Annotated in this window: 54 protein-coding genes, 3 tRNA genes and 1 pseudogene (2 of these 58 running past the window's edge); 30 read left to right on the top strand and 28 right to left on the bottom strand. The window is 41.5% G+C overall.

The features are described from left to right. The 4 genes from F947_RS02945 to F947_RS02930 form a co-directional block, all read left to right on the top strand. On the top strand, window positions 1-644 hold the 3' portion of the coding sequence (locus F947_RS02945; protein WP_004971960.1) for an NADH:ubiquinone reductase (Na(+)-transporting) subunit F. It extends 418 nt beyond the left edge of the window; only the last 644 of its 1,062 coding nucleotides appear in the window; its start codon lies off the left edge, out of view; its stop codon occupies window positions 642-644. 200 nt (window positions 645-844) lie between these two features. Further along, a complete protein-coding gene (gene catA, locus F947_RS02940; protein WP_004971957.1) occupies window positions 845-1,765 on the top strand; it encodes a catechol 1,2-dioxygenase in 921 nt (306 codons plus the stop codon). Window positions 1,766-1,920: 155 nt separating this feature from the next. Beyond that, the gene (locus tag F947_RS02935; RefSeq protein WP_004971953.1) at window positions 1,921-2,793 is read left to right on the top strand and encodes a SphA family protein; all 873 of its coding nucleotides are present in this window, start codon (window positions 1,921-1,923) and stop codon (window positions 2,791-2,793) included. Window positions 2,794-3,033: 240 nt separating this feature from the next. Further along, window positions 3,034-4,089 (top strand): ArsO family NAD(P)H-dependent flavin-containing monooxygenase, encoded by a 1,056-nt coding sequence (locus F947_RS02930; protein ID WP_373424807.1) that lies wholly within the window; start codon window positions 3,034-3,036, stop codon window positions 4,087-4,089. A 138-nt stretch (window positions 4,090-4,227) separates the two neighbouring features. On the opposite strand, the gene F947_RS02925 is transcribed toward F947_RS02930, so the two are convergent. Then, the gene (locus F947_RS02925; protein WP_004971950.1) at window positions 4,228-4,920 is read right to left on the bottom strand and encodes a pirin family protein; all 693 of its coding nucleotides are present in this window, start codon (window positions 4,918-4,920) and stop codon (window positions 4,228-4,230) included. A gap of 202 nt (window positions 4,921-5,122) precedes the next feature. After that, window positions 5,123-6,367 (bottom strand): L,D-transpeptidase family protein, encoded by a 1,245-nt coding sequence (locus F947_RS02920; protein WP_004971948.1) that lies wholly within the window; start codon window positions 6,365-6,367, stop codon window positions 5,123-5,125. 271 nt (window positions 6,368-6,638) lie between these two features. Between F947_RS02920 and hemE the strand changes: the two genes are divergently transcribed. From hemE to F947_RS02895, 5 genes and pseudogenes are all read left to right on the top strand, one after another. Further along, window positions 6,639-7,709, top strand: a complete 1,071-nt coding sequence (hemE, locus tag F947_RS02915) for a uroporphyrinogen decarboxylase (RefSeq protein ID WP_004971944.1) — start codon at window positions 6,639-6,641, stop codon at window positions 7,707-7,709. Between the two features lie 72 nt (window positions 7,710-7,781). Next, window positions 7,782-8,603: a DUF817 family protein gene (locus tag F947_RS02910; protein WP_004971940.1), complete on the top strand. Its 822-nt coding sequence runs from the start codon at window positions 7,782-7,784 to the stop codon at window positions 8,601-8,603. Between the two features lie 255 nt (window positions 8,604-8,858). After that, window positions 8,859-9,311, top strand: coding sequence for a DUF3015 family protein (locus F947_RS02905; protein ID WP_004971936.1), 453 nt, complete (start codon window positions 8,859-8,861; stop codon window positions 9,309-9,311). A gap of 94 nt (window positions 9,312-9,405) precedes the next feature. Beyond that, window positions 9,406-11,355: pseudogene (locus tag F947_RS02900) on the top strand (Lnb N-terminal periplasmic domain-containing protein). A 105-nt stretch (window positions 11,356-11,460) separates the two neighbouring features. Further along, the gene (locus tag F947_RS02895; RefSeq protein WP_004971928.1) at window positions 11,461-12,816 is read left to right on the top strand and encodes a diguanylate cyclase; all 1,356 of its coding nucleotides are present in this window, start codon (window positions 11,461-11,463) and stop codon (window positions 12,814-12,816) included. A gap of 98 nt (window positions 12,817-12,914) precedes the next feature. On the opposite strand, the gene folE is transcribed toward F947_RS02895, so the two are convergent. The 5 genes from folE to F947_RS02870 all read right to left on the bottom strand — a co-directional run bounded on the left by folE (window position 12,915) and on the right by F947_RS02870 (window position 16,739). Further along, window positions 12,915-13,463: a GTP cyclohydrolase I FolE gene (gene folE / locus F947_RS02890; RefSeq protein ID WP_171062567.1), complete on the bottom strand. Its 549-nt coding sequence runs from the start codon at window positions 13,461-13,463 to the stop codon at window positions 12,915-12,917. A gap of 93 nt (window positions 13,464-13,556) precedes the next feature. Continuing rightward, window positions 13,557-14,246: a Smr/MutS family protein gene (locus F947_RS02885; RefSeq protein WP_004971924.1), complete on the bottom strand. Its 690-nt coding sequence runs from the start codon at window positions 14,244-14,246 to the stop codon at window positions 13,557-13,559. 16 nt (window positions 14,247-14,262) lie between these two features. Beyond that, window positions 14,263-15,069, bottom strand: coding sequence for an indole-3-glycerol phosphate synthase TrpC (gene trpC, locus F947_RS02880; protein WP_004971920.1), 807 nt, complete (start codon window positions 15,067-15,069; stop codon window positions 14,263-14,265). A gap of 21 nt (window positions 15,070-15,090) precedes the next feature. Then, entirely contained in the window at window positions 15,091-16,137 is a 1,047-nt protein-coding gene (gene trpD / locus F947_RS02875) for an anthranilate phosphoribosyltransferase (protein WP_004971918.1), read from the bottom strand. A 17-nt stretch (window positions 16,138-16,154) separates the two neighbouring features. Continuing rightward, window positions 16,155-16,739, bottom strand: coding sequence for an anthranilate synthase component II (locus F947_RS02870; RefSeq protein ID WP_004971915.1), 585 nt, complete (start codon window positions 16,737-16,739; stop codon window positions 16,155-16,157). Between the two features lie 875 nt (window positions 16,740-17,614). Here F947_RS02870 and glnA point away from each other — a divergent pair. The 3 genes from glnA (at window position 17,615) to ubiA (ending at window position 20,619) form a co-directional block, all read left to right on the top strand. Continuing rightward, window positions 17,615-19,030 carry a type I glutamate--ammonia ligase gene (glnA, locus tag F947_RS02865; protein WP_171062557.1) on the top strand — a complete coding sequence of 472 codons (1,416 nt, stop codon included), beginning with the start codon at window positions 17,615-17,617 and terminating at the stop codon, window positions 19,028-19,030. A 207-nt stretch (window positions 19,031-19,237) separates the two neighbouring features. Beyond that, complete coding sequence (locus F947_RS02860; protein WP_004971911.1) at window positions 19,238-19,726, top strand: chorismate--pyruvate lyase family protein; 489 nt, start codon at window positions 19,238-19,240, stop codon at window positions 19,724-19,726. Between the two features lie 14 nt (window positions 19,727-19,740). Then, on the top strand, window positions 19,741-20,619 hold the full coding sequence (gene ubiA / locus F947_RS02855; RefSeq protein ID WP_004971909.1) for a 4-hydroxybenzoate octaprenyltransferase: 879 nt from the start codon (window positions 19,741-19,743) through the stop codon (window positions 20,617-20,619). A gap of 107 nt (window positions 20,620-20,726) precedes the next feature. Here ubiA and F947_RS02850 read toward each other — a convergent pair whose 3' ends face one another. Then, the gene (locus F947_RS02850) at window positions 20,727-21,599 is read right to left on the bottom strand and encodes a LysR family transcriptional regulator (protein WP_004971908.1); all 873 of its coding nucleotides are present in this window, start codon (window positions 21,597-21,599) and stop codon (window positions 20,727-20,729) included. Window positions 21,600-21,823: 224 nt separating this feature from the next. On the opposite strand from F947_RS02850, the gene F947_RS02845 reads away from it, so the two are divergent. Together F947_RS02845 and F947_RS02840 are read left to right on the top strand one after the other, a co-directional pair. Beyond that, complete coding sequence (locus F947_RS02845; protein WP_004971906.1) at window positions 21,824-23,569, top strand: FAD-dependent monooxygenase; 1,746 nt, start codon at window positions 21,824-21,826, stop codon at window positions 23,567-23,569. Between the two features lie 194 nt (window positions 23,570-23,763). Then, entirely contained in the window at window positions 23,764-24,021 is a 258-nt protein-coding gene (locus F947_RS02840; protein ID WP_004971904.1) for a hypothetical protein, read from the top strand. A gap of 16 nt (window positions 24,022-24,037) precedes the next feature. Here F947_RS02840 and F947_RS02835 read toward each other — a convergent pair whose 3' ends face one another. From F947_RS02835 to F947_RS02805, 7 genes are all read right to left on the bottom strand, one after another. Then, window positions 24,038-24,481, bottom strand: a complete 444-nt coding sequence (locus F947_RS02835) for a DUF2726 domain-containing protein (protein ID WP_004971902.1) — start codon at window positions 24,479-24,481, stop codon at window positions 24,038-24,040. A 78-nt stretch (window positions 24,482-24,559) separates the two neighbouring features. Further along, a tRNA-Asn gene (locus F947_RS02830) sits at window positions 24,560-24,635 on the bottom strand. A gap of 117 nt (window positions 24,636-24,752) precedes the next feature. After that, window positions 24,753-25,055, bottom strand: coding sequence for a hypothetical protein (locus F947_RS02825; protein WP_004971899.1), 303 nt, complete (start codon window positions 25,053-25,055; stop codon window positions 24,753-24,755). A 217-nt stretch (window positions 25,056-25,272) separates the two neighbouring features. Next, a tRNA-Asn gene (locus F947_RS02820) sits at window positions 25,273-25,348 on the bottom strand. 6 nt (window positions 25,349-25,354) lie between these two features. After that, window positions 25,355-25,430: transfer RNA gene (locus F947_RS02815), tRNA-Asn, on the bottom strand. A gap of 146 nt (window positions 25,431-25,576) precedes the next feature. Continuing rightward, window positions 25,577-26,203: a superoxide dismutase gene (locus tag F947_RS02810; RefSeq protein ID WP_026438302.1), complete on the bottom strand. Its 627-nt coding sequence runs from the start codon at window positions 26,201-26,203 to the stop codon at window positions 25,577-25,579. Between the two features lie 181 nt (window positions 26,204-26,384). Then, window positions 26,385-27,143, bottom strand: a complete 759-nt coding sequence (locus F947_RS02805; RefSeq protein ID WP_004971895.1) for a Nif3-like dinuclear metal center hexameric protein — start codon at window positions 27,141-27,143, stop codon at window positions 26,385-26,387. Window positions 27,144-27,310: 167 nt separating this feature from the next. On the opposite strand from F947_RS02805, the gene F947_RS02800 reads away from it, so the two are divergent. Further along, window positions 27,311-28,489 carry a trypsin-like peptidase domain-containing protein gene (locus F947_RS02800; RefSeq protein WP_004971893.1) on the top strand — a complete coding sequence of 393 codons (1,179 nt, stop codon included), beginning with the start codon at window positions 27,311-27,313 and terminating at the stop codon, window positions 28,487-28,489. A 350-nt stretch (window positions 28,490-28,839) separates the two neighbouring features. Here F947_RS02800 and F947_RS02795 read toward each other — a convergent pair whose 3' ends face one another. The 3 genes from F947_RS02795 to F947_RS02785 all read right to left on the bottom strand — a co-directional run bounded on the left by F947_RS02795 (window position 28,840) and on the right by F947_RS02785 (window position 32,845). Then, the gene (locus F947_RS02795; protein ID WP_004971891.1) at window positions 28,840-29,826 is read right to left on the bottom strand and encodes a Tim44 domain-containing protein; all 987 of its coding nucleotides are present in this window, start codon (window positions 29,824-29,826) and stop codon (window positions 28,840-28,842) included. Window positions 29,827-29,941: 115 nt separating this feature from the next. Continuing rightward, window positions 29,942-31,333 (bottom strand): DNA repair protein RadA, encoded by a 1,392-nt coding sequence (gene radA, locus F947_RS02790; RefSeq protein WP_004971888.1) that lies wholly within the window; start codon window positions 31,331-31,333, stop codon window positions 29,942-29,944. A gap of 156 nt (window positions 31,334-31,489) precedes the next feature. Continuing rightward, the gene (locus F947_RS02785) at window positions 31,490-32,845 is read right to left on the bottom strand and encodes an alanine/glycine:cation symporter family protein (RefSeq protein WP_004971886.1); all 1,356 of its coding nucleotides are present in this window, start codon (window positions 32,843-32,845) and stop codon (window positions 31,490-31,492) included. Window positions 32,846-33,204: 359 nt separating this feature from the next. Here F947_RS02785 and lptM point away from each other — a divergent pair, with 359 nt between their 5' ends. From lptM to F947_RS02735, 10 genes are all read left to right on the top strand, one after another. Continuing rightward, window positions 33,205-33,444 carry an LPS translocon maturation chaperone LptM gene (gene lptM, locus F947_RS02780; protein ID WP_004971884.1) on the top strand — a complete coding sequence of 80 codons (240 nt, stop codon included), beginning with the start codon at window positions 33,205-33,207 and terminating at the stop codon, window positions 33,442-33,444. A gap of 25 nt (window positions 33,445-33,469) precedes the next feature. Then, on the top strand, window positions 33,470-34,714 hold the full coding sequence (lysA, locus tag F947_RS02775) for a diaminopimelate decarboxylase (protein ID WP_004971882.1): 1,245 nt from the start codon (window positions 33,470-33,472) through the stop codon (window positions 34,712-34,714). 12 nt (window positions 34,715-34,726) lie between these two features. Then, a complete protein-coding gene (gene dapF / locus F947_RS02770) occupies window positions 34,727-35,572 on the top strand; it encodes a diaminopimelate epimerase (RefSeq protein WP_004971880.1) in 846 nt (281 codons plus the stop codon). A gap of 131 nt (window positions 35,573-35,703) precedes the next feature. After that, a complete protein-coding gene (locus tag F947_RS02765) occupies window positions 35,704-36,342 on the top strand; it encodes an alpha/beta fold hydrolase (RefSeq protein ID WP_004971877.1) in 639 nt (212 codons plus the stop codon). Beyond that, window positions 36,342-37,256, top strand: coding sequence for a site-specific tyrosine recombinase/integron integrase (gene xerA, locus F947_RS02760; protein WP_004971874.1), 915 nt, complete (start codon window positions 36,342-36,344; stop codon window positions 37,254-37,256). The genes F947_RS02765 and xerA overlap by 1 nt, the downstream gene beginning before the upstream one ends. A gap of 282 nt (window positions 37,257-37,538) precedes the next feature. Then, entirely contained in the window at window positions 37,539-37,910 is a 372-nt protein-coding gene (locus F947_RS02755; protein ID WP_004971871.1) for a hypothetical protein, read from the top strand. Between the two features lie 547 nt (window positions 37,911-38,457). Continuing rightward, window positions 38,458-39,207, top strand: coding sequence for an electron transfer flavoprotein subunit beta/FixA family protein (locus F947_RS02750; protein ID WP_004971869.1), 750 nt, complete (start codon window positions 38,458-38,460; stop codon window positions 39,205-39,207). Window positions 39,208-39,225: 18 nt separating this feature from the next. Next, a complete protein-coding gene (locus F947_RS02745; protein WP_004971866.1) occupies window positions 39,226-40,158 on the top strand; it encodes an electron transfer flavoprotein subunit alpha/FixB family protein in 933 nt (310 codons plus the stop codon). A gap of 403 nt (window positions 40,159-40,561) precedes the next feature. After that, window positions 40,562-43,537, top strand: a complete 2,976-nt coding sequence (gene gyrA / locus F947_RS02740; RefSeq protein WP_004971864.1) for a DNA gyrase subunit A — start codon at window positions 40,562-40,564, stop codon at window positions 43,535-43,537. Window positions 43,538-43,605: 68 nt separating this feature from the next. Further along, window positions 43,606-44,031, top strand: coding sequence for a hypothetical protein (locus F947_RS02735; protein WP_004971862.1), 426 nt, complete (start codon window positions 43,606-43,608; stop codon window positions 44,029-44,031). A gap of 27 nt (window positions 44,032-44,058) precedes the next feature. On the opposite strand, the gene F947_RS02730 is transcribed toward F947_RS02735, so the two are convergent. The 7 genes from F947_RS02730 to F947_RS02695 all read right to left on the bottom strand — a co-directional run bounded on the left by F947_RS02730 (window position 44,059) and on the right by F947_RS02695 (window position 51,109). Next, window positions 44,059-45,159 carry an ABC transporter permease gene (locus F947_RS02730; RefSeq protein WP_004971859.1) on the bottom strand — a complete coding sequence of 367 codons (1,101 nt, stop codon included), beginning with the start codon at window positions 45,157-45,159 and terminating at the stop codon, window positions 44,059-44,061. Then, window positions 45,156-46,286: an ABC transporter permease gene (locus F947_RS02725; protein WP_004971855.1), complete on the bottom strand. Its 1,131-nt coding sequence runs from the start codon at window positions 46,284-46,286 to the stop codon at window positions 45,156-45,158. Before F947_RS02725 ends, F947_RS02730 begins: the two co-directional genes overlap by 4 nt. Then, window positions 46,286-47,416, bottom strand: a complete 1,131-nt coding sequence (locus F947_RS02720; RefSeq protein ID WP_004971853.1) for an HlyD family secretion protein — start codon at window positions 47,414-47,416, stop codon at window positions 46,286-46,288. Before F947_RS02720 ends, F947_RS02725 begins: the two co-directional genes overlap by 1 nt. Before the next feature lie 11 nt (window positions 47,417-47,427). After that, window positions 47,428-48,909 carry a TolC family protein gene (locus tag F947_RS02715; protein ID WP_004971852.1) on the bottom strand — a complete coding sequence of 494 codons (1,482 nt, stop codon included), beginning with the start codon at window positions 48,907-48,909 and terminating at the stop codon, window positions 47,428-47,430. Window positions 48,910-49,306: 397 nt separating this feature from the next. Next, window positions 49,307-50,120, bottom strand: a protein-coding gene (locus tag F947_RS14165) for an IS5 family transposase (RefSeq protein WP_099046173.1) whose coding sequence is annotated in 2 segments (ribosomal slippage) — window positions 49,307-49,732 and window positions 49,734-50,120 — 813 coding nt in all. Because the reading frame shifts where the segments join, the coding sequence is not laid out codon by codon here. After that, entirely contained in the window at window positions 50,110-50,424 is a 315-nt protein-coding gene (locus F947_RS02700; RefSeq protein ID WP_035310653.1) for a hypothetical protein, read from the bottom strand. Before F947_RS02700 ends, F947_RS14165 begins: the two co-directional genes overlap by 11 nt. A 241-nt stretch (window positions 50,425-50,665) precedes the next feature. Continuing rightward, entirely contained in the window at window positions 50,666-51,109 is a 444-nt protein-coding gene (locus F947_RS02695; protein WP_004971845.1) for a hypothetical protein, read from the bottom strand. Window positions 51,110-51,364: 255 nt separating this feature from the next. Here F947_RS02695 and serC point away from each other — a divergent pair, with 255 nt between their 5' ends. Then, a complete protein-coding gene (gene serC / locus F947_RS02690) occupies window positions 51,365-52,444 on the top strand; it encodes a 3-phosphoserine/phosphohydroxythreonine transaminase (RefSeq protein WP_004971842.1) in 1,080 nt (359 codons plus the stop codon). 95 nt (window positions 52,445-52,539) lie between these two features. Here serC and F947_RS14680 read toward each other — a convergent pair whose 3' ends face one another. Then, on the bottom strand, window positions 52,540-52,680 hold the full coding sequence (locus tag F947_RS14680; protein ID WP_004971840.1) for a hypothetical protein: 141 nt from the start codon (window positions 52,678-52,680) through the stop codon (window positions 52,540-52,542). Window positions 52,681-53,169: 489 nt separating this feature from the next. Further along, the gene (locus tag F947_RS02685) at window positions 53,170-54,102 is read right to left on the bottom strand and encodes a hypothetical protein (protein ID WP_004971838.1); all 933 of its coding nucleotides are present in this window, start codon (window positions 54,100-54,102) and stop codon (window positions 53,170-53,172) included. A gap of 239 nt (window positions 54,103-54,341) precedes the next feature. Here F947_RS02685 and F947_RS02680 point away from each other — a divergent pair, with 239 nt between their 5' ends. Beyond that, complete coding sequence (locus F947_RS02680; protein ID WP_004971836.1) at window positions 54,342-54,809, top strand: YaiI/YqxD family protein; 468 nt, start codon at window positions 54,342-54,344, stop codon at window positions 54,807-54,809. A 12-nt stretch (window positions 54,810-54,821) separates the two neighbouring features. Then, complete coding sequence (locus F947_RS02675) at window positions 54,822-55,733, top strand: DMT family transporter (protein WP_004971834.1); 912 nt, start codon at window positions 54,822-54,824, stop codon at window positions 55,731-55,733. A gap of 76 nt (window positions 55,734-55,809) precedes the next feature. Here F947_RS02675 and F947_RS02670 read toward each other — a convergent pair whose 3' ends face one another. After that, on the bottom strand, window positions 55,810-56,373 hold the full coding sequence (locus F947_RS02670; RefSeq protein ID WP_004971830.1) for a PilZ domain-containing protein: 564 nt from the start codon (window positions 56,371-56,373) through the stop codon (window positions 55,810-55,812). 25 nt (window positions 56,374-56,398) lie between these two features. Between F947_RS02670 and F947_RS02665 the strand changes: the two genes are divergently transcribed. Both F947_RS02665 and lolD read left to right on the top strand, forming a co-directional pair. Next, window positions 56,399-57,634 carry a lipoprotein-releasing ABC transporter permease subunit gene (locus F947_RS02665; RefSeq protein WP_004971828.1) on the top strand — a complete coding sequence of 412 codons (1,236 nt, stop codon included), beginning with the start codon at window positions 56,399-56,401 and terminating at the stop codon, window positions 57,632-57,634. Beyond that, window positions 57,627-57,671, top strand: partial view of a lipoprotein-releasing ABC transporter ATP-binding protein LolD gene (gene lolD / locus F947_RS02660; protein WP_004971826.1) — the start only. Its footprint extends 639 nt past the window's final position; only the first 45 of its 684 coding nucleotides appear in the window; its start codon is at window positions 57,627-57,629; its stop codon lies off the right edge, out of view. The genes F947_RS02665 and lolD overlap by 8 nt, the downstream gene beginning before the upstream one ends.

Raw genomic sequence — 57,671 nt, 5'->3', positions numbered from 1 at the left:
TGCAATTCCCGGGTATTGAAGGCACTCGTGCCTTCTCAATTGCCAATGCACCAAGCGAACTAGGCATTATTGAATTGCATATTCGTCATGTTGTGGGCGGCAGTGCTACGACCTATGTGCATGAGCAGCTTGCGGCAGGCGACGCACTGGAAATTTCAGGGCCATACGGACAATTCTTTGTACGTAAATCGGATGATCAGGATGCGATTTTTATTGCAGGTGGTTCAGGTTTATCTAGCCCGCAATCTATGATTTTAGACTTACTAGAGTCGGGTGATACCCGCACCATTTACCTATTCCAAGGTGCGCGTGATGTTGCGGAATTATATAACCGAGAACTGTTTGAGCAGTTAGTCAAAGACTATCCAAACTTCCGCTACATTCCTGCATTAAATGCACCTAAAGCAGAAGACCATTGGACAGGATTTACAGGCTATGTGCATGAAGCGGTTGCCGATTATTTTGAGCAGCGTTGCGGTGGACACAAAGCCTATTTATGCGGCCCACCAGTCATGATTGATGCAGCAATTTCGACCTTAATGCAAAGCCGTTTGTTTGAACGTGATATTCACACTGAACGCTTCTTGAGTGCTGCCGATGGTGCAAGTGGTCAGTCACGTTCAGCATTGTTTAAACATATTTAACACATATTTAAAAGTGGATAGGTGCTGCAATATTGTACTGAGCCTATCGAATTGCAATAGATAAAAAGTTTCCAAGGAAGTCGGTCAGTGTTGAGGCATTTAGCTCAGCACTGACACCATCATCAACACAGTAAGGCAGTGTCAAAAGCCAAAATATCAATGCGACAACCAGCAAAGCCAAAATAGCCAAGGAGAGTTACATGGACCGTCAACAAATTGATACTTTAGTGAAGGAAATGAACGTAGACACCGCTACACGCCCTGTCGATCAGCGTGTGCAGCAAATAGTGGTGCGTTTAGTGGCAGATTTATTTCAAGCCATTGAAGATTTAGACATTCAGCCTTCAGAAGTGTGGAAAGGTCTGGAATATATTACCGATGCAGGCAAAGCCAATGAACTTGGTTTACTTGCAGCAGGTTTAGGTTTAGAACATTATCTAGATTTACGTGCCGATGAAGCCGATGCCAAAGCAGGCGTAACAGGCGGTACACCACGTACCATTGAAGGGCCACTTTATGTTGCAGGTGCGCCTGAATCAGTCGGTTTTGCGCGTATGGATGATGGTTCAGAATCAGACCATTTAGATACGTTAATTATTGAAGGTACAGTCACTGACACCAATGGCAATATCATTGAAAATGCCAAAGTCGAAGTTTGGCATGCCAACGGTTTAGGTAACTATTCATTCTTTGATAAATCTCAGTCTGACTTTAACTTACGCCGTACTATTTTCAGTGATGCCAATGGTAAATATGTGGCGCAAACGACCATGCCAGTCGGTTATGGCTGCCCACCAGACGGCACGACTCAAGCTTTATTAAACAAACTAGGTCGTCATGGCAACCGTCCATCTCACGTGCATTACTTCATTTCTGCACCAGGTTACCGCAAACTCACTACGCAATTTAACATTGAAGGTGATCAATACCTGTGGGATGACTTCGCATTTGCGACCCGTGAAGGTCTGGTTGCAACAGCGGTAGATGTGACCGATGCTGCAGAAATTCAGCGCCGTGGTTTAGACAAACCATTTAAGCACATCACCTTTAACTTTGAATTAGTCAAAGACACTGCAAATGCACCATCGACTGAAGTTGAACGTCGTCGTGCAAGTGCTTAATCCCACACCTTAAAACACAAAGTTTTAACACGTTCGCCAATACAGCATCAGCAAGTTCTTTGTTGATGCTGCCCTTAAAAGTCGGCTGTTCGCGCATGAATGATTCAGGCGCAGCAGGCAGACTTCATCAAAATTTCTATTGAATAGGATGTTCTATGAATAACAAAATTTGGGCACTCATGCTTTTGGGTGTCATGGCGACACACGTCAATGCAACAGAAAACGGTTTAGATACATTTGGATTAGGCGCAGAAGGCATTGCAGCAGGGGCTTTACCACCAGCTGGGGTATACTTACTCAACTACTATCAGAACTATCATGCCAGTGAGTTTAAAGACGGCCCAGACAATTTCCATGCCGATGTGAATGTCTATATTCCACGTTTGGTATGGATGACCCCCCAACACATTGCAGGCGGTCAGTTGGGTTTATATGCTGCACAGCCTTTGGTCGATTTGCGTTTAAATGTGATGGGCATGTCAGACTCTAACAGTGGTTTGGGCGATTTGATTATTGGCAGCATGTTGGGTTGGCATAAAGGCAATCATCACAGTGTAGCTGCTTTAGAAGGTGTGCTCGCAACAGGCGATTATGAAGATGCCAATCCACAACGTCCTGTAGTTGCCAACTTAGGTAAGAACTACAACACCATTCGTCCTATCTTTGCGTATTCTTATTTGCAGCCGCAAGGTTGGGAGTTTTCCACCAAAATGTCTTATAGCTTCAACAGTGAAAATGACGACACAAATTATCAGTCGGGGGATTATTTCGCTGGAGATTATGCAATCGGTTATCAATTGAATGATCAAGTCAAATTGGCACTCGAAGGTTATGTATTTAAACAAACCACAGATGATGAAGTGAATGGTGTCAGTATTGGCAATAAAGGACAGGCTCTATCTTTTGGTCCCGCGATTCAATACAAACGTGATAATTGGTCTTTGGAAGCAAAGTTTTTGAAAGAAACCGAAGTGGAACATCGTCCTGAAGGACACTCTTCGACTTTGAAATTGGTTTGGGCTTTTTAAAGCCCGAACCTGATTCTGCAGTGTTGCACATCAAGCTATCTTACAAAACAAAGTCAAGTTGAAAGACTTGGCTTTTTTGCAGCATCATTTTTCAAGATGGCTTGCTTCTAATTACGTGCTTCCATAAGTTGAGTTTGGTGGACTGAATTTTTAATCTCTCACGTGTTGCACTTATGCGCTAAGATTAGGCATAGCAACAGGGTGCGTATTGCGAGCAGGAGAGCCATTTTGAATCAAATAATGGATGCCGATGTAATTATTATTGGTGGCGGACAAGCAGCATTGGCCACGGCTTACTTTTTAAAACGGCAAAAAATCAATTTTCTGATCTTGGATAATCAAACGCAGTCGGGCGGTGCGTGGCAACATGCGTGGGATTCTTTACAGCTGTTCTCTCCAAATACATGGAGTTCTTTGTCCGGCTGGTTAATGCCAAAAACCGAACAGGAATATCCGAAACGATTAGAAGTGATTGACTATTTAACAGCGTATGAAACACGCTATCAATTTCCTGTGCTGCGTCCTGTGCAGGTCGAAAAAGTCCTGAAGGAAGGCAATGATTTAATTGTGTGTTCGGCACAGCAAAGCTGGCGAGCCAAAGCCGCTGTGAGTGCTACTGGAACGTGGAGTCAGCCTTTTATTCCTGCTTATACAGGACGCGAACGCTTTTTAGGCACACAAATTCATTCGGCTCATTACCGCAATGCCAATGCTTTTCAGGGCAAAAGAGTCATGATTGTCGGCGGGGGTAACTCAGGCGCACAAATTTTGGCAGAAGTGTCTAAAGTGGCCGAAACTTTTTGGGTTACACAGCAACCGCCAAGTTTTTTAGCCGATGATGTAGATGGACGGGTTTTATTTTTACGTGCCACGGAGCGCTTAAAAGCCCAGCAGGAAGGTCGCAGTATTGAACAACCGATCGGTGGTTTGGGCGATATTGTGATGATTCCAAGTGTCAAAGAAGCACGGCAACGTGATGTATTACATGGTCTGCCGCCATTTGACTATTTAACCGAACATAGTGCAGTTTGGGCAGATGGGCGCGAACAGGAAATTGATGCCATTATTTGGTGCACAGGTTTTAAGGCAGCATTGTCGCATTTACAAAGTTTGAATGTGGTTAATGCACAAGGCACAGTCGATGTGTTAGAAAATCGAGCGTTACAACAGCAAAATTTATGGTTGGTTGGTTATGGCGATTGGACAGGCGCAGCCTCGGCAACTTTAATTGGTGTTTCCCGAACCGCACGGAATGTGGCAGAGCAAATTGCTGCGTATTTGCAGACAACAGCGTAAAGTCATTAACGTGACAAAAACTGTGTTTAAAAAATGAATCATGCAATTTCAGCCATAAAAAAGCCCTCTGTAGAAGAGGGCAAGAGGGTAACTCAAAAAATTAAAGATGCTCAATCATAATAAGGTGACAGTCAGGACTTACTGTTTTGGTAAATCAAACCAAATGAACTGGCTGTCTTCTTTTGCTTCAATCACAGCATTATCAGCAAATAACAAAGCATCGCCCGCTTTAACTGTTTGCTCGCCAATGGTGATTTCACCACGAATTACATGCACATAGTTTACCGCTTGTGTTGCTGTAACTTCTAAACGATGTCCAGTTTCTAAAACAGCTGCTTTTACTTCTGCCTGTTGACGAATGTGCATTGGGGCATTGTCATTCGGGCCGACAATTAAATGCCACTGGTTGGGTGCTGTATTTGGGTCACGTTGAATTTGCTGATACGTCGGCTCTGCATCGCGTACATTCGGCTGAATCCAAATTTGCAGCATGTGTACTTCTTCATCACCATTGTTAATTTCGCTGTGCTGAACGCCTGTACCTGCGCTCATTAACTGCCATTCACCTGCAGTAATATGGCGTTCATTGCCCATGCTGTCGCGGTGGGAAATCGTACCACTTAATACACAAGTCAAAATTTCCATGTTGTCGTGTGGGTGAGTACCAAAACCATTATGTGCGGCAATACGGTCATCGTTAATGACACGTAAGGCACTAACACCCATATATTTCGGGTTATACCAATTACCAAAAGAGAAACTATGTTTGGTGTCTAACCACCCCATTTTCACATGACCACGATCTTCACTACGGTGTAAATAAGCATTCATGATAATGCTCCTATCATTTTTTTAACTTGAACTAATCTTAATCTTTTCACCGCAGCCGACCTAGAGGCGAACTGCAACATGCCGTTCTAAAATTGCAACATGTGTAGATTTTTTGCAGAACCTAGACATTTTAGAGTTTTATCGCGGCATTAAAAAACCCACGTAAAAACGTGGGTCTTTTGCGGTTTAAAGCGATCACTGATTATTCAAGGAATTTTACAGTCACGCCAGAACGTACTTTACGACCTAAATCGTTTGCATCCCAGTTGGTTAAACGGATACAACCATGCGACGCCGTTTTTGAAATGGTCGATGGGTTTGGTGTGCCGTGAATACCGAATGATTTTTTACTTAAACCAATCCAGATATTCCCCACAGGGCCGTTAGGGCCTGGTGGTAAAGACAGCGGTTTTAAGTTTTTGCCCTGAATAAAGTTACTTGGTGAATAGCTGTACCATGGGTTTGGTGCAACACCTGTCACTTTATAAGTACCTGTTGGCGATGGAGTATCTGCACTGCCAATGGTTGCTGGGAATGAGCCGACCATTTGGTTTTGTTTGTTGAACAAATACAGTTGTTTTGCACCTTTGTGCGCCACAATCAGGTGAATGTCTTCAGGTAAGTCATTGCGAACGTTGGTCACCAATAACTTTTCACCCACTTTATTAAATGTTGCATTCGGATTTAATTTCTTTAAGAAATTTTCATCCATGTGGAATTTTTCACCTAACATTTCACTTACGCGGGTGTAGTACAAGCCTTTCATTTTGGCTTGTTCTGCATAGTCATGCGGAATAGATTTCGCATAAGGACCTTTTAAGTCCGCTTCAGTAACCGTGTATTCTACAAATGCAGGACGTGAACCTTGACGTGCAACCAACGCATCCCAAGTTTCTTTGGTTAAAATACCCGTTGGGCTAATGCCATTCATTTGCTGGAATGATGCAATTGCTTTTAGGGTGTTCTTACCACTAGTGCCATCAATTGCACCTGGAGAAGCATGTGAATTGTTCAGCATCACGTGTGCACGTGCATACACAGGGAACTGACCTTTACCAATATTTTCATACCAAGTGGCATTATTTAAACCATCTAAAGTCCATGAAGCTTTTGGTGCTGCTGTGTTGGATGTAGCAGTTTGGCTTGCAGAGCTTTTTGTTGGTGCAGTGCCTACATCGGCAGTGGTATCTTCAGTTTTGTGTAGATCATCTAAGGTTTTTGAAGCCTTATTTAAATCATTTTGTTCTTGTTGCGTAATAGCAGTGTCTGTTGCATTTAGATTATTTTGTGCAGCCGATGCTTCTGTCGCTAAAGGATCAATCGGATCTTCAATAGCGGTATTGCTAATCACTTGTGGATTTAACGGTTGTTCAGCAGTAGATGCAGCAAAAGTAGTCCCTGCAAAAATGCAACTTAAACTCATTGCGAGTATTGTGCGAACCAACATGTAATTCAACCTTGAGAATTATTCATTTACATAGATAAAAACTAGCCAAGTATTGCAGAAAAACTAAGGAGATGCAGTAGTTGTTTTGTGTAAATATGCAAGATAACCCCAATTTTACAGTGACTTTTGTTTGTGTGATGTATTTCACATAAACGTAAGCTGAATTTGAACACTTAGAATAGGCTGAAAAGACGAGCAAGAAATGAAGTTATTAAAACTTCAACCTTTTTGATATGATGGCTGCAAGATTGAAAATGAGTTGGGAAAGTAAATGACGACCTTAAAAAATGATCGTTTTCTTCGTGCCTTATTACGTGAGCCAGTAGATTGCACGCCCGTATGGATGATGCGTCAGGCAGGACGTTATTTACCAGAATATCGTGCTACACGTGCGCAGGCAGGAGATTTTCTTTCTCTATGCAAAAATACTGAATTTGCCTGTGAAGTGACTTTACAGCCTTTGCGTCGTTATGAATTAGATGCTGCGATTTTATTTTCAGATATTTTAACTGTACCCGATGCATTAGGCTTAGGTCTGTATTTTGAAGTAGGCGAAGGGCCAAAGTTTCATAAAACGGTGCGTACCGAGCAAGACGTTGCCAATTTACCTAAATTTAATGCCAAGTCAGACTTAGACTATGTCATGAATGCAGTATCGACCATTCGTTCTGCTTTGGGCGGACAAGTGCCTTTAATTGGTTTTTCAGGTAGTCCATGGACTTTGGCAACGTATATGGTTGAAGGTGGTTCAAGCAAAGATTTCCGTTTCACCAAAAACATGATGTACGCACAGCCTGAAGTTTTACATGCACTATTAGACCGTTTGGCCGATGCAGTGACCGAATACTTAAATGCACAAATTGATGCAGGCGCACAGGCAGTACAAATTTTTGATAGTTGGGGCGGTGCATTGGCCCATCGTGAATATCTTGAATTTTCACTCCACTATATGCAGAAAATTGTGTCAGGTCTGCAACGTGAAAAAGATGGACGTAAAATCCCTGTTATTTTATTTACCAAAGGTGGCGGTCAATGGCTGGAGCCAATGATTGCAACAGGTGCAGATGCTTTTGGTCTGGACTGGACAACACCGTTAAATGTCGCACGTCAAACGGTGAGTGGTCGTGCCGCATTGCAAGGTAACTTAGATCCAGCGACTTTATATGGTTCACCTGAAGCAATTGCTAAAGCGACACGTGCGATGCTAGATGATGCCTATGCCAATGGTGAAAAAACAGGTTATGTGGCCAACTTAGGTCATGGCATTACCCAATGGGTAGATCCTGAACGTCCTAAAGTATTTATCGACACGGTACATGAATACAGTGCCAAATATCTATAATCGCACAATGATATAGATGGATCATTTGTAGATGTATAGGTGTAATCTCAGCTTCGGTCAGGTTGTCAGATCATGTGGATAACATGGTTAAAGTCAGGACTTGAGTTTTCGACTAAGGCAGCTTCGGCTGCCTTATTTGGAATTTTATTGCTGATTGCATTTGCACTCACTGCATCAATGGGTAGCCAGGAATATTTCGGATTTTTCCGTTACGACTATTTATTGTTTTATGCCTTAATTATTCAAGTTTGTCTTTTATATTTAAAACTAGAATCTTGGGCAGAAGCCAAAGTCATCGCCTTGTTTCACATTTTGGCGATGATCATGGAAATTTTTTTAACCCATCCACAAATTGCATCGTGGCAATATCCTCAACCTGCTGTCTTTAAAATTATGACCGTACCGCTTTTTGCAGGCTTTATGTATTCTGCAGTTGGCAGTTTCTTTGCGCGTTCTTTGCGTTTGTATCGGGTATCTTTGCTGAATTTGCCGACTTTTAGCAATATGTTGGCTTTGGCAGTGTTGTCTTATATCAACTTCATGAGCAAGTTTTTTATCCCCGATATTCGTTATTGCTTATTTGCTTGGAGTGTCGTAATTTTCTGGAAAACCAAAATTCGGTTTCAATTACAGCAGCATCTATTACAACTGCCGATGTTACCTATATTACTGCTGTTGGCATTTATTATTTGGGTGGCAGAAAACATTAGTACCTTTTATCAAATTTGGTTGTATCCAAGTCAGGTCGATGCGTGGCACATGGTCGGTTGGGGCAAACTCGGTTCGTGGTATTTATTGCTTTTACTGAGTCTGGTTTTGGTCATGAAAATTTTGGGTCACCGCGATGCAGAAGGGCAGTGGACACTGAAAACTGAGGATCAACAGCAGCAGTAAATCTAAATGCTATCTTCAATACTAGAATCTATTTTCAAATTTAAGACCAATCTTTAAGTTAAAAACCAATCGACGCTACAAAAATGCACAAAAATAATGCATGATTTTGGGATAAATGTTTTGCCTTCTGAGTGACATCTCGCTATCTTAAAATAGTGTAATAAAAGTTACACATAGCAATAAAGAATAACGATTCGAAGCATAATTTTTCGGATAATAAATCTCTGGAGTACGACTATGATTAAAAAATAAGCATTGGCTGCAGTCTTGGCAGTCGGTTCTACAGCAGCATTTGCAGACCGTGATGCAGGTTGTGGTATCGGTTCTCAAGTTTGGGCAGGTCAGTCTGGTAAAGTAGCTAAGCTTTTAGCAGCAACTACAAACGGTATTTTTGCTAACCAATTATTTGGTATCACATTTGGTACTTTAGGTTGTAGCGGTACAGGTACAGTAACTGCACAAGTTGTGACATTCACCAATGAAAATGCTGAAACATTGGCACGCGATATGGCAGTTGGTGAAGGCGAAAGCTTGAACGTATTGGCTGAATTATTAAGCATTAAAGCAGAAGATAAAGCACATTTCTTTGCGGTTTCTAAGCAAAACTTTGCATCTATTTATTCTGCAGAAAACCAGACTTCTTTAGAAGTATTGGCATCTTTACAGAACGTGATGGCAAATGATGATGTATTAAAAGCATACGTTTAAGTTTGAATAAAAGCCCTGCATTATTCGCAGGGCTTTTTTATAGCACAAGAATACGTTTAAGCCTGAATATGTATATAAAATTTATAAAATGTCCATGAAATCCATTATTTTAAGTAGTTTAATTCTTTTATCTCCTACGGTTTTTGCATTATCTCCTGAAACATCTCCAATACAGATTCAGCCACTTTCAGTGACTTCTGCAGCACAAAATACAAATAAATTTGCAATATCTTCAGCGCATTATGTGCAAAAAGCCAAAGACTTACACTTGGCAGAACAGGTGACTTGGCAGCGTTTAATGTATGCGCAGCAAGGCAAAAGTGAAGTGCAATATGCAGGCTATTTTGTGTCGGAACAAGGTGGAAGCAATTTAGACCAAGAGTTACTTCGCAATGTGCAGGCATTATTTGAAACAGCACCTGCCAATCAATCGGTGCAGTGCAAATTTCCTGCACGTAGTCGCTGGTTGGTTGAGCAATTACAAATTCCTCAACAAGATTTGGCGCGGGTGCAATGTCCTGAATTGGATGAATGGATTGGACAAATTAAACCTTATAAAGCGGTGCTAATTTACGCCACAGACTTTATGGGCAATCCAAGTTCTATGTTTGGGCATACTTTATTGCGCTTAGACCCGAAAGATCAAAAAGAATTGAACTTAATTTCCTATGCGGTCAATTATGCGGCCACCGTGACTGGTAGTGAAGGTTGGTCTTATGCGTGGAAAGGGCTTACAGGGCAGTATCCAGGTGAATACTCACTGATGCCGTATTACCGAAAAGTAAAAGAATATGGCGATTTAGAAAGCCGTGATTTATGGGAATATGAACTGGCACTGAATGAACAAGAAACCACATTTTTAGTGCAGCACATTTGGGAAATGAAGCATGTGCAATTTCCGTATTATTTTATCAGTGACAACTGTGCCTATCGCTTATTGGGTTTAATGGATTTGGTGCGCCCTGAACTCAATTTACAGCAACAGTTTAAAGTCGCATCTATTCCAATCGAAACACTAAAAGCCATAGAGCAGGAAAATTTAGTGGCCGATGTAGTCTATCGTCCTGCTTTGGAAACTCAGTTATTGGCGCAAGCCACACAACATGGTACAACTTTGGCAAAAACTGCCCATCAAGTGGCCGAAGCAGAACCTGAAAATGTGGCGGCAATTTTGCAAAATCACAGCCAAAGCGATCAGGCTAAAATTCTGGAAATGGCCTATGATGATTTATATCTAAAACTAATTGGGCGCAAAATTGAAGCCAAAGCTGCACAACCGCGACTCAGACAAATTTTAAGTTTAAGAAGTCAGATCAATTTAGAAAAGCAGCGTCAGGATGTGGCACGCCCTCAGGTTGATCCTGTGCAGGGGCATCATGCACGTAACTTTGCTGTGCGTACTGGTGAAGTACAAGGCGAGCATTTTGTTGAATTGAGTCATCGGCAGGCTTACCATGATTTACTTGATCCGCAAGGTGGTTTTCGTACAGGGACGCAGCTCAACTTTTTAGAAGCTTCTGTGCAATATCGTGAAGACCACTTAAAACTGAATCAGTTAGATTTACTCTCGGTGAACTCTTATAACCCAATGACCGCATTTAAAACACCACTTAGTTGGGGCTTTAATTTGGGTTGGCAGCAAGAAGCCCTGAATTCGCACGGGGCTTTTAGCGAAACGGAATAGCATGGTGTTTTAAGTTTAAAAACACAGTTTGGTTATAGCGTGGCTAATCAAGCGCGTGAACATTTGTGTTATGTGCAAATTCAAAATCATGTGCAAGCGGGTAAGGCTTTAGACAAAGGCTGGCGTGTTGGAATTGGCCCAACACTGGGTTGTCAAAATATCTGGTCAGCACGCATGAATAGTTTGGTTCAGCTTGAATTACCGTATTGGGAAGATCGTCACCAATGGCAATTTAAGCTGAACAGCCAGTTGCAATATGTACTCAACCCGCAGCATGTGTTGCGATTGGGTTGGGAATATCAACAACAGGACAAACAGGACTGGAACAAGACCAGTTTAGGCTATGTGCATTTTTTTTAAAGAGCTGTTGAATTTATACTGAATTGTAAAAAACCAGCTAAACAAGTTGAGTTGCTGGTGAAACCCGTTAAAATTTAGCAGTTTCTTTTGGCTGGGTTGTTGTGGATGTGTCAAGAGTGTACGCATGAGCTTGCAGAGCAATGGAAGTCAATTTGCGAGCAATTTAAGCCAGAAGATTTGCAAGCGACATTCCAGTTTATTCAAGCACATGCAGAAGATTTTGTGATCGAGTTCTATCAGCAAATGTTGCTTGAAGAACATGCGACAGAATTTTTGTCTGCAGAGATGGTGAAGAATCGCTTAAAAAACTCTTTATATCAGTGGCTAATTTCCAGTTTTGAAGTTCCGTTTCAACACAATTATAACGAGATTGTAGAAAAGCAATTTAAAGTGGGCGATGTGCATGCACGTGTACAAATTCCATCTTGGCTGATTATTCGTGGTGTGCGCGTTATTATAAAAAAGGCTTTTGAGTTTTTTGCAACAGAAGCCAATAGCAACTTAAATCAGTTTAATTATTTAAGCCAAATTTTATGCTTTGCCACAGAAATTATGTGCCGATCTTATGAAATGAAGGTCGAAGTACATAATGATATGAAACATACCTATCGCTTATTTTCTGCCATGCAAGATGTTGCCGTGCACAAAGATCGACAACGCGGAACTTTGCTGGATTGGGAAAATGAACTGATGTTTCAGGTGGTGTCCGATCACACCAAAATGACGCAACCGATTTTATCTAAAACAGAATTTGGTTTATGGTTTATTCATAAAGCGGCTTATGCATTTTCAAGTTCGGAACAAGTACAAACTATTACCGAATTTATTTATCAGGTGGATGAATTAATTCAGAAAATTGGTCAATGTGAAAGTCAGGCACAGGCAATTGAAATGATTCAATCCATTCGTGCCAAGAATCGTGAAATTTTGCATTTAGTCGATCAAATTTTTCAGGTGTCTGAATATATCAGTTCAGGCAATGATGCCTTAACTCAACTGCTCAACCGCCGTTATTTAAATACCATCGTGTCCCGTGAAATTAATTTTTCACGAAAAAATAATTCGCCTTTAACATTGTTGGCGATAGATGCCGATCATTTTAAATCAATCAATGACCGTTATGGACATGCAGCAGGAGATGATGCATTACAGTTTTTAGCTGATGTGATTTTGCAATATGCAAAAGGCAGTGACTATGCCTTCCGAATTGGCGGCGAAGAATTTTTACTGTTACAGATTGATACCACCATTGATCGTGCCTTGGTAGTCGCTGAAAATATTCGTAAACGTGTCGAAAAAGCCACATTAAAAACATCAACAGGTGAAGAATTTAACTTTACCATTAGTATAGGTGTGCATGAATATGATGGGCATCCAGACTATCAACGTTTTTTTGAAGAAGTGGATAAAGCCTTGTATATGGCAAAAAATAATGGACGCAACAATGTGTCTGTAGGTTGAATCTGAAGATGTATCGAGCTAATTTTTTAATCTAAAACCCAAAAATCCCGAACATAAATTTCGGGATTTTTTATTTGATTGAGGAACTTAGCCACAATTTAAAAACTCTCAGGCACCGCACTTAAAAACTCACGACGGGCTTCTTTATCTGTTTTAAAGTCACCTACAAAAGATACGGTACGTGTGGTCGATTCCTGTTTGCCTACACCGCGCATCATCATGCACATATGGGCTGAATCAATCACCACAGCAACACCGCGTGCTTTGGTCACTTCAGCCACAGCTTCCGCAATTTGCTGAGTCAGATTTTCCTGAATTTGCAAACGACGTGCAAACATTTCGGTAATACGGGCAAATTTAGACAAGCCTAAAACATTACCTTCAGGTAAATAGGCGATATGCACGCGACCATAAAATGGCAATAAATGATGTTCACACAGTGAGTAGAACTCAATATTTTTCACCAAGACCATTTCACGGTTGTCGGATGGAAATACGGCATTATTGGTCACTTCGGCTAAGGTTTGGCTATAGCCCGAAGTTAAATACGAAAAAGCTTTAGCAGCACGCATCGGCGTATCTTTTAGACCTGGACGATTAAGATCTTCACCAACGGCGGTTAGGATGTTTGCGTAGGATTGCTGCATAGACATAAGACGTGTTCACTTACACTGATATTGAACAAGGTCGGCATTGTAACAGAAAACTATTGCAATGCCTTGTTTAAAAGATGAAACCGATTACTGTTTAAACTTTGGGTTCTTTTCGCTGCGTTTAAGCAACACTAAAACTGCACCAGTGCCACCTTGTTTTTCAGGCGCACTCACAAAAGCCAAAACATCACGATGCTGACGCAGCCAGCCATTTACATAAGTTTTTAAAATGGCTTCAGGGCCTTTGCCATGCACAATTTTAATCACGTTCTGGTTTTCATCTTTAGCCATTTGAATGATTTGCAAAACGGCTACCCGCGCTTCTTCTACCGTACAACCGTGCAAATCAACAGCTTCAAACCAGCGTAAGTTGCCTGCTTTTAAATCTTCAAAGACTTTATGTTGCAAAGTTGCAATGCGATAGCTCAGCGAAGCTTGGCTGCCCACAGGGTTAAGCATGGCTTGCGTATCGGACAGCAAGCTATCATCGGTTTCCATAGGGCCTATGGCTGCTGCACGTTTGGCCAGCGTTTGGGCATCTGGTTTTTTCTTGGCAGTGTGTTCGATTTTTGCAATATTGCCTGCGTCCATTTTTTGAACGCCTTGCATTTGCTGACGAAACAATGCGAGATCATCTTCCTGTTGTTGCTCAGGCGTCTGAACTTTGGGTTCAGACGGCTTGGCAATGCTTGAAGTATGAGGCTGAGTGATTTGCTTTTTAAAAGATTTTAGTAAATTGTACTGTTCTTTAGAAAGCGAAGAATCATGTTTACTCATGGTATTTCAAATTGGATTATAGATTTTCAGGCTGACCAAACAGTGCCGTAAAGGCATGGTCAGGACGTGCTTGTTTCATAAAACTTTCACCGACCAAGAAACTGTGAATCTCATGGTCTTGCATCATGCGGACATCTTCTGGTGTGGCGATACCACTTTCAGTGACCAATAAACGCGCAGGCGGCAACAAGTTTTTTAAACGCAATGAGGTGTTTAAATCGACTTCAAAGGTTTTTAAATTTCGGTTATTGACCCCTAAAATACAACGCTCTGAAAGATTCAAAGCACGTTCCAATTCATTTTCATCATGCACTTCAACCAACACATCTAAGTGATGTTCAAAAGCCGTTTCCGACATTTCTTCCAACTGTTGGTCAGATAGGCAAGACACAATCAATAACACACAGTCTGCATGTAAGGCACGTGCTTCCACTACACCATACGGATCAATCAAGAAATCTTTACGCAGAGCAGGCAAGTTACAGTGTGAACGGGCAATCTGAATATTTTCATCTGCACCCTGAAAGAAATCGACATCAGTCAGCACAGATAAACAGGCTGCGCCTGCGGCTTCATATTGCTGTGCAATTTCGGCAGGGTCAAAGTTTTCACGAATAATGCCTTTAGATGGTGATGCTTTTTTAATTTCCGCAATCACCGCTGGGCGTTTGTTATGCAAGGCTTGTGCAAAGCCACGTACAGGTGTTGCTGCACGTGCCAATTGTTCTAGGTCTGCATAACTGCGTTGTTTTAAACGCTCGGCAAACTCTTCTTTTTTACGTTCTACAATTTTACCTAAAATGGTATTGCTAATATCCACCATGATGCACCTTCCTGATTTGCTTTATGCTTCGTACTGTTTGAGCGTTTTGGTAAATTCAGACAACACGCCCATTTTTTCCAAAGCTTGTCCACCATAAATAATGTCATGTGCCAAAGCGACACCTTGTTTGTAGCTTGTAGTTAGACCCGAAACATAGATACCCGCACCCGCATTGAGTGCAATCATATTGGCCGCTTTTTCGCCTTTGTCTGATTTGTTTTTGCCTAAAGCATCTTTAATCAAACTCAAGCTTTCAGCAGAGTTTTCTACAATCAGTCCTGTTAAAGTTTGAGATTCAATTCCCACGCTTTCAGGGGTAAGTTCCCATTCGGTAATTTCACCATCTTTGAGTTCTGCAACATAAGTGCTCGAAGCAAGGCTAATTTCATCTAAACCATCTTTAGAATGCACCACCATGACATGCTCAGCACCGAGCTGTTTCATCACTTCTGCAATCGGGCGGCATAATTCATTGCTAAACACCCCAATGACAAAACGCTTTACACCCGCAGGGTTAGTCAATGGCCCAAGCAAGTTGAAAATACTGCGAATACCCAACTCTTTACGCGGGGTAACCGCATATTTCATGGCTTTGTGATGATTCGGTGCAAACAAGAAACCTACGCCCATTTCACGAATACAGCGTTCAGTTTGTTGCATGTTTAAATCAAGATTAATGCCTGCTTGCTCAAGTAAGTCAGATGAGCCTGATTTGGTTGAAACCCCACGGTTACCGTGTTTGGCAATGGTTGCACCTGCAGCTGCAATGACAAAGGAAGAGGCGGTAGATACGTTAAATAGGTTTTGACCATCGCCACCTGTACCAACAATATCTACGAGGTAAGGAATATCGCTGACATCAATTTTGATGGCAAATTCACGCATTACACGTGCAGCAGCAGTAATTTCATCAATGCTTTCGCCTTTTAAGCGTAAGCCCATCATCAATGCACCAATTTGAGCGTCTGTTGCTTCGCCCGACATAATCGCGCGCATCACATCTTCCATTTGAGGCTGAGTCAGGTGAATTTGTTTTGTAATATGGTTGAGTGCTTGTTGAATATTCATGTGATTTGACTCGCTCATTATGCGTAAATTTCCAAAAAGTTTTTAAAGATTTGATGACCGTGTTGGCTCAGGATCGATTCGGGGTGAAATTGCACGCCTTCAACAGGCAAAGTTTTGTGCTTCACGCCCATAATTTCTTCCATCGAACCATCTGCTTCTTTGGTCCAGCATGTCACTTCCAGACAATCTGGCAAGGTTGCTTGATCAATCACCAAAGAGTGGTAACGGGTTGCAGAAAATGGTGAAGGCAGATTGCTAAAAATACCTGTGTTGCTGTGGTACATATCCGATAAACGACCATGCATCACGGTTTTAGCGCGCACAATGTTTCCACCAAAGGCTTGTCCGATACTTTGGTGTCCTAAACACACGCCCAGTAACGGAATTTTGCCTGCGAAATGCTGAATGGCAGGAATAGAAATCCCTGCTTCAGATGGAGAACAAGGGCCTGGGCCAATCACCAAATACTTGGGTTGCCATCGCTCAATATCTTCTAATGTCACGGCATCATTACGAACGACTTTTACTTCCTGATTTAACTCGCCAAAATACTGGACGATGTTGTAGGTAAAAGAGTCATAATTATCGATCATTAAAAGCATGAGCTAACCTATTGAAAATTGAACACTTTAAGTGCTAAAGAGTCTGAGATAATTTGCTTTATTCCTGCGCCTATAATGAGAAAGGACTTTATTTTTCTTGTCGAAAAGAAGGTGGAATAAGGAAGCGCTTATCATCATAGCAAAAAATAAGCATTTTCTGCGGACTATTTATATGATAATCCCTGTTAAAGCTTATCAGCGCATTCACCAATTTATAGATTTTCAAAGCTTATTACACATTGTTCAGGTTTGATCTGAAAGAAATGAACACATGATCAAACAGGGTCATTCACCAGTCATATTTTAGCTTCACACTTATAGATAACGTAAAAAATGCGCTAAAAAGTAGCATCATGGCGCATGTTATTAGCGGTTCACGTCAGGTAGTTTGAGTGCAGCGTTTCGATAGAAAATACAAATCTGCAGTATAGATATTTTCAATCAGCTTGATCGAAAATAATACAGGTTTAGGATTTTTAAACGATCTTATTATTTTTGCTCAATAAAAAATAAAGTGTTGTTTAAGATTGGTCGGATAATTTGCATTGCTCAATACAACCATGGCACAGCAAAATGCTTGCATAGATACTGTTTGAGCTATTTTTTGATCTACAATTCAACAGAAATAAAACATAAATGCACTAAAATGGTGCTATGTTTTGCAGTTTTAAATCAAATCAAATGAACAGTGTTTGAATATGGTGCAAATCGTATTTCTGACAGTATAATAGAGACAAAGTAATTTTTTTAAATGATGTATTCTCATACGGAATTCATGGTTTTAGCTTTGCTTTTAAAAGTTGGTACGCTAATTGCTTAATAACTGCCAACTACTAACACGCACTTTCGGGTGCAACAAAAAACATCGGAGCAAAATGAGCATGGCGAACAAGGTCCTTCAACTCATCCAAGAAAGTGGTGCAAAATGGGTCGATTTCCGCTTTACAGATACTAAGGGTAAAGAGCAGCACGTAACTTATCCTGCAGACAGTATCGATGAAGATACCTTTGAAGACGGTAAAATGTTTGATGGTTCTTCAATTGAAGGCTGGAAAGGAATCGAAGCATCAGACATGATCTTACGCCCAGATGCCAACACAGGTTTTATTGACCCGTTCTTTGCAGAACCAACAGTGGTTGTAACGTGTGATGTTATCGAACCATCGACAGGTCAAGGCTATGACCGCGATCCACGCTCTATTGCTCGCCGTGCTGAAGAATATTTAAAATCGACAGGTATTGGTGATACTGCTTTCTTTGGCCCAGAACCAGAATTCTTTGTATTTGACGAAGTAAAATGGGACATCGATATGTCTGGCGCGCGCCACACATTAATCGCTGAAGAAGCTGCATGGTCTACAGGTAAAGACTACGAAGCTGGTAACTCAGGTCACCGTCCACGTGTGAAAGGCGGTTATTTCCCAGTACCACCAGTAGATTCTTCTCAAGATATGCGTGCAGATATGTGTGCAAAAATTGAAGAAATCATGGGGCCTGGTCGTGTAGAAGTACATCACCATGAAGTTGCATCTTGCCAGTTAGAAATTGGTGTGAGCTTCAATACTATGGTGCGTAAGGCTGACGAAGTGCAACAGTTCAAATATGCAGTTTGGAACGTTGCGCATCAATATGCAAAAACTGCAACCTTTATGCCTAAACCAATGGTAGGCGATAACGGTTCAGGTATGCACGTACACATGTCTATCTCTAAAGATGGCAAAAACTTATTCGCAGGCGATGAATACGCAGGTTTGTCAGAAATGGCGTTGTACTTCATTGGCGGTATTATCAAACATGCCCGCTCTTTGAACGCGTTGACTAACCCAGCGACCAACTCATATAAGCGTTTAGTACCGCACTTTGAAGCACCAATTATGTTGGCTTACTCAGCGCGTAACCGTTCTGCATCTATTCGTATTCCTTACGTGTCTAGCCCGAAAGGCAAACGTATTGAAGCGCGTTTCCCTGATCCAATGATGAACCCGTACTTAGGTTTTGCGGCATTGTTGATGGCGGGTCTTGACGGTATTCAAAACAAGATTCACCCAGGTGAAGCTGCAGATAAAAACTTGTATGACCTTCCGCCTGAAGAAGAAGCAAAAATCCCAACTGTGGCACACAACCTAGAAATGGCGCTTGATGCTTTGAAAGAAGATCACGACTATTTATTAAAAGGTGGTGTATTCACCAAAGACATGCTTGATGCTTATATCGAATTGAAAACTGAAGATGTACGTCGTTTGAACACGACGACTCACCCAGTTGAATTTGATATGTACTACAGCTTGTAATACATCAAAAATCTTAAATTTGAAAAACCCGCTTCGGCGGGTTTTTTGTTTTAGATGGTGCAATCATGGTTTTGAATTGGCATGGATTTTATCAAAATATAAGAATTCGCTTAATTTTTTTGGATAATTGCAGGGAATTGCGCCATCGGTCACAAAACTTTGCCTAAATTTGGGCTACACTAGGCTATCTTGTTAAGGTGGCGGAACATGCGAACACAGCCTATTTTTCCCAAGCAGGCAAATCTGCCTTCTGAATTAAAAACATGGCTATATGCAGCAGGTTCTTTGACCCAACAACTGACTCAGCTCGCAGGCGGACAATTTAAAGTTGAACCACTGCAGCAATCTTTTCAGCGTTTAAATTTACAAGATGCCCAGTGGATGCAAATGCCACATTGGCACACTTCATGGGTGCGTGAAAGCTATTTATATGGGTGTGATGAACAGCCATGGGTCAAAGCCAAAAGTATTTTTCCGATTCTAAGTTTGCAAAGCAAAGCCCGTTTATTTCAGCATATTGGCAATAAACCCATTGGCTGGTTTTTATTTCAGCGTACCAATCCGTTGTGTCAAAGGCGTGTGGTTTTGCTCGATGAAGGCTGGACACGGCAGAGTTGCTATACTTGGCATGGCTGTAAATTTATTGTGCAAGAAACTTTTTTACCCCGTTTTGAGCAATTTATTCAACAACATTAAGATACGAGATTGGTATGGCATTGGCACAGCAGATCACGTGGCGTGAGCGTTTAGAAGCATATTATTATTTGTGTCGTTTCGATAAACCGATTGGCACAGAACTGGTGTTTTGGCCAACCATTTGGGCCTTGTGGATTGCCAATCAGGGCATGCCATCTATCGGGATATTAATCCCTATGATTCTAGGCACAATTTTTATGCGCGCCGCAGGTTGTGCCATTAATGACTTTGCTGACCGTAAGGTGGATGGTCATGTGGAGCGTACCAAAACACGTCCTTTAGCCACGGGTGTGATTAGTGCCAAAGAAGCCATTTATGTATTCTTGGGTTTGGTTGCACTTAGCGCAGCCATGTTGTTATTTTTACCAATTGAAACTTTCTATTGGTCATTTGGGGCATTATTTTTAGCGTTTATTTATCCATTTATGAAACGCTACACTCATTTACCGCAAGTGTTCTTGGGAGCGGCATTTTCATGGTCTATCCCTATGGCTTATACCGCTGTAGGTGCAACGCCTGATCTTACTTGTTGGTTATTGTATTTTGGCAATTTGGCGTGGACTGTGGCTTATGACACTCAATATGCAATTACAGACCGTGAATATGATTTGAAAATTGGGGTGAAATCTACCGCAATTTTATTTGGTCGCTATGACATTCAAATTATTTCATTGTTGCAAGCGGGCAGTGTACTTTTGATTGGTACGGCATTGTGGTTAGAAAATTTACTGATTCCGTTTGGTTTAGCGGCATTACTGGTTGTGGTGGCAGACTTTATATACCAATGGAGTAAAACCAAAGATAAAGACCCGCAACGCTGTTTTTGGGCATTTCGTCATAACCGTTGGGTAGGGCTGATTATTTTTGTGGGAATTGTATTGGCTTTAATGTAAACCCTTTCATTGAATAAAAAATCTAACAAAGCATCTGATGATATTGCTGGTCAGATGCTTTTTTTATAGATATTTTTGCCGTATTTTTCTTGTTAAACCATTTGCGACTAAACCCTTTTTAACTCCTGAGTAATAAGTTGCAAAACCAGATTTTGATTTTGCTTACGATAATTGGCATATAAATTTAAAGCTTGCACTTCAAAATTGGTATCTAAAATCACCACATGATCGGCTAAAAAGCGTAATAAATATTCAGGCACAAAGCTGTAGCCCATGCCCAGATTAATTAAATTAATATGCTGCAAAACATTGGTTACCCAAAGCAAGCGTTCTGTAGGCATCTGCTCCACAGGAATGGCGTGGGTGACGTGCTCATAAAAAACAGGCGAGGCATTTTGTTCGCACATAATTAAATTGTGTTGCATTACATCTTGCACACTCAAGCAAGTTTTATGCGTCACAGACTTTTGCCCCGACACCAAATAAATCTTTTCGGTCAAAATATGCAGGTTTTCAAAATCTTCATGTGTAATTGCATAGCGGGTAAAAGTTAAATCGAGTTCAGCATTTTTTAAACGCTGAATTTGCTCCAAACAAGTCAGACTTTGAATGTGAATTTGCAAATCAGGAATTTCACATTTTAAGCGTTCCAAAATTAATGGTAGAACTTTTAGCTCCGCTACATTCAACAAACCAATATGAATTTGATAGTTTTTTTGATGGGCAACTTGACGCGCTGAAGCAATGGCTAATTTTGAGTTTTCAATGGCTTGTAGGGCATAGGGTAAAAAAGCACGACCTTCATCGGTCAATTGAATTTGTCGCGCAGAACGATCCAGTAATTTTACACCGACTTCTTCTTCCAAATCTTTAATTTGTTGGCTTAAAGACGGTTGCGCGGTAAAGAGTTTATCTGCTGCTTTGGTGAAACTTTGTTCTTCTGCAACTGCAGCAAAATAACGTAAATGCCTCAATTCCATTCGCTTTGCCTATCAACCCGCATCTGTCTACCGCAATTGTAAACCAAAGCAGTTTTGCCGATACAGCATTCTGCATATCGGTCAAAAAATTCAGTACAAAGCCAAACTAGTGCTAAAACCAATCCATCTATAGTTTATACGCATACAAATAGGCGCACTTTTTGACTGGATTACACTGCAGCGCAAGATGTTTGCAACAGATTTGGCAGTGAAAGGAGTCCAGTATGTCGACACATTACGATACCGATGTTTTGGTAATTGGTACGGGGCCAGCGGGTTCAACCCTTGGCTTAGCTTTGGCGAATTATGGCATCAAAGTACAATTGTTCACCCAGTTTAACTGGTTAGCCAATAGCCCGCGTGCACATATTACCAATCAACGGGCGATGGAAGTTTTACGTGATTTAGGTATCGAAGAACAAGTTAAAGCCATTGCAACACCGTGGCAACAAATGGGCGAAAGTTTGCTTACCACCAGTTTGGTCGGTGAAGAAATTGCACGTATGAGTTGCTGGGGAACAGGTGATGAACGTCACGGTGATTATATCAAAGGCAGTCCATGTCCTTTTGTCGATTTAATTCAGCCAAAAATGGAAACATTATTGGTAAAAAATGCAGCCGAGCGTGGCGCAATTTATAATTTCAATACCGAATATTTATCACATACCCAAGATGAACATGGAGTTACCGCAACTTTTCAGAATAAAATCACGAATACAGAATTTAGTTTACGTGCCAAGTATTTGGTGGGGATGGACGGTGCGCGTTCTAAAGTGGTTGAAGAATTGCAATTGCCTTTAGAAGGTGTAATGGCACGTGCGGGTACAGTTTATGTGACTTTTAAAGCCGACTTGAGTAAATATGTGGCGCATCGACCTGCAATTTTACAGTGGATTGTCAATCCTGAAGCCAGTTTTGGTGACTTGGGCATGGGCTTGTTACGTGCCATTCAACCTTGGAATGAATGGATTATGGGCTGGGGTTTTGACATCAGCAAAGGTGAGCCTGAGGTAACCGAAGCACAAGTTCGCGCACGTTTGAATGCCTTTGTGGGCGAAGAAATCCAAGAAGTTGAAATTGAAAAAGTATCCTATTGGTATGTCAATCAAACTTGGGCCACCCAGTATTCGGTTGGACGGGTATTCTGTGGTGGAGATGCCGTGCATCGTCATCCACCTTCGAGTGGTTTAGGTTCTAATACTTGTATGCAAGATGCTTTCAATTTGGGTTGGAAATTGGCTTATGCGGTGAAAGGTTGGGCAACGCCTGAACTCTTGGCATCATACAGTGATGAACGTGCGCCTGTAGGTAAGCAAATTGTCGCGCGTGCTAACCAGTCCCGCTTTGATTATAAACATCTAAAAGAAGTTTTTGGCTTTGATGATGGCGTTAGCACACAAGCTGAAATGCTGGATCTTATTTTTGCAGAAACCGCAGAAGCAGCCCAAATTCGGGAAAAATTGTATCAGGCACTGGCAATTAAACATTATGAGTTTAATGCGCAGGGAGTGGAGTTGAATCAGCGTTATGTATCTAATGCCATGCTTGCTGAAACTACCACTGAAACGTTTTTACAAGACCCGCAATTGTACTTGCAAGCCACTACACGCCCAGGTGCAAAAGTCCCACATACGTGGTTGATTGATGCCAAAGGTCATAAACATTCAACTTTAGATATTGTCGGTAAAGGTCGTTTTACCTTGCTGACAGGTTTGTCAGGCAAAGCATGGAAAACGGCTGCAGCAGAACTCAACTTGGCCTATTTAGATGTGATTCAGATTGGTGCGCATGAGCATCTAGATGTGTATGCAACATGGCAGCAAAAGTCTGAAATTGCCGATGCAGGTGCAGTGCTTGTACGCCCAGATGGTTATGTGGCTTGGCGGATGCAAGACACGCCATCTGCAGATTTTGACCATTTGGCGTGTTTGAAACAGGTTTTGTCGCAAATCCAATTATGTATTAAATAGACAGCTTTGACTGTTCAGCAATACTTTGTTTATGAACTGCCCACAGCTTGTACGCAGGCTGTGGTTTTTTATCTATTGATTGATTCAAAGAAAGTTGTAGATGAATAAACGTGCAAAAGCCACAAGAAACTTTGTGCCTACACTCGATTTTGATATATTGAGCCTCATTTTGAAGTTTGAATTAGGAATAGATGATGTCACAGTCTGAACAGCAAGCACCTGCAAAAAAGCCAAGCCTAAAAAAGATGATTTTCTTGGCAAGCTTAGGTTTGTTGATTCCTATTTTCTTGGTTAGCATGGCATTTTTAGCAGTTAATAGTGATGCTAAAAATCAGGAAAAATATAAACAACAACAGGCAGAAATTATTGCGCGTATTGAAGCGCGTGAAGCTGCAGAACAACAAGCGAAGCAGGCCAGTCAGATACAAGCCGCTTCAGAAGCTACACCTTAATATCGAGTTGATGATTTCAGCTCAAATCTGATTGCAATTGTCTGATACTCGGAATTTCGGTGTATCGGACAACGCGATAACCTGCCTCGTGAAACATTGCATCCCGTTCTGCATCTTCCTGTTCTTTGCCAATATGTGAGGGGTCATCTAACTCTATAATTGCAATGACCTGCATTTCTGCATTTAAGATCACAAAATCAGTCACTTTACGATTAAACAGCGCACGAATTTTATAGTGGTTGTTGGTGATTAATGCGCTAAACGCCACTTGTGCCAAGATGTGATGCTCAGGAAAAGCTTGTTTTAAACGCATAAACATTCTGCGTTCAAAAGCAGTCATCATCGGTTTAGGATAAAAGTTTTTCTTGGGGAAAAATAATTGCTTAAAAATTAAGATAAACAGGGCAAGGCTAGCCAAGCTGCCAATAAGCAAGAAAGTCGATTGACTGGATTCAAACATAGATGATGCGGTGTCGTTAGACCCTAAACAGCAGGAATAAAAAACCCACGTCATAATGCGTGGGTTTTTTAAGAATTTTGGCTCTCCCACCTGGGCTCGAACCAGGGACCTGCGGATTAACAGTCCGTCGCTCTACCGACTGAGCTATGGGAGAATCTGACACGCATTCTATGTGGGTATCTGTTTTTGGTCAAGCTGGAATTGAAAAAAAACCGTAATTATAGATTAACTGCTTTAAAAATAATCATCTAGCTTTGTTTCAACGCAGTTTTTAGAGTGCTTGAATGGCTTTTATATAATCTTCGCGTGTCTGTGGTGGGTTGGTTTTACGACATAAGTTAATTAATTGCAGCATCTCTTGCTGAGTCATTTCTGTTTTCACTTGGCTTTGAATTTGTTTTAAGGTGGCTTGTTGTTGTGCGTTCAGATCACGACTGCATTGATACAGACGTTCATACATGAGTGTCGCAGCAGTTTTATTGCTTTCAGATTTTTGCGTACATTGAAAAATTGCAAAAATCACCACAATCAGAATTGTCCAAAAAATCAGGGATTTTAACCAAGGCGCTTGCATGGGCTTTCAAGTTTTATTGTTGTTGATGAACCTAAGTTAGCGAAAAAATAGAGTCATCACAAGAGGGGATAGCCCGATCTTCACTGTATGGTTTTAATTTTGATTTAAGGGGAGAGTGAGGCCTGTTCCATTCGTTTAGAACATCATATCCACTATAAAAACAATAAAAATTGCAAAAAAAAATCCCACGTCATACTGCGTGGGATTTTTAGAATTTTGGCTCTCCCACCTGGGCTCGAACCAGGGACCTGCGGATTAACAGTCCGTCGCTCTACCGACTGAGCTATGGGAGAATAGATTGGCTCTCCAACCTGGGCTCGAACCAGGGACCTGCGGATTAACAGTCCGTCGCTCTACCGACTGAGCTATTGGAGAATCTGTGGGGCATTTTAGGGATGAAAGTTTAAGTCGTCAACACGTTCATCATCAGAAATGTATTGTTTGCTTTATAAATATTCATTTCATCTGCAAAAATAAAAAAACTGCCCATAAAGAGCAGTTTTTCTACAGAAAAATAGAAATTATTTTTCTACACCAGCATCTTGACCTGCGTATTTCGCATTTGCGTAATCCCAGTTTACAAGGCTTTCTAAGAAAGTTTTGATGTAAACAGGACGTGCATTACGGAAGTCGATGTAGTAAGCGTGTTCCCAAACGTCAATCGTCAATACTGCAACTTTGCCGTGCGCCATTGGTGTGTCAGCATTTGAAGTTTTCATAATAGAAAGTTTGCCATTCACTTCGTCAGCTACTAACCAAGCCCAACCTGAACCGAATTGAGTTGTTGCAGCAGCAGCAAATTCTTCAGCAAATTTTTCGTAAGAACCGAAAGCTTCATCAATTTTAGCAGCCAAAGCACCAGTAGCTTTACCACCACCGTTTTTCGCCATACAGTTCCAGTAGAACGTGTGGTTCCAAACTTGCGCTGCGTTGTTGAATACACCAGCTTTAGCTGCATCGCCTGCAGTTGCTTTGATGATTTCGTCTAAAGTTTTACCTTCAAGCTCCGTACCCGCGATCAAGTTGTTCAGGTTCACAACATAAGTGTTGTGGTGTTTGTCGTGGTGGAATTCTAAAGTTTCTTTGCTGATGTGTGGAGCAAGATCTTCGTAACCGTATGGTAAAGCCGGTAAAGTAATGGTTGTCATGTTTTCAATTCCTTGCATTTTGCTGGGTTTTAACATTAAGTGGCTCTATTGTAATAGATTTCGAGATCAAATTGCGCATTAGGTATAAATAACCATACAGAATAAGACTCGAATGTATACATCTAAAGACTATGTTAAACACAGATGTCATTTGAGTGAAATCGTTGGGTGAAACGGTGTATTAAATTGGGTTATTTAATTCAAAATAACTATACTCAATATTAAACTGTTCTGAAATAGCTTTTGCGAGTCGTTGTACACCATAGCGCTCAGTCGCGTGATGTCCGCAGGCATAATAATGCACGCCTAGTTCTTTGGCTTCATAATAGGTGCGTTCACTGACTTCGCCCGAAATAAAGGCATCACAACCTTGTTCTGCCGCTTTGCCAATAAAATCTTGTGCTGCACCCGTGCAGAACCCTACTTTTTGAATCTGACTTTTTTCGGCAGGAAGATGAATGGTTTTAAAGCCTAAACGCGCTGTGAGATAGTCACGAAATTCGGTTGCGCTCATGGCTTGCTTTAAAAAACCAATATTACCAATAGGATGACGTTCACTCGGGTCTAGGGCTTGCAAATTTTCTAATGCCAAACATTCAGCAATGGCAGCATTATTGCCTAGACTTGGGTGTGAATCGAGCGGTAAGTGATAACCCACCAAAGAAATATCATGCTGGATTAAACTTTTGATGCGTTTACCGCGCATGCCTGTAATTGGGTAAGGTTCGCCTTTCCAAAAATAGCCATGATGTACCAACAGTAAGTCTGCATTTTGGGCAATAGCAGCATCAATAGCCTCTTGAGAGGCAGTCACTGCACATAAAATTTTTTGAACTTCAGACTTACCTTCAATTTGTAAACCGTTGGGCGCGTAATCTTTAAATTCATGTGTATTTAAAGTTTGATCACACCATTGAATAATTTCTTTTAGCTGCGCCATAACTTTCTCAAATTGCTCATATTTAGCCAATATCAAAACATATTTTGTATTGTAACTAAAGCAAGACAAAACTCTTGGGCTTTTTTATGTTTCTATTTGTGTTTCGTTTTACAATAGCTCATTCAATGACTTAATCATCAAAAAAAATTTACTTAGAGGTACAAAACGTGCGCCGGACCTTTACCTGGTTACCTTGGGTGTTACTCATTCTGGTTATTATTGGCTTTGTGACTTGGCAACAACTGCAAAAACCGAAAGCGCCTGTGGCTGCCGATGGGGTCAAAATGCCTGCCGAGAAAGTTGAACCATTAATTGATACAACACGGACAGGTGGGGTGGTGTCGTATAGCGCTGCGGTTAAAGTGGCAGCGCCTGCGGTGGTAAATATTTTTACCACACAAAAAGTGAAACAAATGGATCATCCATTGTTAAATGACCCTGCATTTCGTGAATTTTTTGGCAATCAGTTACCCGATCAATTTAAGCAAGGCCCAAATGAAAACAGTTTGGGGTCTGGGGTCATTGTTCGTCCAGATGGTTATATTTTAACGAATAATCATGTGATCGCGCAGGCTGAACAAATTGTCGTGGCTTTGCACGATGGACGCCGTGCGGTTGCAAAAGTTGTTGGAACTGACCCAGACACAGACTTAGCGGTCATTAAGATTGATCTAGAAAAACTGCCTGTATTGCCATTTAAACTGAGTGGCAATGAAGTGGGCGATGTCGTACTTGCGATTGGTAACCCATTTGGTGTGGGACAAACCGTGACTCAAGGGATTATTTCTGCGACAGGACGTTCTGACTTGGGTATTAATACCTATGAAGATTTCATTCAAACCGATGCAGCAATTAATCCAGGTAACTCAGGTGGTGCATTGATTGATGTGGCAGGGAATTTGATTGGGGTAAATACGGCAATTTTCTCGCAATCAGGTGGTTCATTGGGCATCGGCTTTGCAATTCCTGCACAAGTCTGTCAGCAGGTTTTAAACTCGATTTTAAAAGATGGACGTGTGGTTCGTGGTTGGTTAGGTATTAGTTTGTTGCCTGTGCAACAAGACAACATTTTAGAACCTGCACAAGGCGGTGTAGTGGTTGCTGATGTACTGCGCGGTGGCCCTGCAGCAGAAGCAGGTTTAAAACGTGGTGACAAAATTTTAAAAGTGAATGATGAAGCGATTACTTCAACCTCGCATTTAATTAATTATGTTGCTGCACAAGCACCGCATACGACGGTGACTGTTTCAGTTGAACGTGGTGAAGAAGCCTTAGATTTGGAAGTCGCAGTCGGTGAGCGCAAAGTTCAAAATACCGATAAGCAATTTATTCCATTGCCTGAATAATAGATTTAACAGTAACAATTTAGCCTTGCCCGTTTGCAGGGCTTTTTTGTTGGCTAAGTAAATGGAGATCGACTGGAAATAACCAAAGTGATACGGATAACGTGATTTGATTTATCTCTGGGTAGATACAAAGAGAAGGTGGGCTAAATAAACTGTATTGATGAATGATGATACTTTTTGATAGATCTAATCAATCGAGGGTTTGGTTTTGTGTGGCAAGTGTGGATGTATTCGGTGTTGATGTCTTAGAAGATTTAAACGTGCTGTTTAAACATGATGGGTCTCAACTTAGATAAAGAAAGGCATAAAAAACAGCAACCGAAGTCGCTGTTTTTCTAGATCCATTGAAATTATTGCTCTTGCTGAATACCTGCCACTAACCAGTCTTGATTAGAGCCTGCAGGTTTTACAAAGTGCCAAATTTCTGTAAATGGTTGCGGTAAGCTGTTCAGGTCTTCGCTGACTGTACCTGTAAAGCGTACACTTATGACATATTGACCATTTTCAGTTGCAGAATCGACCACCATGGCATTCAAGTTAGAAAACTCTGCTACATCTTGGTCTTGGTTTGCCATAATGTCCTGATACATCGACTGATATAAATCAGGAGTTAAATAACGCTGAATTTCTGCGATATTACTGGCTGTGTTCATAGACTGAATATGGTTAAAACGCTGACGCGCTACACGTAAAAAGGTTGCAGGCTCTGAACCATCAGGCAATTGATTGCCACTGTTGGTATAAGCTGCACCAAATGGCGCGTTATTATTGGCAGCTTGACCAAAAGGCGCTTGGGTAGAAGCGGCAGAACCCCCAACAGATTGACCAAAAATATTGGTATTGTCGTTACGTGGCGCTGCAGCAGGTGGTGTTTGCGCAAACGGTGCCTGATTGGCACCGCTATTTGGCGCATACGGATTAGGCGTTAGTTTTTTTTTTGCGCCCATCTTACGGAAAATGAAGAAGGCAACAGCAGCAGCGAGTAAAATCCAAATCCAGCTTGGAATACCGCCTTTTTCCTCTTGCGCTTCGGCAGCACTTGCAGCTTGATCATCGGCCAAGGCATTGGCAGCAACCGCACCAATTGCCGCACCTGCAACACCTGCAGCAACCATACCACCTACGCCTGGACCAGATTTTTGCTGTGCTGGTGCAGTTGTTGGTTGTTGTGCTGGCGTTGTTTGACGAGGTTGTTGGTAAGACTGAGTTGGAGCAGCCGAACGACTCATGCCATGGCTTTTACCGCCACCTGCACGTTTTGCTTCTGCTGCTAACGGAGCTACCAATAAAGTCGCTGTGAGCATTGCTGCGATCAAACCACGCTGTCGAACTTCCATCAAATTTTCCTATATTAAAATAAAGTTAAGCTGTGTATTTATGCAGGCATTTGCTGCGAATTTCAATATAAATATGATATTTTTTCTTGAAACTGAAAAAATATCATCCAAGGATTTAACCTAAGTTTTCACTTAAATTCATGGCTTCAGTTAAGGCTTCATGCAAACGCGCCACCGCAATAATTTGCACACCTGCAATGGCTTTTTGTGGGGCATTGCCACGCGGCACAATAATATATTTAAATCCGTGTTTAATAGCTTCTTTTAAGCGTTCCTGACCATTTGGTACTGGGCGGATTTCACCCGATAAACCGACCTCACCAAATACTGCCAATTGTTGTGGCAGGGCTTTGCCACGCAAGCTAGAAGTACAGGCAAGTAGTACAGCAAGGTCTGAACCTGTTTCGGTAATTTTTAAGCCGCCGACCACATTCACATACACATCTTGCCCTGAAGTTTGTACGCCGCCATGCCGATGCATCACCGCCAATAGCATATTCAGACGGTTTTGTTCCAGACCTAAAGCCACACGTCTAGGCTGACCATGTGCATCATCCACCAAAGCTTGTACTTCAACTAAAAGTGGTCGCGTTCCTTCGCGGCTAATCATGACAATAGAACCTGGAATTGCCTCATCATAACGGCTCAAAAATATCGCAGATGGATTGGCAACCTCGCGTAAGCCTTTATCGGTCATGCCAAAAACGCCCAGTTCATTCACTGCACCGAAACGGTTTTTGACTGCTCGAATCATACGGTAGCGTGAGTCTGACTGTCCTTCAAAATACAAGACGCAATCGACCATGTGTTCAAGGACGCGCGGCCCCGCTAAAGCCCCTTCTTTGGTCACATGACCGACAATAAACAGCGCAGTGCCACTATTTTTAGCAAAACGAGTCAGCAAGGCAGCTGATTCACGAATTTGTGAAACACCACCTGGAGCAGACTGCAACGTTTCGGTATATAAAGTTTGAATCGAGTCCAGAATGGCTACCGCAGGGCGTTCATGCGCCAAAACTTCACAAATCCGTTCGACACAGGTTTCTGCCATGACTTTCAGTTGATCGGTGGGTAAGTCTAAGCGTTGAGCGCGTAACGCCACTTGCGAAAGAGATTCCTCACCTGTGATATATAAAGCGGTGTTATTGGCAGCCGCCATGTGAGTCGCAGTTTGTAGCAAAATGGTCGATTTCCCGATACCAGGATCTCCACCAATCAGTACCACAGAGCCCGTAACCAAACCGCCACCCAAAACACGGTCAAATTCCCCAATGCCTGTTGTTAAACGGGTTTCGTGCGATACAGACACTTTATTAAGCGTGGTAATGGCGGCCGCTTGTCCTGCATAGCCACCGCCCATTTTAGGTTGGGCACGATGCGTCACCGCAGGGGCAATACTGACCTCATGAAGTGAGTTCCATTCCCCACATTCTGAACATTGACCTGCCCATTTAGGATGATCTGCACCACATTGTTCACAGCGATAGACACTTTTTACTTTTGCCATAACCCAGTCATTGCATCAATTAAAAACTGACTACAGCATACAGAGGAATGTTCGCGAAATGAATGTTATCTGGATTTTTCATGGAAAATCATACAACCACGTGGGTGATTGTATGATTTATGATTTGAACGGAATAATTCAATGAATTGGGCTTATTTAATACAACTCGCCAGATTTGCGCTTCGCAATAAAGTCTTTGGATTCTTTGGCAATCACACCAGACAGTAACAACAAGGCAATTAAGTTTGGTACAGCCATTAAACCATTAAAGGTATCGGCAAATAACCAGACTAAATCTAGGGTGGCGATGGTGCCAATGAACACTGAAGCAATATAAATTAAGCGGTAAATCAACACGTATTTTTCGCCGAATAAATAAGTACAGCATTTTTCACCATAATAGCTCCAACCGAGAATGGTGGAATAGGCGAAGAAGATGATCCCGAAAGTGACGACCCAACCACCAAAGCCTGGCAATAACTGGTCAAAAACCTGTGTGGTGAGTACAGCACCTGTTGCACCACCAAAGCTATTACCTGCCATAATGAAGCCCATTACCAAAACAATCCCCGTGATGCTACAGACAAGAATGGTATCAATGAAGGTACCTGTCATAGACACTAAACCTTGACGCGCAGGGTGGTCGGTTTTTGCAGCCGCAGCAGCAATTGGGGCAGAACCCATCCCTGCTTCGTTGGAGAATACGCCACGTGCAACCCCGTAACGAATTACTGCACCAATTGCACCGCCCGCAACTGCTTCACCAGTAAAGGCATCACGGAAAATTAGCTCAAATGCAGGCACGACAAGGTGTAAATTATTCAGGATAATAATTAAACCGCCTGTAACATACAGAATGGCCATAATCGGAACAATCACCGAAGATGCTTTGGAAATCGAGCTAATTCCGCCCAAAATCACCAATGCAGAAAATACGGTAATTACCACGCCAGTAATCCAAGTTTCTACACCTAAGCTATTTTCAACTGCTAAAGCTACGGTGTTGGATTGTACTGAACTACCAATTCCAAACGAGGCGACTGTGCCAAAAAAGGCAAAGATAATCGCGAGCCATTTCCATTTTAGTCCGCGTTCAATGTAGTACATTGGGCCGCCTGACATTTGCCCTTTTTCGTTTTTAATACGGTATTTAACCGCCAAAACACCTTCACCATATTTGGTCGCCATACCAAACAGGGCAGTCATCCACATCCAAAACACTGCACCCGGGCCACCGAGGACGCAAGCCGTTGCAACACCTGCAATATTTCCCGTACCAATGGTGGCAGAGAGTGCAGTCATCAGTGATGCGAAATGTGAAATATCGCCCGGTTCTTTTTGCGCTTTGTCGTGTTTGCAAAAGACTTGTTTAAAAGCCAGTGGCAGCATGCGGAATTGCCAGAACAATAAGCGGAAGGTGAGGAAGACGCCCGTTCCCACAATGAGAACCAGCATGTATGGACCCCAGACCCAACCGCTTAGGGTTTCCATCATCGATTGTAAATTTTGCATAAATTTCTTCTTATAAACGCAGTGTATAAATGCTTAGTTTGTGACTGTAGTTGAACAGTTGTAAAAATTAAGCAAGTGATATGCCAGTCTTTAAAACTTCCTGTTAAAAGAACTTGGTTTTAAGCACGTTATATTTTTTGCATAGTTTTTAGATTTTGACAATTGATGCCTTGAAATAAAATTGACTTTATCTGTGTCAGAAGTCGCAATTTTTCAGACCTGATAAGGTCAATCTATGCCAGCAGAATAGTAAGTAAGCTAGAATTTTTACTAAGCTCAATATAATCTCTCTGCATTAGCACTTTGGTCGCGGCAGTGATCGCGTTATACTTCATCGAAAATATTTTATAGGTGGTCAGATGCGTACCGTCATTTGCTGCATGAGTGTTTTGCTTACAACAGTGGTTTTGGTCGGTTGTGGTCAGTCAGGTACATTACAGTTACCCAATGACCCAAATTACGACAAACGCGCAAAATATTTGTTATATCCAGATGCTGCGCCTAAACGTGCAACGCAATCGGCAACATCGTCAGACACAGCCGTACCTGTGCAACAGCAGTTTGCTGCACCTGCTGCATCTACATCGACTACACCTTAACGCTTTCTAGATAAAGGATACATTCATGAGTTTTACCCGCATTCAAGGGGTTTTGCACGCCGAGCAATGTTCGCTACAACAACTCGCACAGCAATTTGGCACACCACTCTATGTTTATTCAAAAGCGACTTTTGAAAAGCATTATTTAGATATGGATCGTGCTTTCCACTTTATCGATCATCAAATTTGTTTTGCGGTAAAGTCAAACTCGAATCTTGCGGTATTGAATGTATTGGCTAAGTTGGGTGCAGGTTTTGATATTGTGACAGGCGGTGAATTGGCGCGTGTTCTCAAAGCAGGTGGTGATGCATCGAAAATTGTTTTTTCAGGTTTAGGTAAAACTGAAGCCGATATTCAAAAAGCGTTGGAAGTTGGGATTGCCTGCTTTAACGTAGAATCGCATGCAGAATTAGACCGTATTCAAAAAGTTGCGGCAAGCATGAATGTCAAAGCACCAATTTCATTACGGGTTAACCCAGATGTCGATGCCAAAACCCATCCTTATATTTCTACAGGCTTAAAAGAAAACAAGTTCGGGATTCCGTCTGATTCGGTATATAGCACTTATGAATATGCGGCTTCTTTAGCAAACTTAGATATCGTTGGAATTGACTGTCACATCGGTTCACAATTGACCGAAACACAACCGTTTGTCGATGCTTTAGATCGCGTGATTGTGATGATTGATACCTTAAAAGAAATGGGTATTCAGCTAAAACACATTGATATTGGCGGTGGTTTAGGGGTGACTTATAAAGATGAAACTCCACCAACGGTTGAAGAATATGCCAATGCTTTACGTCCCGCTTTAGAAAAGTTAGGTCTTAAAGTGTATATGGAACCGGGTCGTAGTATCTCTGCCAATGCGGGCGTGCTGCTAACAAAAGTTGATTTACTCAAACCGACCAATCATCGTAACTTTGCGATTATTGACGCTGCCATGAATGACTTAATCCGTCCTGCGTTATATGAAGCATGGATGGACATTCAGCCCGTAACCCCACGTACTGATGTTGAAACGCTAGAGTGGGATGTGGTTGGTGCAATTTGTGAAACAGGTGATTTCTTGGGTAAAGAACGTCAGCTTGCGATCAAAGAAAATGATGTTTTAGCTGTAATGGGTGCGGGCGCATACGGTTTTGTGATGAGTTCTAACTACAACAGCCGTGGTCGTGCAGCTGAAGTCATGGTCGATGCAGATCAAGCACATTTAATTCGTGAACGTGAAAGCATTGAATCGCTGTGGGAAAGAGAGCGTTTATTGCCATAAGGGGAATTCGAGATGTTATTAGAATTTACCAAAATGCATGGTCTGGGCAATGACTTCATGGTGGTTGATCTCATCAGCCAGCGTGCGTATTTGGATGCGCTGACTATTCAACGCCTTGCAGACCGCCACTTCGGGATTGGCTTTGACCAACTCCTGATTGTGGAACCGCCCGATTTACCAAATGTCGATTTTAAATATCGCATTTTCAATGCCGATGGTTCTGAAGTGGAGCAGTGCGGCAATGGTGTGCGTTGTTTTGCACGTTTTGTGCATGAACGTCAGCTTACGACCAAAACCAAAATCAAGGTGCAAACCAAGGCAGGCATTGTAGAGCCTGAATTGGGGCAAAACGGTTGGGTGCGGGTGAATATGGGCTATCCAAAATTCTTGCCGCATGAGATTCCATTCATTGCCGATGAGCCTGATAACTTATATGACATTGCGCTGAAAGATGGTGCTGCATTGACCATTGATGTGGTGAACATAGGCAATCCTCATGCTGTGACCATTGTGCCTGATGTATTGACTGCCGATGTTGCAGGTATTGGCCCACAAGTGGAATCACATGAGCGTTTTCCACAGCGCGTCAATGCAGGTTTTATGCAAATCATTGACGAAAAACATGCGCGTTTGCGTGTGTTTGAACGTGGCGTAGGTGAAACCTTGGCTTGTGGTACAGGTGCATGTGCTGCAGCCGTTTCGGGTATGCGCCGTGGCTTATTGTCTAATTCAGTTGAAATTGAACTGGCAGGTGGTAAGTTGCAAATCGAATGGCGTGAAGGCGATGTGGTGTGGATGACAGGGCCAACTGCTAATGTCTATCACGGTCGTTTGGATTTAAATTATTTTCAGGGCTGATGTTTCGTTCTAACATGAACAGCTCTTATCTTACTTAAAAGCACTTTTCAAAACGAATGGTGCTTTTTTGTATCTTGCAGCACGGATCAGGTATGCTGTACTGAATGTCACTCTAAAAACTTCTACTCATTATGCCGCAACTGATTTTTTTACCTGGCGCTTCAGGCAATACCGCATTTTTTCATCCGCTAATCGAAAAAATTGAAAAATTGCCGTGGCAGAATGCTGTAAAAATTGTGGCTTATCCTGAATTTAATCATCAACCTGCACATTCACATGTACATGATTTTGCAAGTTTGCAGGCTTATGTGTTGGCGAATATCCCAGATGATTGCATTATCATTGCACAGTCGATGGGTGGTATTTTTGCAGTTGCTGCCGCGTTGCAATATCCAGAAAAAGTCAAAGGATTAGTATTGGTTGCAACATCTGGTGGCATGGATTTAAGCAGTTTTCAGGTGCAAGATTGGCGACAAGACTATCAAGCAAGTGATTTAAATTATCCTGACTGGTTTGTAGAGGCAAAGGCCGATTACACGGTAGACTTTGCTAAAATCAACATGCCTATTTTGTTGTTATGGGGTGATCAAGACCCGATAAGTCCACTGGCGGTAGGTGAGTTTTTACAACAACAATTTCCACAAGCCGTATTAAAAATTGTGCATGATGGTGATCATTTGTTTTTAGAAACACATGCAGATCAGGCGGCTGAACACATTGCTGCTTATTTATCTCAGTTTGCCGCAGTTCAGCAATCGGAGCGTGACTAATGTACGATCCGCAGCAACTATTAAAGATGTGGCTCAAAGAACGAGAAATACAACAGCAGTCACCGCATACGTTAAAAGCCTACGCACGCGATTTAAACGATTTTTTTAGCTTTTGTGAGCAACAACAACTTGCCTTATATGATGTAGAGGCTGCAGATTTGCGCCATTATTTAGCGCAAAAAGTAGAACAGCAACAGTTAAATAGCAGCAGTTTACAGCGCATGTTGTCAGCGATTCGTCAGTTTATGAAATGGGCCGAGCAAGGGCAGTATTTACAATTTAATCCAATTGATAATTTTCAGCTAAAACGTCAGCCACGACCTTTGCCGGGTTTGATTGATATTGAAACGATTCATCAAATTTTGGATCAGCCTGAACCTGAAACTGAAGTACAACAACAAATGTGGCGACGCGATAAAGCGATTTTAGAATTGCTCTATTCGAGTGGTTTGCGCCTAGCAGAGGTACAAAGTTTACGTATCCGCGATTTAGATTTTAACCGTCAATTGCTGCGCATTACGGGTAAAGGCAATAAAACCCGTATAGTGCCTTTTGGTCGCAAAGCCAAAGATGCGGTGATGCAATGGCTGCAGATTTACCCTTTATGGCAGGGCGATTTTGTACCCGATGCAGCATTGTTTATTACTCAAAAAGGTGAACCCTTAAAAGCACGCCAAATTGAAAATCGGGTGAAGTTTCAGGCGCAGCGTGCGGGCGTTAATGTCGATTTGCATCCGCACTTATTGCGACATTGTTTTGCAAGTCACATGCTGTCGAATAGTGGGGATATACGTGCAGTCCAAGAAATGCTTGGGCATAGCAATTTAAGCACCACGCAAATTTATACCCATGTCGATTTTGATCAGTTAGCGCGAGTTTATGATCAGGCACATCCACGTGCGAGTAAAAAGTAAAGCTTTACCTAAAGTCGGCATTATTTTTGCAAGTTAAAATATAGCTATTTCATACTGCAAATATTTTTCTCACAGTCAGTTGTAAAGCCTTTGTGCTGTACTTAATACTTTAAGTAAAAGCGCTTTCACCAAGATGTCATTGCAACTATTGTAGAATAATAAAAAAGTGCGTTATGCAGTATAAAGAAGCAGAAAGAGTGGGTCACACGAATAATAGACATGGATGACATTATTTTTTGTTCCACTGCATAACACTTTGGATATCAAATGATAGGCAAAACCATGATTTCGAATCTTCAAGAAAAATATGAACAATTAAGCCCAAGCCAAAAAGAAATTTTTGCAGGTTATGGCTTGCGTCAAGTGAAACATTTTGTCGAAATAAGCTTGCCGATGATCGAGCAAGAACTACCTGCCGATTGTTTAGTGCAGGGTATTAATGCCGAAGGTAAAATGCAGGCGATTCATCCGCAAACGCAACAAAGCTATTTATGGATTTCAGATCAGCAGTGGCAAGCACGCTCATCCGCTGGTAGTAAAATAGATGTAAAAGAAGATTTTATTGCAGTTTGGGAAATTTTTAATTTACAGGCCTATGAGTTGATAGATTTAAGTCATATCCACCGTGACTTTTTAGAAACTCAGCAAGTTTGAGCTGAGTTTTTTTTATGCCCTTTATCAGGGAGGTGGCGTGGTGAAAGCGCATAAATATCCATCAAAATAAAACAGATTGTTTATTTCATACCCAATAAACTGCTGAATACAGTTTTGTGAACCAGCAGTCACATTTTAAAAGAGCATTTATATCTGAAAAAATACTGCAAAAAATAAAGTTTTCTATCTTTAATGACAGTCAGATTATGGGGTTTTATGTAAGGAACTTTGCTTAAATTGTAGGCGGAACTCAATTTGAATTGCATTTCAATCAATCTTGTTGATGAGGGAAATAAATAAAAAACATAATATAAATCAAAGCTTAAAATTGCTTATATAATCGTCGCTTGGTTTGTTAATTTTTAGAAATAAAAAAGTATGAACGCATCGTTCAGTTAATTTTCGGCATTTTTAGCCTTGTTTAGACAATTCTGACTTGACCGAAATGCCGATCACATAGCAAGATAGGACACCTAAAAAATTTAAAGCGAAGAGTTATTATTAACTTTTCTCAATATTTACTTTTGCTAAAACAGCCGAGGATTACATGAAGGCTCTTGTTGCTGTAAAACGTGTGGTAGATGCCAACGTTAAAGTTCGCGTTAAGCCGGATAATAGTGGAGTTGACCTAACTAACGTTAAGATGTCAATTAACCCATTCTGTGAAATCGCAGTGGAAGAAGCGGTTCGTTTAAAAGAAAAAGGAACTGTTTCAGAAATCGTAGTGGTATCCATTGGTCCTAAAGAAGCGCAGGAACAAATTCGTTCTGCAATGGCGCTTGGTGCAGACCGTGGTATTTTGGTTGAAACAGCCGATGAGATTGGTGCACTTGAAGTGGCTAAAATCTTAAAAGGTGTTGTTGAACAAGAACAACCACAACTTATTTTATTGGGTAAGCAAGCTATTGATGACGACTCTAACCAAGTTGGTCAAATGCTAGGCGCTTTACTTGGTGCAGGTCAGGGTACTTTTGCTTCAGAAGTAAAAGTAGATGGCGACAAAGTTCAGGTAACACGTGAAATTGACGGTGGTTTACAAACTGTTGAGCTTGCACTTCCTGCAATCATCACCACTGACTTACGTTTGAATGAGCCACGTTATGCGGCACTTCCAAACATCATGAAAGCACGTAAAAAACCGCTAGACACCAAATCTCCTGCAGATTATGGCGTTGCAACAGGTTCTAAGCTGAAAACTGTAAAAGTTGAAGCACCTGCTGAGCGTAAAGCGGGCGTACAAGTGAAATCTGTAGACGAACTTGTAGATAAATTGAAAAACGAAGCGAAAGTGATCTAATACAGAAGGATAAAAATCATGAGTATTTTAGTTATCGCTGAGCACGACAATAAAGCACTAAATGGTGCAACATTAAACGTTGTTGCTGCAGCTCAAAAAATCGGTGGTGATATCACTGTATTGGTTGCGGGTTCTGGTGCACAAGCAGTTGCAGACCAAGCAGCTAAAGTTGCAGGCGTAAGCAAAGTATTACTTGCTGACGATGCGGCTTATGCAAACCAATTGGCTGAAAACGTAGCAAAACTTGTTGCAGAATTAGGCAAAGGTTATAGCCATATCCTTGCTGCTTCTACAACAACAGGTAAAAACATTTTACCGCGTGCAGCTGCGCTTCTTGATGTTAGTATGATCACAGACATCGTCGCTGTAGATTCTGCAAAGACATTCAAGCGTCCAATTTATGCAGGTAACGCGATTGCAACTGTAGAATCTTCAGAGGCGATTGTGGTGGGTACTGTACGTGGTACAGCATTTGACCCAGTGGCTGCAGAAGGTGGTTCGGCTGCGGTTGAAGCTGCTACTGTGACAGGTGATGCTGGTATTTCTAAGTTCGTCTCTGAAGAAATTGTGAAATCAGAGCGTCCAGAATTAACAGCAGCTCGTATTGTAGTTTCTGGTGGTCGTGGTGTAGGTTCTGGTGAGAACTATCACAAAGTACTTGATCCATTAGCAGACAAACTTGGTGCAGCACAAGGTGCTTCACGTGCAGCAGTAGATGCAGGCTTCGTACCAAACGACATGCAAGTAGGTCAAACAGGTAAAATCGTTGCACCTGATTTGTACATCGCTGTAGGTATCTCTGGTGCGATTCAGCACTTGGCAGGTATGAAAGACTCTAAAGTGATCGTTGCGATCAACAAAGACGAAGAAGCGCCAATCAACGCAGTAGCTGACTACTGGTTAGTGGGTGACTTGAACACTGTTGTTCCAGAGTTAGTATCTAAAATCTAATTACTGAACACAGTCAAAAACGCCTCTATGTGAATAGCATAGGGGCGTTTTTTATTGTCTTTTTTAATTTAGATGCAGTGATTGGTTTTAAGTACATTATGTGAACTTAGCGTATATGTGGGTACATATCGAGCAAGTATATGTTGAAGATATTTTGACGTGACTCTTAAAAATATGACGCACTTTTGTTTCTTGGGTGTGAATATTTTTTTGCCTAAAAAATCACCGTTAAATTTAAGTAAATTAACAAGATTAAGATCATCTCTAAAGCACAAAAACACAGGCGTATATGCTATAATTTTTCGCTAGTTTTTATTTTTAGCCTGCATTTCAGGCTAATCATTTGCAAGTTTTACGACATATAAAATGCAAGCAAAATTTGTTTGCAGAATAAGGAGTATGCATGAGCGTATCGGAAATTAGACCGATTGCCATTGAGGATGAACTCAAGCACTCGTATTTAGACTATGCGATGAGCGTGATTGTGTCACGTGCGCTGCCAGATGTACGAGATGGTCTAAAACCTGTGCATCGTCGTGTGCTATTCGCAATGCACGAATTGGGCAATGACTACAACAAAGCTTACAAAAAGTCTGCCCGTGTAGTCGGTGACGTCATCGGTAAATATCACCCTCACGGTGATTCTGCAGTTTACGAAACAATTGTTCGTATGGCGCAAGATTTCAGTTTGCGTTATCAATTGGTCGATGGTCAGGGTAACTTCGGTTCGATTGATGGCGATAGTGCCGCAGCCATGCGTTATACCGAAGTCCGTATGCGCAAACTTACTCATGAACTGTTGGCCGATTTAGAAAAGGACACTGTCGATTGGGAAGATAACTACGACGGCTCTGAGCGTATTCCTCAAGTGATGCCTACTCGTATTCCAAACCTATTGGTCAATGGTGCTGCAGGTATTGCTGTAGGTATGGCGACCAATATGGCACCGCACAACATGACTGAAGTGGTGCATGCATGTTTGGCTTATGCAGACAACCCAAATATTTCAATTGAAGGGTTGATGGAACATATCACAGGTCCAGACTTCCCTACAGGCGGTATTATTTACGGTAAATCAGGCATTGTTGATGCTTACCGTACAGGTAAAGGCCGTTTGCATATTCGTGGTAAGTACCATTTTGAAGAAGATCAAAAATCTGGTCGTACCACCATCGTCTTTACTGAAATCCCTTATCAGGTCAACAAAGCCAAAACCATTGAGCGTATTGCTGAACTGGTGAAAGAGAAGAAACTCGAAGGTATTTCAGAATTACGTGATGAGTCTGATAAAGAAGGGATGCGTATTGCAATTGATCTGAAGCGTGGTGAAAACGCTGAAGTGATTGTGAATAACCTGTTCTTAAATACGCAGTTAGAAAACTCATTCAGCATCAACATGGTCTGCCTAGACAATGGTCAGCCAAAATTGATGAACCTGAAAGATATTATTGCGGCATTTATTCGTCACCGCCAAGAAGTAGTGACCCGCCGTACCATGTTCGAGTTGCGTAAAGCGCGTGAACGTGGACACATCTTAGAAGGCTTAACCGTTGCGTTGGCCAATATTGATGCCATCATCGAAACGATTAAATCTTCTACCAACCCAGCCGAAGCGCGTGAGCGTTTACAGGCAGGCGAGTGGGCAGCAGGTGGTGTAGTTGCGTTATTGGAAAAAGCAGGTTCAGTTTCTGTACGTCCAGATGAAATTGAAGGCGAAGACCCTAACCGCCCGTTTGGTTTAGATGGTCAGGTCTATCGTTTATCACCTGCGCAAGTGACCGCAATTTTAGAATTACGTTTGCATCGTTTAACAGGTCTAGAACAAGACAAGTTACATGCAGAATATTCTGAAATTTTGGCACAAATTGCTGAATTAACTGCAATTTTGAATGACTTTAATTTGTTGATGGGCGTGATTCGTGAAGAGTTGGCGCAAGTTTTACAGCAATATGGCGATGCACGTCGTACTGAAATTGTAGAATCTCGCATTGATTTCTCGCGTGAAGATTTAATCCCAGAAGAACAAGTGGTACTGACAGTATCACAAACAGGTTATGCAAAAACTCAACCATTGTCAGATTACGCAGCGCAGCGTCGTGGTGGTCGTGGTAAATCTGCAACGTCGATGAAAGAAGATGATTATGTGCAGCATTTAATCGTGACATCTAACCATGCAACGGTGCTGTGCTTTACCGATGTGGGTAAAGTGTACCGTCTGAAAGTGTTTGAAGTGCCACAGGCATCGCGTGGTGCGAAAGGTCGTCCAATGGTGAACTTGTTGCCGTTAGATGCGAACGAAACCATCACCGCGATTTTACCTGTCATTGATGCACCGAAGAAATTTACCGAGCGTTTGGCAGACTTCCGTAGCTATGTAAAAGCCAATGCTACACATATACAAACCAACGCAATCATTGCTGCACATTATGCAGAATTAGAAGCTGCCTTTGCTGAATTAGCAGATGGTGATGATTTATCTGATGCATTGCGTGTGCAATTGAAACAATTGGGTGTAGAGCTTTCTGCAACCGATTTAGACGATGAGATCATTGCAGAATTTGCATCACAAGCAGAAGCCTTGCGTAAAAACTTTTATGTCTTTATGGCAACGGCATCAGGTACAGTGAAACGTGTTGAATTGGAACAATTCAGTAACGTACGTTCGAATGGTTTACGTGCCATTGAATTGAATGAAGAAGACACTTTAATTGGTGTTGCAATTACCGATGGCGAACAGCAAATTATGTTGTTCTCCAATGAAGGTAAAGCGATTCGTTTTGCTGAAACCGATGTACGTTCAATGGGTCGTGCGGCCAAAGGCGTACGTGGTATGCGTGTCAGCTTCGGTTCAGCACAAGTTGAAGATGTCGAAGATGTAGAAGTCGATGGCGATGATGAAGACAGTTCAGATTCAGCACTCATCAGCCGTATCGTATCGCTAGTTGTAGTACCAGAAACAGGCGAAGTTTTGTGTGCTTCGGCGAATGGTTATGGTAAGCGTACACCTGTAGATGACTTCCCAACCAAAAAACGTGGCGGTAAAGGCGTGATTGCCATTAAGACCTCTGAACGTAATGGTGAATTGGTCGGTGCAGTTGCGATTGATGAAAGCAAAGAGCTGATGCTGATTTCTGATGGCGGTACATTAGTGCGTACTCGCGCTTCTGAAGTGGCACAAACAGGTCGTAATGCACAAGGTGTGCGTTTAATCCGCTTAGGTGAAAACGAAACATTGGTGGGTGTAGAAGCGATTGAAGCTGTTGAAGAAGACGAGTTTGTTGAAGCGATTGAAGGTGCAGAATCTTTAGTGGCTGAAACGGATGCAGTTGCTGAAACTGAGCAAGTGGAAAAAGACGGTGAAAATTCAGTAGAAGAATAAGTTTTTTACTGATAAAAAGGGCGCTTCGGCGTCCTTTTTTATAAACGTTGACTGCATAAGGGTAAGCGATGAAAACCAAATTAATGTTGTTGGCAGCAGCGGTTGCATTGAGTGGCTGTAATTCAATGGACAATATTCCAGATCCGAGTCCTGAACAGGAAAAGGCGGCACAGCTAGCCTATGAGGATTTGCGTGATGGGAAGTATGACGAGTTTTTGGATCAGTTAGAGCCGCAGTTGCAAACCCAGTTTAAGGACAATGAAAAGCTGATAAAACGCTTTTCACGTTCAATTCCTCAAGGTGAATACAAGTCTAAGACTTTAATGACCAAAGAGATTGAAGAAGCAACCAATCAGCTTGGGCAATATAAGGTCAGCTATGAAATTGCCTATCCGGAAAATCTGGTTCAGTATGATGTTAGTTTTGACAAGCCGAATGGTAGCAACAAGATTCGTAATTTCAATATTCAAGTCTTTGGCGAATCGGGTAAATAAGTGGAATAGGAGCATTGCTATAATGCTCTATCTGCTTTGATGACCAGAAATTAAACGTCGATAAGCCAAAAAAAAGCACAAGCTACCGATCATTCCAAGATAGAGCAATTTAGGCAAGATCAGTGTTGTAGGCACACCCATCTGATTGAGTTGAATAAACATCTGCACAATTTGGGTAGAGGGCAGGATTTCGCCAACGACTTGCATCCAGGTGGGCATGGCAGCATGCGGCCAGGCCGCACCAGATAAAAAGAACAGTGGAATAGAAGTGAATACAATGACATGCCCCGCACGTTCCGGCAGATCCAGAAAACTAGCAAATAAGCAGGTCATGCCAATTATCGTGTAGATAAAAACCGCAACAGCCAGCAGCATCCCGAGCAGGTTGCCACCGCGCGGATAATCAAATAGCCAGAAGCTAAAGCCGAATAAATAGAAACATCCCAGACAACCAATGGTGAAGACCGCTAAACACATCCCAATCAATGCATTTGTGTTTAATTCTATTTTTCTTTCCCGATATACCAAAATCAGCATACTCAAACCCAAAAGAATGGTTTGGTGGATAATTAAAGGTGCTACCGCAGGAAAGACATAGCTGCCATAGCCAGACAGCGGATTAAATAAAGGAATTTGATGCACAGAAAGGGCAGGTGAAAAATCCGAGACCTTGCCAAAGCGTTCAGTGTAATCTGCCAAAGTTTGCTCAACTGATGTGGCTAAGCCCAGACCAATTTGTCTGGTTACTAAAAAGTTGGCTGTACTTAAATACAGGCCAATGCCACCTGTTTCACCATGCCTTAAGCTTTGCGATAAATTGTCCGGCAGAAGTAAAATACCATCGGCTTTTTGTGATTCCACCCATTGTTTGGCCTCGGAAAAATTGCCGGTAATCGCCTCAATCTCCACATTGGGGCTTTGTGCCACTTGACCAATAATACGGGTGCTTAAGTTACTTTGTTCTTCATCGACAATAATAATCGGTAAGGCTTCAGCCTGCTGTGCCTGATAAGCGGTTGGATAAAAAAAGCTGTAAAACAAGACGGATAGAATAAGCGTGGTAAAGATCGTGCCGTGACTGACAATATCCTTAAAGCTTTGCAGATAGTAAAACCAGAGGGATTTCATTGGACTGCTCCTTTAACTATTTTTTTAAGAAACAGATAAGCCAGCAGAGCGTAAACTAGGGCATAGATCAGCAGCATGAATCCAGCTTGCAGTGAAATATGCAATGGACTACCAATCACCCATTGTTCAGTTTGTAATTTGGCATAGGGCGTAAACGGAATAATATTGGACCAGAACTGGGTGAATAGGGGCGCATTATTTAAAGGTAAAGTCACACCGGCAAAACTTAAAGATGAACCACCATAGACCGCAATGATGCCAAAAGATTTACTTAAATCTTTGGTTGCCAGAACCACTGCACTGCTTAAAAATGCATAAGCGCTATATAGCAGAAATTGTGCCGATAGAATCAGAGCGAGCGAGCCGGCAACAAACCAGCCGCGAATTTCAATCAGCCAGAACATCCAGATCCAGGTCCATAGACTAAAAATAGCCACATAGATCAGGTTCTTAGACAGCAATGCCATCCAGATGGATGAGTTGCTAATCCAGCTTGTTAAGGTCTGCCGCTTCAGTTCCTGACCGACGGAAAATGCCACACAACAACACAGCAGTAAATGCAGAATTGCCGGAATGACATAGGGTTCCAGATAGAATTCATAATTCAGCTGCGGATTATACAGCGGAGATATTTTAATATGCGGTGACGGTGCTTCGAGAGAGGGGAGTCGGTTGCCCAGATATTGCTGTCCGCTAAATTCAGCGAGTGCTTGTAGGGTACTGACCAGCATGGCCGAGGAAATGGTATTTCCAATACTGAAATAACTCTGGTTAAAAGCAATACTGATGTCAGCATCCTGGGCACGAACCAGACGTTGCTCGGCACCGCTTGGAATATGGATATAACCCCAAATTTTATTTTGATTTAACAGGCGCTCAATTTCAGCTGTTTGTTCCGACACCGTAGCAATTTTAAGAGTATGATTCAGCGCCACATGTTGATAAATGCTTTGACTCAGCGCACTCTGGTCTTGATCAATAATCGCAATCGGTAAATGATCCGATTTCCCTTGAGCAAACATGCTGCTGAATAAAATAATCACCAGTGCAGGTGCCAGCGTGACCAGACACAGATCCCATTTTTCGCTGAGCAGATAGCGCAGTTCGCGCCATATACCCGTCCACATTATCGGGTCTCTTTCAGTTTAAATAACACGCTCATCCCGACTTTCAGTTCAGAAATCGCTGGTGTGGGTACAAGATGCAGCTTAAAACTGCGCACATCATAACCGCCGGTTTGACGTGTGGTCTTAATGGTGGCAAATTCACCTTCAGCACTGATCTGTCTAATTTGAAAAGTGGCGGTTTTATCTAGGGCGGGAATATAACCTTCAATACTGCTCATTTTCTGAAATGGGGCATATTGGTCTTCACGAATATTCAGGCTCACCCACATTTGATCTTCAATCAGGCTGACCACAGGGACTGCGGTGGCTACCAGCTCCGAGACTTTGCCATAGGTTTTAGACACCGTTCCGTTTACAGGTGCTACTAATTGGGTTTCTGCTTCTAAAGCATTGGCTTCATCCAGCGCAGCCTGGGCAATATCTACTTGTGCATCGGCAGAACTCTTTTGCTGCAAGGTGCTGCCACGTTTGGCACGTGCGTATTGCTGATACGCTGCTTCTGTCATTTGCGCCGCTGATTGACTGGCTGCATACAATTCATCACGGCGCTGGCGTGAAATCACACCTTCCTTCAATAAATTTGCACCACGCTCATAAGAAACTTTGGCTAAATTTTGCTGTGCTTTCAGCGATTGCCAGTTGGCATACAGACTGGCGATATTTTCTTCCTGCGAGCCACGTTCAGCAGTCGATTGTAAGGCCAGCGCAGATTGTAAAGCCGCTGCGGCTTGCTGTTTTTTGGCCTGAATTTCCGGGCTGTTTAAGCGCACCAGTACATCGCCTTTTTTGACCCGCTGACCTTCTTCTACATAGATTTCTTCAATACGGCTTGGCACTTTGGTCGCCACCTGAACTGTTTCAGCTTCTACACGACCCTGCAATTCAAGCGGAGCCGGTTGGTAGCTTTTCCACAATCCAAAAGCGATGACTGCCAGCAGAACTGGAATCAGGGCGAGCAATAAATATTTTTTCTTTTTAGCGATTTCAGGAGCTTGTTGTTGCTCGGTCGAAGTCGTCGCGTTGTTTTCTATTTCAGTTTTTGTTTCTACCTGTTGCGCAGGCGATTTTTCTGTATCGCTGGATGAAGCCACTTCATTCACAGGATCATTGGGTTTTTGATCTTCGTTCATGTTCGGCTCCATTAGCGAATATAGTGGGTGTTGGCATGTTGAATGTAGGTTGGAAATTCTGCAATCGAGCCATGGCTTTGTAATAGTGTGGCCAGTGACATCACATATTTGTAAGCATTCAAGGCAGTTTCAGCTCGTAGTCCGCTCAGCATATTTTGTGCATCGATGACCTGTGTGGCGGTGCCCGTATCTTCTTTAAAAGACAATTCTTGGATGCGTAAATTTTCCTGTGCGGCTTTCAAGTTTTGTGCCAGAAGTACATCACTTTGCTGTGCACTAAGTGCTTCGCTATAAGATTTATAAATCAGATTTTCAATTTCCTGCTGGGTGCGTGCAGTAAGCAGTTCTGTTGCAGAGCGTTTGAGTTCGGCAGCCTGAATATTCTTGTTTTTATCGATCCCGGAAAACAGGTTATAGCGTGCGGCAACCCCGACAATCCAGTTTTCATTTTGATCCAGACTATATTCGCCAAAAGCAAATACATTTGGTTTTTTCGCTGCTTGCTGGGCTTTCACATTGGCTTGGGCCAATTGGGTATCCAGCTGCATTTTTTGAATCAGCGCAGAGTTCTGACTAAAAGTTTTTAGCAGATGATTTAAGGCCTGTGGCTCGGTTTTATTGACAAATAAAGGCGTCGAAAGCTCAGTGATGCTACTTTCCTGAAGCAGATTATTCAGCTGGAACAGCGCAGCATTCAAATTGGCCTGCGTATTTTGCTGGCTGCGCTCGGCATTATTACGTGCCACTTCAAATTGCATACGCTGGCCTTTACTGATAAAACCTTGCTGTTCCATTTTTAAGGCATTGCGATAATGCTGCTGCATGGCATTCAGATTAAACAGCGCAGCTGCATGCAATTGCTTTTGGAGCTGCACATTAAAATAACTTTGAATCAGTTCAAAACGCTGCGTATCTTGCTGCTGTTTGTTGCTGAGCTGACTACGACCGACCTGAATATTGGCAATTTCTTTGGCACTACGGGTGAGGCCTCCAGTATATATTGGCATAATCACGGAAACAGTGGGGCGAATCACCTGATCTTCAAGGATGACATTAGACGTATCCGGAATCAGACCAACTCCGCTATGAATAGTATTGTTAAGTCCATCACGCAGTGGATCGGTAATACCTGCAGGTAGATCCACGCCATTACTGGCCTCCCACTCATTAAGCCGGCCATTCACGCCTTGAGAGAGTGAATTCTCCAGATTATTTTTAAATTGCTTTAATGGAATATCGACTTCACTGTGAAAGGCATAGGCACGAACATTCAGGTCGACACGTGGCAGACCTACGCCTTTTACTGCTTCAGCTTCAAGTTTTGAAGCCTGTTCCAGACTTTGATAGGCTTGGCTGCTATAAGAATTTTGCAACAACTGACGTTCAGCATCCTGAAAGCTGATGCTCTGTGCATGAGCAAAGCTGCCATACATCATAGATGCAAGCAGATTTAAACCCCAGACAAGCTGTCTTTTATTTTTCTTTAAGTTCATAAAGTCGCTAAACTGATATAAAGCCGGTAATGTTATCCCGCTAGTATAAATCAAAGGTTCGCAGATAGAACTAGTGTAAAGTTATAGTATTGTTTCTTGTACATTTGTCTATAAAAAGCACGCTTATGCGTCCTCTAATCTTCTTTTTTTACCTTTTCTTTTTAAATAGCGTTTTTTAGCTACTTTTTCTCTATATTCTTTTAAAAGTCTTGGATTTTTTGCGATTAATTCATCCATATTGCTTTTTCCCCCCTCGAAATTCAGGATGTTGCTCTCGCATTTTTTTACATTCACTCTTTTCTCGCCAGATTTTAAAGAATAAATAAAGCTTGCTGAAGCATCTCTACGTAAAACTTCTTCTTTAAATAAAGGGGTGGCAATAGATCTCTTGCGAAAGTTAATTTAAGAGCATCCAATTCACCATTCCAGCAATTAAATTCATTCTTAGACCAAATCGTTTCCGTCTATTTCTATAGCGTTCTGTTAATATCCGAAAATGTTTAAGTTTGCCGTTGATATGTTCAATTGTGATCCTACGCCGACTGATTTCTTGGTTGATCTGTTTTGCTATTTGGGGTAATGATAAATTGTTAGGTTTCTTGATTGGAATGAGTAACTTACTCTTAATCTGATGAAATCCTTTATAGGCTAAATCTGCCATGATATAAGGATAAATAATCATCTCCTTCAAATGCTTACGCTCAATGTTCAGATCGTGTTTTCTGCCATCTTCAATCTGTATACTTACAATTTGCTTTAATTGGGGGTTAAAAATGACCTGTGTTTTTAGCGTATGTTTCTTCTTTTTACCACTATAGAATTTTCTTTGTTTTTTTGGGACGCTCAATCTGTGACTCAGTAACATCAACGATTACATAATCCCCCTCATTAAACTTTTGATTCCTTTTCGGCAATGCGAAAATCCGTGATTGAATCAGAGCATTTTCAACTTTCTGAATCGTACGATTCACATTACTTTCAGCTAGGTTATAGTCGGCGGATAACTCAATTTGAGTTCTATAACAGCGTAAGTAATTTAAAGTTAACAACAATTGATCCTCTAAACACAACGAATGAGGTCTTCCAGATTTTTTCTTGGCAAGTTCAGCATGTTGTAACACTGATACCATTTTTAAGAATAATGGACGAGGAACTCCAACAAGTCGTTTAAATTCTTCATCATTAAATCTTGTTAAATTTTCATATTTCATGAGATGAGTATAAACAATTTTTTACTTTCGCAAGAGGTCTAATATTAGTGAAAAAATAATTAGTTTTATAGCTAATCATAGATTCCAAGATATTTTGAGGTAACAAAATTACAGGTCCAACAACTTTATTAGGCCCCCAAGGAGCGTGAGGAAGTGAAAATTTTGATTTTTTCCATTCGTTATCGATTGCACAAAAGAAATGAATAGCCTCTTTTGTTTCAGTCGTTTCTATACCTAATTTTTCACATTGTTCTAATGTATATTCTGCAAAATGTTTAAAGCAAATATTAGGGTTTGTTGACAATTCGTCTATGTTTGCGGCAACGCATATTTTTTAGCTGCTATAAGGCATGGGACAGGAAATTTAGTCATTTTAAATGACTGGCACATAACGCAATAGCAGCAAAAAATATGCTCGCCCTGAAAGGCTGTGGCTAAAACTTTCTCAGATTGCGTTATGAAACTTAGCAATAATCTCGCTATTCCTTGCGTTTCATGCCAGATCTGCTCAGTTTTAGCCTACAGCGCAAGCCATTTATGAAATGTCAACAGACCCTAGTCGTTATATCTGAAATAGTGTCCGGACCTATACCATCTGCAACTAATATTAATTCTTCAAGATCTTCTAATAAGCCTGTCTGAGCTGCCTGAGAAGACTTTAAGCATGTGAGTATATATTCAACTTTAATATCGTGTGATCCTTTGCCATTTACTCCTTCTTTAGTTGCACCAATGCCAGTATATTTGGGCTCAGGAAAATGGGAGCATAATTTTCTTGCTTTAATTTCATCTTTTTCTTTAAGAGCTTCCATTAAACATTTCATAAAATTTTGCTGAGTAGTCAGAGCAGACTTGGAATGTATGTTCTCACAACGAGTTAAATAATAACTATCAATGTATAAGCGAGTATCTGTTTCCAGATTAGGGTCAAAGAAGTCAACTTCAAGTAAATTTTTATCTACCTTAAAGTGATTGAGGAATGTTGTCATTGTTTATTTCTCCTTTAATATTTATTTAAAATATCATTTAATTAGGAGTAGTGGGTGGTTTTTTTGATCAATTTGCGACAGATATTGTCGCACACATTTCAACCTCTTTTTTTGATTTAGTAAATTTATCCCTCGAATCTACATTGATTTTTTGACTCTATCTTGGCTCATAGATTGAAATAATTTTGTGCAAGACCCTGCCAGATATGGTTAAATGCCATCATTTTATTGTGTTTCACTCTGAAAGGAAAAATCATGCGCGCGTACAACTTCTGTGCTGGTCCTGCAGCATTACCGACTGCCGTACTTGAAAAAGCTCAAGCTGAAATGCTTGACTGGCATGGCAAAGGTCTTTCGATCATGGAAATGAGCCACCGTAGTGCCGACTATGTTGCCATGGCTGAAAAAGCGGAAGCAGACCTGCGCAAACTCATGAATATTCCTGAGAACTACAAAGTATTGTTCTTGCAGGGTGGTGCATCGCTACAATTCTCTGCGATTCCATTGAATTTGTTGGGTAAAAACAACAAGGCAGATTATATCCACACGGGTATTTGGTCTGAAAAAGCCTTAAAAGAAGCGCAGCGCTATGGCGATATTCATGTCGTTGAAGCGGGTATTCAGATTGAAGGTAAGCATGCCATTAGCGAACAAAGCCAATGGAACTTATCTGCCGATGCTGCCTATGTGCATTATGCAGATAACGAAACAATTGGTGGTTTGCAGTTTGCCAATATTCCAGAAACAGACAAACCGTTGGTATGTGATTTCTCATCAAGCATTTTATCTGCACCTTTAGATGTATCTAAATTTGGTCTGATTTATGCAGGTGCGCAAAAAAATATTGGCCCAGCAGGCTTAACCATTGTGATTGTACGTGAAGATTTGCTTGATCAAGCCAAGCCTGAAATTCCAAGCATTTTGAAATATTCAGCACAGGCAAAAAATGATTCCATGGTGAATACACCTGCAACTTATGCATGGTATTTGTCTGGTTTAGTGTTTGAGTGGTTATTGCAAAACGGTGGTGTAGATGCGATTCATCAAGCTAACCTAGAAAAAGCGAAATTATTATACGGTTATATCGATTCAAGCGATTTCTACGCGAATCCAATTTATAGCGCAAACCGTTCAATTATGAACGTTCCGTTTACTTTGGCTGATGCCGCACTGGAAAAACAATTCTTGCAAGAAGCTGAAGAAAACCGTTTGTTGAACTTGGCAGGTCACCGTTCTGTAGGTGGTATGCGCGCAAGTATTTATAATGCAGTGCCATTAGATGGCGTACAAGCTTTGGTTAACTTTATGGATGACTTTGCAAAACGTCACGGTTAATTGATAGTAGTAAAAAGCAAAAACCCAGCTGAATTAGCTGGGTTTTTTTTATAGAAATAGGTGAAAAGTCATAGAGGCTTGTTGATGAGTGAAACTCAGAACACAAAATAGTGTAAGCCGTAGGCGGAGAGCAGCATGCCTAATGCAAAAAATAGGCAAGACATCGGGTCGAGCTGATAGCGTTGCTCAAGTTGATGTTCTACATGCTGTAAGTTTTCTTCTTGCACGATTTTCATAGATATTATTTTCCGATGATCTATTTATCGTTAAATATTTAAATACGGCTATATTTTTAGCATAAAAAATTGATTAAATAAAGTACTAATTTTATTTTAAATATAATATCTGCCAATAATGAATTAATTCTGTGTTGATTTTTAAAATCCGCACCACTCAAGGCTTTCAGATTATCTACGGTGCTTGGTGCAGATGTTTGGGTTTTAAAATAACTTATCCACATATTCGATTTAAAATATGGCTGATTTTGAATTTATAATAAATTTAAAGCTGTGGATAACTGCGTTTTTTTGAATTTGAAATGCTTAAATAAGCATCAATATATTCATACTATCAATAGCACGCTTTTAACAATCAAAAATTGATTATAAGCCATCAGTGAAATAAGTATTGAAAGTTCCTTCTCCCTGAGGAGAAGGCGAGGATGGGGGGATGATGAATATGAATTTATTATTTAGACAGCTACTTTGAGGTTTATTTTTAATAAACTACTGTTTTATATTGTGAATATTGGCTTGAATCCAAATATTGCCACGAATGTATTGTCCAATTTCAAAGTTTTGGTGCGCAGGATTTTTAGTTGCAAGACGAATTAAAATCGCAGGCTGATTTTCATCATGAATTAGAGTGACATCATAAACAGTATAGGCTTGATTCATGAATTCAAAACTGGTTTTACCAACAACATTGCCCTGAAACCAAGCTTCATCTTCCTGACCGATATTTTCGCCATATAAATATGCGACCATTTTAGAAAAATCCACCGTTACAGGTGCTTTGTCATCTTCGGACTTAGGTTGCCATGCGTCAATTTGTTCTTGCAGATTGGCAGGTGCAACACCATCATTGGCTGCTAAAATATCATTCAGCGCACGATGGTGTTTAATTGACGCAGGATCATCGACCACCAATTGTTCGCCTTCAGCAACAGCTTCAAGTTCATACGCCCATGCGTTTAAATGCACCCAGTAGGTTTGATCTTTTTGGTATTGTTGATGGTTGACGCTGTATAAACTGTCAAAAGCATAGACAATACTGTTGTTGCCTAAATTGAGTCGAAGCACCGCTTGAGTGTTAGATTTGCAGCTAATGATACGTTCAATTTTAGCTTCAACTTTGTAAGGACTTTCAAAGCAAGGGAAAGCCGTTTTTACAGCTTGTGGTTTGTTATTTTCAACCGCAATCACTTGTGTCAATTGAATTGCCTCTTTGCTTGGGCCTTGAATCAGCCATGTGCTTTGATCCATTTCTGCTTCTTGGCGGCATAAACCCATTGGCATAATTGGTGCATCTAGAGCCAGTCCTAACCATTTTGGAACTTCGGTGTAGGGTTCATCCGTGAGTAAATTCCAATGTTCAACATGGCTGCCGAAGTTCTGATCTTCAATGCGGATGATTTCTGGTCTATTTTGATTGTTCATAAGCACTTTGAGATGTTGGGTTCTTTTCTTTACTCTTAGATCGAGGGTTATTTCGATTTTTCAAGTCTTTGGCTGAAATTTCATGTAATGCCACTGCATTTGTACAGATTGTGGACAGCGATGCAGCAGAAACAAAATCACATCCATCTACACTTTAGCATGCAATTCTGAGCATTTTAAACATACTGCAATGTAATGAGTTTGATACACTAGTCGCATATTATTATCAGGGTTGCACAGTGCTGCCATTTAAACTTTGGGTTGATGCAGATGCATTACCTAAAATTCTAAGAGAAGTCATTTTACGTGCTTCAGATCGTTACCAACTTGAAGTCACTTTTGTTGCCAATCAATCGGTCGGGATTACGCCTTCGGTACGGATTAACTCTATTCAAGTGATGCATGGTGCCGATGCCGCCGATCAGGAAATTGTAGATCGCATGAAGGAACACGACATTGTGATCACGCAGGATATTCCACTAGCGGCACAAGTGATTGAAAAGGGCGGAATAGCGATTCATCCACGTGGTGAAATTTATACTGTTGCCAATGTGAAAGCGCGTCTGCATTTGCGTGATTTTATGGATACTTTGCGTGGTGCAGGCGTACAAACAGGTGGGCCAGCACCTATTTCAGAACGTGATAAACGTGAGTTTTCAAGTAGTTTGGATCAAACCATCCAAAAGCAAAAACGTAAAACTGCTTAATACGAGTCACGCATGCCTTCTAAAACCAATATTATGATGACCTATGCCTTATTGGTTTTCATTTGGGCAACAACGCCTTTGGCAATTGTCTGGAGTGTGTCAGATTTACACATGCTTTGGGCTTTGGTGCTACGTTTTTTCATTGCTTTGCCCTTAGCTATTATTTTATTGCTGCTGTTAAAAGTGAAATTTCCACATCATCTACAAGCGTGGCATAGTTATTTGGCAGGTTCGTTTAGTCTGATCGGTTCACAAATTTTCACCTACATTGCCACCGCTTATTTAAGCTCAGGCATTATCGCCCTGATGTTTGGTCTGACCCCCATCATAGCAGGTTTGATTGGTCGTTTTGTGTTTCAGTTGCATTTGGCACGTATTCAATGGATCGGAATGACAGTGTCCATTTTAGGGCTTGGCATCATCTGCTTTGGCGGCGAAACACAGCATGTGCATCCTCTGGGTATTGTTTTAATGCTGTTTAGTGTATTGACCTACACCATGTCTATTTTCTGGGTGAAAAAAGTTAATGCGCAAGTTGAACCTGTAGCACAGGCAACTGGCTCGATTTTGGTATCAACCATTGCGGCTTTATGTATTGTGCCGTTTATTTGGCAATATGTACCGACTAGTTTGCCGAGTCTTAAATCTATCGCAGCTTTACTTTATACCGTGATCATGGCTTCTTTGATTGCAATGTTCTGTTATTTTAAATTGTTGCAGAATATTCAGGCGACCACCTTATCTTTAACCACCGTCATGACGCCAATGATTGCTTTGTTGATTGGTGCTTTACTCAATCAAGAAGCTTTATCGGTCATGGTATTTGTGGGCGCTTTGGTTTTATTGTCAGGCTTAGTGCTGTATTTTTATCGTGATCTTAAAGCAAGTCGGGCATTGGCTCAGAAAATCAAAACACCATCCTAACGATATGCAAAGATGGCGTTATCCACATGATTTTATATACGCGAACATGCAGAAATGATTTATTTTATTTCTTAGATTATGCTTGTTTTAAAGCAACGGCTTCTGCAAGTTTGACGCGATCTTGAGGGTGTAGAGTAATAAAATACGCCCCAGTACGATATTGTCCATTTTCTTCTTCACGGCTGTAAACCACTTGCGCGGTTGCGGCTATATGGAAAAAGTTTTCAGGATGGCTGAGCGTGACATGAATATAACTGCCCGTGTTTAATTCACGTTCACTATAAAAACTGAAACCACTTTCTGAAAAATTGACCTGTTCAGGGATAGGTAACATGCTTTGTACAATTGCATCGTATAAAGACCCTGTAATAAGGTTTAATTTTTGGTTGAATAAGGATAAGATTCGAGCAATTTGTTGATCTTTTTCAGTTAATTGTTCTAATTCGTAGTTTAATGCATGATCAAATTGATCTAATTCTGCGAGTAGTAGAAAATAACGCGGTAAAACAAAATTAGCATCGTAAGGGTCGTTCAGCGCAACATCGTCAGAAATGATCTGGTAATTGATTCTCAGGGCAGCATCAATTCGTGACATGACACGACGTTCAGACGCGACGCTTTGATGCTGTAAATTTTCCATAATGTATTACCTCGGACTTGATGGTATGTTTAAACCAATCTCGCTATATATAGGGTTGAGATATACGCGCGCTCGGCGCAGTAACCACTTTATTTCTTTTATTGCCTTAGTTTCGATGATCGGTCTAACTTTGGGTGTTGCCGTCCTCATTACCGTACTTTCGGTGATGAATGGTTTTGATCGCGAATTAAAAAATCGTGTCTTGGGCATGATACCTCAAGCCACTGTTTCATCAACACAAATTTTAACAAATTGGCCAGAACTTGCAACGAAAGTTGAGCAACATAAGCATGTTGTTGGTGCTGCACCATTTACGCAATTGCAAGGCATGTTGACCGCACAAGGGCAAGTGTCGGGCATTATGGTCACGGGAATTGAACCCGAATACGAAAAGAAAGTATCCATCATTCAAAACCACATGGTTGCAGGCAGTATCGATAATCTGCAAAAGGGTGAGTTCGGTATTGTTTTGGGCAAACAAATGACCGATGCCTTGGGTTTGGGTTTAAACGACAGCATTACCTTGGTTTTACCTGAAGCGACGCCATCACCTGCAGGCGTTGTACCGCGTTTTAAACGCTTCAAAGTGGTCGGTATTTTTAGTATTGGTGCAGAAGTCGATTCGATGATGGGATATATCGCCCTGAATGATGCTTCGACTTTGCTGCGTTTACCCGATGGTGCGCAAGGTGTACGCTTAAAACTGGATGATATTTTTGCTGCACCACAAGTATCTCGAGATATTGTGCAAGAGCTACCTGCCAACTTTTACGCTTCGGACTGGACTTATACTCACGGTAACTTGTTTAGCGCCATTCAAATGGAAAAGGCGATGGTGAGCCTATTGTTATTCCTAATTGTTTTGGTGGCTGCATTTAATATCGTGTCTTCTTTGGTGATGGTTGTGACCGATAAAAAATCGGATATTGCGATTTTAAGAACTTTGGGTGCATCACCAAGCACGATTACCAAAATTTTTATGGTGCAAGGTACGGTCATTGGGGTTATTGGTACGGTTTCAGGTGCAATCTTGGGGATTATTTTCGCGTCCAGTATCAGTGGCTTTATTGCATGGTTGAATAATGTATTAGGGCTAAACTTATTTGATGCCTACTTTATCAACTACTTACCTTCATATTTAAGATGGCAAGATGTGGTGGTGATTGTGAGCTTGTCATTAATTTTAAGTTTCTTGGCGACGATTTACCCTGCATTACGTGCCGCGAAAATTCAACCAGCAGAGGCATTGCGTTATGAGTAAGATTGTTCTGGAAGCCAAGCAAGTTTCTAAACACTTT

Origin of the sequence: Acinetobacter towneri DSM 14962 = CIP 107472, assembly GCF_000368785.1 — a bacterium.
GTDB lineage: Bacteria > Pseudomonadota > Gammaproteobacteria > Pseudomonadales > Moraxellaceae > Acinetobacter > Acinetobacter towneri.
The sequence above is the reverse complement of the archived record's forward strand: the minus strand, read 5'-3'. Positions and strand labels throughout refer to the sequence as shown.

Coding starts and splice junctions, on each gene's coding strand:
- F947_RS02840 (WP_004971904.1), top strand. CDS start 23,764: ATGTCACAGTCTGAACAGCAAGCACCTGCAAAAAAGCCAAGCCTAAAA.
- dapF (WP_004971880.1), top strand. CDS start 34,727: ATGTTATTAGAATTTACCAAAATGCATGGTCTGGGCAATGACTTCATG.
- F947_RS02715 (WP_004971852.1), bottom strand. CDS start 48,909: ATGAACTTAAAGAAAAATAAAAGACAGCTTGTCTGGGGTTTAAATCTG.
- F947_RS02665 (WP_004971828.1), top strand. CDS start 56,399: ATGTTTAAACCAATCTCGCTATATATAGGGTTGAGATATACGCGCGCT.
- F947_RS02720 (WP_004971853.1), bottom strand. CDS start 47,416: ATGAACGAAGATCAAAAACCCAATGATCCTGTGAATGAAGTGGCTTCA.
- F947_RS02755 (WP_004971871.1), top strand. CDS start 37,539: ATGATTTCGAATCTTCAAGAAAAATATGAACAATTAAGCCCAAGCCAA.
- F947_RS02895 (WP_004971928.1), top strand. CDS start 11,461: ATGTGTCAAGAGTGTACGCATGAGCTTGCAGAGCAATGGAAGTCAATT.
- F947_RS02795 (WP_004971891.1), bottom strand. CDS start 29,826: ATGGAAGTTCGACAGCGTGGTTTGATCGCAGCAATGCTCACAGCGACT.
- F947_RS02920 (WP_004971948.1), bottom strand. CDS start 6,367: ATGTTGGTTCGCACAATACTCGCAATGAGTTTAAGTTGCATTTTTGCA.
- trpD (WP_004971918.1), bottom strand. CDS start 16,137: ATGAATATTCAACAAGCACTCAACCATATTACAAAACAAATTCACCTG.
- F947_RS02910 (WP_004971940.1), top strand. CDS start 7,782: ATGTGGATAACATGGTTAAAGTCAGGACTTGAGTTTTCGACTAAGGCA.
- F947_RS02835 (WP_004971902.1), bottom strand. CDS start 24,481: ATGTTTGAATCCAGTCAATCGACTTTCTTGCTTATTGGCAGCTTGGCT.
- F947_RS14680 (WP_004971840.1), bottom strand. CDS start 52,680: ATGAAAATCGTGCAAGAAGAAAACTTACAGCATGTAGAACATCAACTT.
- lysA (WP_004971882.1), top strand. CDS start 33,470: ATGAGTTTTACCCGCATTCAAGGGGTTTTGCACGCCGAGCAATGTTCG.
- hemE (WP_004971944.1), top strand. CDS start 6,639: ATGACGACCTTAAAAAATGATCGTTTTCTTCGTGCCTTATTACGTGAG.
- F947_RS02845 (WP_004971906.1), top strand. CDS start 21,824: ATGTCGACACATTACGATACCGATGTTTTGGTAATTGGTACGGGGCCA.
- F947_RS02885 (WP_004971924.1), bottom strand. CDS start 14,246: ATGAGTAAACATGATTCTTCGCTTTCTAAAGAACAGTACAATTTACTA.
- F947_RS02765 (WP_004971877.1), top strand. CDS start 35,704: ATGCCGCAACTGATTTTTTTACCTGGCGCTTCAGGCAATACCGCATTT.
- F947_RS02685 (WP_004971838.1), bottom strand. CDS start 54,102: ATGAACAATCAAAATAGACCAGAAATCATCCGCATTGAAGATCAGAAC.
- radA (WP_004971888.1), bottom strand. CDS start 31,333: ATGGCAAAAGTAAAAAGTGTCTATCGCTGTGAACAATGTGGTGCAGAT.
- glnA (WP_171062557.1), top strand. CDS start 17,615: ATGAGCATGGCGAACAAGGTCCTTCAACTCATCCAAGAAAGTGGTGCA.
- F947_RS02870 (WP_004971915.1), bottom strand. CDS start 16,739: ATGCTTTTAATGATCGATAATTATGACTCTTTTACCTACAACATCGTC.
- F947_RS02925 (WP_004971950.1), bottom strand. CDS start 4,920: ATGAATGCTTATTTACACCGTAGTGAAGATCGTGGTCATGTGAAAATG.
- F947_RS02825 (WP_004971899.1), bottom strand. CDS start 25,055: ATGCAAGCGCCTTGGTTAAAATCCCTGATTTTTTGGACAATTCTGATT.
- F947_RS02935 (WP_004971953.1), top strand. CDS start 1,921: ATGAATAACAAAATTTGGGCACTCATGCTTTTGGGTGTCATGGCGACA.
- F947_RS02730 (WP_004971859.1), bottom strand. CDS start 45,159: ATGAAATCCCTCTGGTTTTACTATCTGCAAAGCTTTAAGGATATTGTC.
- F947_RS02675 (WP_004971834.1), top strand. CDS start 54,822: ATGCCTTCTAAAACCAATATTATGATGACCTATGCCTTATTGGTTTTC.
- F947_RS02735 (WP_004971862.1), top strand. CDS start 43,606: ATGAAAACCAAATTAATGTTGTTGGCAGCAGCGGTTGCATTGAGTGGC.
- F947_RS02850 (WP_004971908.1), bottom strand. CDS start 21,599: ATGGAATTGAGGCATTTACGTTATTTTGCTGCAGTTGCAGAAGAACAA.
- F947_RS02805 (WP_004971895.1), bottom strand. CDS start 27,143: ATGGCGCAGCTAAAAGAAATTATTCAATGGTGTGATCAAACTTTAAAT.
- lptM (WP_004971884.1), top strand. CDS start 33,205: ATGCGTACCGTCATTTGCTGCATGAGTGTTTTGCTTACAACAGTGGTT.
- F947_RS02725 (WP_004971855.1), bottom strand. CDS start 46,286: ATGTGGACGGGTATATGGCGCGAACTGCGCTATCTGCTCAGCGAAAAA.
- folE (WP_171062567.1), bottom strand. CDS start 13,463: ATGCAGCAATCCTACGCAAACATCCTAACCGCCGTTGGTGAAGATCTT.
- F947_RS02670 (WP_004971830.1), bottom strand. CDS start 56,373: ATGGAAAATTTACAGCATCAAAGCGTCGCGTCTGAACGTCGTGTCATG.
- F947_RS02785 (WP_004971886.1), bottom strand. CDS start 32,845: ATGCAAAATTTACAATCGATGATGGAAACCCTAAGCGGTTGGGTCTGG.
- xerA (WP_004971874.1), top strand. CDS start 36,342: ATGTACGATCCGCAGCAACTATTAAAGATGTGGCTCAAAGAACGAGAA.
- F947_RS02860 (WP_004971911.1), top strand. CDS start 19,238: ATGCGAACACAGCCTATTTTTCCCAAGCAGGCAAATCTGCCTTCTGAA.
- F947_RS02745 (WP_004971866.1), top strand. CDS start 39,226: ATGAGTATTTTAGTTATCGCTGAGCACGACAATAAAGCACTAAATGGT.
- F947_RS02695 (WP_004971845.1), bottom strand. CDS start 51,109: ATGACAACATTCCTCAATCACTTTAAGGTAGATAAAAATTTACTTGAA.
- F947_RS02930 (WP_373424807.1), top strand. CDS start 3,034: ATGGATGCCGATGTAATTATTATTGGTGGCGGACAAGCAGCATTGGCC.
- ubiA (WP_004971909.1), top strand. CDS start 19,741: ATGGCATTGGCACAGCAGATCACGTGGCGTGAGCGTTTAGAAGCATAT.
- trpC (WP_004971920.1), bottom strand. CDS start 15,069: ATGGTGGATATTAGCAATACCATTTTAGGTAAAATTGTAGAACGTAAA.
- F947_RS02750 (WP_004971869.1), top strand. CDS start 38,458: ATGAAGGCTCTTGTTGCTGTAAAACGTGTGGTAGATGCCAACGTTAAA.
- gyrA (WP_004971864.1), top strand. CDS start 40,562: ATGAGCGTATCGGAAATTAGACCGATTGCCATTGAGGATGAACTCAAG.
- serC (WP_004971842.1), top strand. CDS start 51,365: ATGCGCGCGTACAACTTCTGTGCTGGTCCTGCAGCATTACCGACTGCC.
- catA (WP_004971957.1), top strand. CDS start 845: ATGGACCGTCAACAAATTGATACTTTAGTGAAGGAAATGAACGTAGAC.
- F947_RS02810 (WP_026438302.1), bottom strand. CDS start 26,203: ATGACAACCATTACTTTACCGGCTTTACCATACGGTTACGAAGATCTT.